Annotated in this window: 46 protein-coding genes and 1 pseudogene; 15 read left to right on the forward strand and 32 right to left on the reverse strand. The window is 36.2% G+C overall.

Annotated elements, in window-relative coordinates:
* Positions 1-220 precede the first annotated feature (220 nt).
* Both QRN68_RS11230 and QRN68_RS11235 read right to left on the reverse strand, forming a co-directional pair.
* On the reverse strand, positions 221-895 hold the full coding sequence (locus QRN68_RS11230) for a phosphopantothenoylcysteine decarboxylase domain-containing protein (protein WP_285396973.1): 675 nt from the start codon (positions 893-895) through the stop codon (positions 221-223).
* Between the two features lie 350 nt (positions 896-1,245).
* Complete coding sequence (locus QRN68_RS11235; protein ID WP_285396974.1) at positions 1,246-2,124, reverse strand: LysR family transcriptional regulator; 879 nt, start codon at positions 2,122-2,124, stop codon at positions 1,246-1,248.
* Between the two features lie 134 nt (positions 2,125-2,258).
* On the opposite strand from QRN68_RS11235, the gene QRN68_RS11240 reads away from it, so the two are divergent.
* Positions 2,259-3,158: a DMT family transporter gene (locus QRN68_RS11240; RefSeq protein WP_285396975.1), complete on the forward strand. Its 900-nt coding sequence runs from the start codon at positions 2,259-2,261 to the stop codon at positions 3,156-3,158.
* A 222-nt stretch (positions 3,159-3,380) separates the two neighbouring features.
* Here the strand turns inward: QRN68_RS11240 and QRN68_RS11245 are convergent, their stop codons facing one another.
* From QRN68_RS11245 to QRN68_RS11260, 4 genes are all read right to left on the reverse strand, one after another.
* Positions 3,381-3,734 carry a general stress protein gene (locus QRN68_RS11245; protein WP_285396976.1) on the reverse strand — a complete coding sequence of 118 codons (354 nt, stop codon included), beginning with the start codon at positions 3,732-3,734 and terminating at the stop codon, positions 3,381-3,383.
* Between the two features lie 228 nt (positions 3,735-3,962).
* Positions 3,963-4,403, reverse strand: a complete 441-nt coding sequence (locus QRN68_RS11250; RefSeq protein WP_285396977.1) for a Dps family protein — start codon at positions 4,401-4,403, stop codon at positions 3,963-3,965.
* Positions 4,404-4,697: 294 nt separating this feature from the next.
* Positions 4,698-4,952 (reverse strand): hypothetical protein, encoded by a 255-nt coding sequence (locus QRN68_RS11255; RefSeq protein WP_285396978.1) that lies wholly within the window; start codon positions 4,950-4,952, stop codon positions 4,698-4,700.
* 144 nt (positions 4,953-5,096) lie between these two features.
* Positions 5,097-6,047 (reverse strand): RpnC/YadD family protein, encoded by a 951-nt coding sequence (locus QRN68_RS11260; RefSeq protein ID WP_285396979.1) that lies wholly within the window; start codon positions 6,045-6,047, stop codon positions 5,097-5,099.
* A gap of 168 nt (positions 6,048-6,215) precedes the next feature.
* On the opposite strand from QRN68_RS11260, the gene pepF reads away from it, so the two are divergent.
* A complete protein-coding gene (pepF, locus tag QRN68_RS11265) occupies positions 6,216-8,030 on the forward strand; it encodes an oligoendopeptidase F (RefSeq protein WP_285396980.1) in 1,815 nt (604 codons plus the stop codon).
* A 241-nt stretch (positions 8,031-8,271) separates the two neighbouring features.
* Positions 8,272-9,255: an SEC-C domain-containing protein gene (locus QRN68_RS11270; protein ID WP_285396981.1), complete on the forward strand. Its 984-nt coding sequence runs from the start codon at positions 8,272-8,274 to the stop codon at positions 9,253-9,255.
* Between the two features lie 555 nt (positions 9,256-9,810).
* Here QRN68_RS11270 and QRN68_RS11275 read toward each other — a convergent pair.
* Entirely contained in the window at positions 9,811-10,002 is a 192-nt protein-coding gene (locus tag QRN68_RS11275; protein ID WP_053482386.1) for a zinc-finger domain-containing protein, read from the reverse strand.
* Between the two features lie 314 nt (positions 10,003-10,316).
* Here QRN68_RS11275 and QRN68_RS11280 point away from each other — a divergent pair, with 314 nt between their 5' ends.
* Together QRN68_RS11280 and QRN68_RS11285 are read left to right on the forward strand one after the other, a co-directional pair.
* A complete protein-coding gene (locus tag QRN68_RS11280) occupies positions 10,317-10,709 on the forward strand; it encodes a ribonuclease HI family protein (RefSeq protein WP_285396982.1) in 393 nt (130 codons plus the stop codon).
* A 263-nt stretch (positions 10,710-10,972) separates the two neighbouring features.
* The gene (locus tag QRN68_RS11285) at positions 10,973-11,587 is read left to right on the forward strand and encodes a C40 family peptidase (protein ID WP_285396983.1); all 615 of its coding nucleotides are present in this window, start codon (positions 10,973-10,975) and stop codon (positions 11,585-11,587) included.
* A 109-nt stretch (positions 11,588-11,696) separates the two neighbouring features.
* Here QRN68_RS11285 and QRN68_RS11290 read toward each other — a convergent pair whose 3' ends face one another.
* From QRN68_RS11290 to QRN68_RS11300, 3 genes are all read right to left on the reverse strand, one after another.
* Positions 11,697-12,887, reverse strand: coding sequence for an MFS transporter (locus QRN68_RS11290; RefSeq protein ID WP_285396984.1), 1,191 nt, complete (start codon positions 12,885-12,887; stop codon positions 11,697-11,699).
* Positions 12,888-12,891: 4 nt separating this feature from the next.
* Positions 12,892-13,290 (reverse strand): MarR family winged helix-turn-helix transcriptional regulator, encoded by a 399-nt coding sequence (locus QRN68_RS11295; protein ID WP_285396985.1) that lies wholly within the window; start codon positions 13,288-13,290, stop codon positions 12,892-12,894.
* 85 nt (positions 13,291-13,375) lie between these two features.
* A complete protein-coding gene (locus QRN68_RS11300; RefSeq protein ID WP_285396986.1) occupies positions 13,376-13,594 on the reverse strand; it encodes a hypothetical protein in 219 nt (72 codons plus the stop codon).
* Between the two features lie 153 nt (positions 13,595-13,747).
* Here QRN68_RS11300 and QRN68_RS11305 point away from each other — a divergent pair, with 153 nt between their 5' ends.
* Positions 13,748-14,302 carry a DJ-1/PfpI family protein gene (locus QRN68_RS11305; RefSeq protein ID WP_285396987.1) on the forward strand — a complete coding sequence of 185 codons (555 nt, stop codon included), beginning with the start codon at positions 13,748-13,750 and terminating at the stop codon, positions 14,300-14,302.
* Positions 14,303-14,341: 39 nt separating this feature from the next.
* Here QRN68_RS11305 and QRN68_RS11310 read toward each other — a convergent pair whose 3' ends face one another.
* The 5 genes and pseudogenes from QRN68_RS11310 to QRN68_RS11330 form a co-directional block, all read right to left on the reverse strand.
* Positions 14,342-14,671 (reverse strand): DUF3889 domain-containing protein, encoded by a 330-nt coding sequence (locus QRN68_RS11310; protein WP_285396988.1) that lies wholly within the window; start codon positions 14,669-14,671, stop codon positions 14,342-14,344.
* Positions 14,672-14,773: 102 nt separating this feature from the next.
* A complete protein-coding gene (locus tag QRN68_RS11315; protein ID WP_255409656.1) occupies positions 14,774-14,905 on the reverse strand; it encodes a hypothetical protein in 132 nt (43 codons plus the stop codon).
* A gap of 23 nt (positions 14,906-14,928) precedes the next feature.
* A complete protein-coding gene (locus QRN68_RS11320; RefSeq protein WP_285396989.1) occupies positions 14,929-15,153 on the reverse strand; it encodes a hypothetical protein in 225 nt (74 codons plus the stop codon).
* A 306-nt stretch (positions 15,154-15,459) separates the two neighbouring features.
* Positions 15,460-16,296, reverse strand: a complete 837-nt coding sequence (coaW, locus tag QRN68_RS11325) for a type II pantothenate kinase (protein ID WP_285396990.1) — start codon at positions 16,294-16,296, stop codon at positions 15,460-15,462.
* A 461-nt stretch (positions 16,297-16,757) separates the two neighbouring features.
* Positions 16,758-17,491: pseudogene (locus QRN68_RS11330) on the reverse strand (SDR family NAD(P)-dependent oxidoreductase).
* 194 nt (positions 17,492-17,685) lie between these two features.
* On the opposite strand from QRN68_RS11330, the gene QRN68_RS11335 reads away from it, so the two are divergent.
* Complete coding sequence (locus QRN68_RS11335; RefSeq protein WP_285396991.1) at positions 17,686-18,507, forward strand: squalene/phytoene synthase family protein; 822 nt, start codon at positions 17,686-17,688, stop codon at positions 18,505-18,507.
* Between the two features lie 505 nt (positions 18,508-19,012).
* On the opposite strand, the gene QRN68_RS11340 is transcribed toward QRN68_RS11335, so the two are convergent.
* The 6 genes from QRN68_RS11340 to QRN68_RS11365 all read right to left on the reverse strand — a co-directional run bounded on the left by QRN68_RS11340 (position 19,013) and on the right by QRN68_RS11365 (position 26,481).
* Positions 19,013-19,843: a MerR family transcriptional regulator gene (locus QRN68_RS11340; protein ID WP_285396992.1), complete on the reverse strand. Its 831-nt coding sequence runs from the start codon at positions 19,841-19,843 to the stop codon at positions 19,013-19,015.
* Positions 19,844-20,215: 372 nt separating this feature from the next.
* Positions 20,216-21,205: an agmatinase gene (gene speB / locus QRN68_RS11345; protein WP_285396993.1), complete on the reverse strand. Its 990-nt coding sequence runs from the start codon at positions 21,203-21,205 to the stop codon at positions 20,216-20,218.
* A 71-nt stretch (positions 21,206-21,276) separates the two neighbouring features.
* On the reverse strand, positions 21,277-22,458 hold the full coding sequence (locus QRN68_RS11350; protein WP_285396994.1) for an iron-containing alcohol dehydrogenase: 1,182 nt from the start codon (positions 22,456-22,458) through the stop codon (positions 21,277-21,279).
* Positions 22,459-22,529: 71 nt separating this feature from the next.
* On the reverse strand, positions 22,530-24,002 hold the full coding sequence (locus QRN68_RS11355; protein WP_285396995.1) for an aldehyde dehydrogenase family protein: 1,473 nt from the start codon (positions 24,000-24,002) through the stop codon (positions 22,530-22,532).
* Positions 24,003-24,214: 212 nt separating this feature from the next.
* The gene (locus QRN68_RS11360) at positions 24,215-25,588 is read right to left on the reverse strand and encodes an APC family permease (protein ID WP_285396996.1); all 1,374 of its coding nucleotides are present in this window, start codon (positions 25,586-25,588) and stop codon (positions 24,215-24,217) included.
* Between the two features lie 404 nt (positions 25,589-25,992).
* Complete coding sequence (locus QRN68_RS11365) at positions 25,993-26,481, reverse strand: metal-dependent hydrolase (protein ID WP_285396997.1); 489 nt, start codon at positions 26,479-26,481, stop codon at positions 25,993-25,995.
* A 254-nt stretch (positions 26,482-26,735) separates the two neighbouring features.
* Between QRN68_RS11365 and QRN68_RS11370 the strand changes: the two genes are divergently transcribed.
* Positions 26,736-27,980, forward strand: a complete 1,245-nt coding sequence (locus QRN68_RS11370; protein ID WP_285396998.1) for a ferredoxin reductase family protein — start codon at positions 26,736-26,738, stop codon at positions 27,978-27,980.
* Between the two features lie 114 nt (positions 27,981-28,094).
* Positions 28,095-28,721: a nitroreductase family protein gene (locus QRN68_RS11375; RefSeq protein WP_285396999.1), complete on the forward strand. Its 627-nt coding sequence runs from the start codon at positions 28,095-28,097 to the stop codon at positions 28,719-28,721.
* A gap of 186 nt (positions 28,722-28,907) precedes the next feature.
* Here the strand turns inward: QRN68_RS11375 and QRN68_RS11380 are convergent, their stop codons facing one another.
* From QRN68_RS11380 to QRN68_RS11395, 4 genes are all read right to left on the reverse strand, one after another.
* Positions 28,908-29,015, reverse strand: coding sequence for a putative holin-like toxin (locus QRN68_RS11380; protein WP_232733159.1), 108 nt, complete (start codon positions 29,013-29,015; stop codon positions 28,908-28,910).
* A 260-nt stretch (positions 29,016-29,275) separates the two neighbouring features.
* Positions 29,276-29,503 carry a YdbC family protein gene (locus QRN68_RS11385; protein WP_285397000.1) on the reverse strand — a complete coding sequence of 76 codons (228 nt, stop codon included), beginning with the start codon at positions 29,501-29,503 and terminating at the stop codon, positions 29,276-29,278.
* A gap of 147 nt (positions 29,504-29,650) precedes the next feature.
* Complete coding sequence (locus QRN68_RS11390; protein WP_285397001.1) at positions 29,651-30,652, reverse strand: HNH endonuclease; 1,002 nt, start codon at positions 30,650-30,652, stop codon at positions 29,651-29,653.
* 10 nt (positions 30,653-30,662) lie between these two features.
* Complete coding sequence (locus tag QRN68_RS11395) at positions 30,663-30,986, reverse strand: nucleoside triphosphate pyrophosphohydrolase (protein ID WP_285397002.1); 324 nt, start codon at positions 30,984-30,986, stop codon at positions 30,663-30,665.
* 380 nt (positions 30,987-31,366) lie between these two features.
* Here QRN68_RS11395 and QRN68_RS11400 point away from each other — a divergent pair, with 380 nt between their 5' ends.
* Positions 31,367-31,870 carry a hypothetical protein gene (locus QRN68_RS11400; RefSeq protein WP_285397003.1) on the forward strand — a complete coding sequence of 168 codons (504 nt, stop codon included), beginning with the start codon at positions 31,367-31,369 and terminating at the stop codon, positions 31,868-31,870.
* 327 nt (positions 31,871-32,197) lie between these two features.
* On the opposite strand, the gene QRN68_RS11405 is transcribed toward QRN68_RS11400, so the two are convergent.
* From QRN68_RS11405 to QRN68_RS11420, 4 genes are all read right to left on the reverse strand, one after another.
* Positions 32,198-33,679 carry a sodium:solute symporter family protein gene (locus QRN68_RS11405; RefSeq protein ID WP_285397004.1) on the reverse strand — a complete coding sequence of 494 codons (1,482 nt, stop codon included), beginning with the start codon at positions 33,677-33,679 and terminating at the stop codon, positions 32,198-32,200.
* Positions 33,679-33,876, reverse strand: a complete 198-nt coding sequence (locus tag QRN68_RS11410; protein WP_285397005.1) for a DUF3311 domain-containing protein — start codon at positions 33,874-33,876, stop codon at positions 33,679-33,681. Before QRN68_RS11410 ends, QRN68_RS11405 begins: the two co-directional genes overlap by 1 nt.
* 100 nt (positions 33,877-33,976) lie before the next feature.
* Positions 33,977-34,828, reverse strand: coding sequence for a nitrilase-related carbon-nitrogen hydrolase (locus QRN68_RS11415; RefSeq protein WP_285397006.1), 852 nt, complete (start codon positions 34,826-34,828; stop codon positions 33,977-33,979).
* A gap of 21 nt (positions 34,829-34,849) precedes the next feature.
* A complete protein-coding gene (locus tag QRN68_RS11420) occupies positions 34,850-36,454 on the reverse strand; it encodes an amidohydrolase (RefSeq protein WP_285397007.1) in 1,605 nt (534 codons plus the stop codon).
* A 704-nt stretch (positions 36,455-37,158) separates the two neighbouring features.
* On the opposite strand from QRN68_RS11420, the gene QRN68_RS11425 reads away from it, so the two are divergent.
* Positions 37,159-37,644: a hypothetical protein gene (locus QRN68_RS11425; RefSeq protein ID WP_285397008.1), complete on the forward strand. Its 486-nt coding sequence runs from the start codon at positions 37,159-37,161 to the stop codon at positions 37,642-37,644.
* 59 nt (positions 37,645-37,703) lie between these two features.
* Here the strand turns inward: QRN68_RS11425 and QRN68_RS11430 are convergent, their stop codons facing one another.
* Positions 37,704-38,786 (reverse strand): DUF1835 domain-containing protein, encoded by a 1,083-nt coding sequence (locus QRN68_RS11430; protein WP_285397009.1) that lies wholly within the window; start codon positions 38,784-38,786, stop codon positions 37,704-37,706.
* Between the two features lie 223 nt (positions 38,787-39,009).
* Here QRN68_RS11430 and QRN68_RS11435 point away from each other — a divergent pair, with 223 nt between their 5' ends.
* Positions 39,010-39,201 (forward strand): hypothetical protein, encoded by a 192-nt coding sequence (locus QRN68_RS11435; protein WP_049666523.1) that lies wholly within the window; start codon positions 39,010-39,012, stop codon positions 39,199-39,201.
* Between the two features lie 123 nt (positions 39,202-39,324).
* Here QRN68_RS11435 and QRN68_RS11440 read toward each other — a convergent pair whose 3' ends face one another.
* Together QRN68_RS11440 and QRN68_RS11445 are read right to left on the reverse strand one after the other, a co-directional pair.
* Positions 39,325-40,674 carry a D-serine ammonia-lyase gene (locus tag QRN68_RS11440; protein ID WP_285397010.1) on the reverse strand — a complete coding sequence of 450 codons (1,350 nt, stop codon included), beginning with the start codon at positions 40,672-40,674 and terminating at the stop codon, positions 39,325-39,327.
* Complete coding sequence (locus tag QRN68_RS11445; protein ID WP_285397011.1) at positions 40,664-41,137, reverse strand: YaiI/YqxD family protein; 474 nt, start codon at positions 41,135-41,137, stop codon at positions 40,664-40,666. The genes QRN68_RS11440 and QRN68_RS11445 overlap by 11 nt, the downstream gene beginning before the upstream one ends.
* Before the next feature lie 187 nt (positions 41,138-41,324).
* Between QRN68_RS11445 and gdhA the strand changes: the two genes are divergently transcribed.
* From gdhA to QRN68_RS11460, 3 genes are all read left to right on the forward strand, one after another.
* Positions 41,325-42,698, forward strand: coding sequence for an NADP-specific glutamate dehydrogenase (gdhA, locus tag QRN68_RS11450; protein WP_285397012.1), 1,374 nt, complete (start codon positions 41,325-41,327; stop codon positions 42,696-42,698).
* 205 nt (positions 42,699-42,903) lie between these two features.
* Positions 42,904-43,590 carry a phosphoribosylaminoimidazolesuccinocarboxamide synthase gene (locus QRN68_RS11455; RefSeq protein WP_285397013.1) on the forward strand — a complete coding sequence of 229 codons (687 nt, stop codon included), beginning with the start codon at positions 42,904-42,906 and terminating at the stop codon, positions 43,588-43,590.
* A 178-nt stretch (positions 43,591-43,768) separates the two neighbouring features.
* On the forward strand, positions 43,769-44,419 hold the full coding sequence (locus tag QRN68_RS11460; protein WP_285397014.1) for a Yip1 family protein: 651 nt from the start codon (positions 43,769-43,771) through the stop codon (positions 44,417-44,419).
* Positions 44,420-44,497: the final 78 nt, after the last annotated feature.

Genomic DNA, 44,497 nt, shown 5'->3' on the forward strand with positions numbered 1-44,497 from the left:
CGAAGCGTCAGCGGCAAATGTTTTATCTGCGCGAAAGCGAAGCGTCAGCGGCAAATGTTTTATCTGCGCGAAAGCGAAGCGTCAGCGGCAAAGCGAGTAGCTTGTAGCGGAAATCAGAGCCTTCTAATGAGTGGATAAAAATGGTTAATCAAACACCTACTAAATCATTTTATAAAACAAAAAAACTGTGCAGATTTATTGCCTCTACACAGTTTTCGCTCTATTTATTTTGTAATAAATCCATTAATGCTTTTGCTGTATCTTGCTTGCCCATAACCTTTAGTGGTTCGCCTTCAGCAGGTACAATCCAATGTGGCTCATCTCCACCATATAATGACTGCGAGCTATTTGCTACCATAAATTGAGCGTTCGCCGATTCCATCCTTAGACGTGCGCGGGACAGTAAAAACTCCTCATCATCTGTCGCCTCGAGTTTAAAGCCCACTAAAGTAACATTCGGCTGCCACTTTTTTATTTGCCCTAATATTTTAGGCGCTTTTTTAAAGTGAATGATAGGTGGCTCGTCAGAAGGCATTTTACCTGCTTCCTCCATTAAATTCCCTGATTGGTCATATACTTTGTCAATGAGCCAATCAGAACCAGCAGCAGCCATTACAACGATATCCACCTGTTCTTCCTGAACAGCATGTCGAACTTTCTCGCCTAAATCTTCAATACCTTCAAATCGAATGGTACGCATTTTATCTTTATTCGTCGGTAGCTGTGCGAAATAACCATGCATATACACTACGTTTGCCCCAGCCTCTAGTGCCGCCTCAGCTAAATAACAGCCCATCGATCCTTTTGATAAATTCGTATGTCCACGCACACGATCCCATTTTTCAAGTGTTCCCCCACTTGTAATGAGTACGGTCTTACCTCGTAATGTCCCCATACAATCACCTTTTTTCTAATCAATTTCGCCTTGGCGTAATTGTAGCTGTCGCTACAGAAAACATTTACCGCTGACGCTTCGCTTTCGCGCAGATAAATTGCCACAGGACGTGGCGTTCTTAGACTGAGTTCCCCCTATTTCAGTAGATGTTTGGACACCCACTGAAAAAGTAATTAAAATTGCATTCATCTCACCACCTTTAGAGGTGGGAATCTTCTGTACCTGTCGCTACGCTTTCGGTACAAAAAAAGATTTGCTGAATGAAAATAAATATACAAATACTATTTTACGTAATGCTATGTAAAGGTTCAATGTTGTTTTTATAGAGCATGTCGATCTCCTCTAAGCGTTTACTCGAACTTATTTTGTTCTTTTAACCAGGAACTTAATATTTCCGCAAATTTTTTGGTAACAGGTGATGCCTGATGTTTCATAGCTATTCCAATTGTACGATAACCACCTTGTTTTAAAGGAATGGCTTTTAACGTAGGAGGTAAGTTATTCGTAACTAATTTCGGTAAAATACTAATGCCAAGTTGGTGAGAAATCATCGATATTATCCCTACCTCTTCCGATAGTTCAAAACGAATATTTGGCTTCACATGATATTGCTCTAAAAGTACTTTTACATCATTTGTCCCTTTATATGAAGTCATGATAAATGGCATGTCCTCTAGTTCCACTATATCAATTTCCGCTTTATCATAAAGCGGACTTTTATCGGAGACAATACACAGCAATGGATCCTGCTGGAGTTCAATATACTGAAATTGCCCCGACTTTTGACCATTTAAAAACCCAGCATCCACCTCTCCACTCAGTAGCCATTGTTCAATCTCATAATAGTCTCCCTCTCGCAATTCAACTTGTATGCCAGGAAATTGATTGTCCATAATACGGACAATTTCTGGCATCCAGTTTGAGGAAATGCTTGAAATTACGCCAATTCGTACTTTTCCACGAGTAACACCAAGTATGTGTGCAGCTTCTTGTTGTAATAGTTCCTCTGCATCAAGGACATGCCTCATCGCCCTTAGCATTGCATCCCCTTCACTTGTTAACGTGACACCCGCTCGACTTCTATGAATGAGCGCAAAGCCGAACTCCTTTTCTAAGCTGGAAACAGCATGACTTACAGCAGATTGAGTTAAACCTAAAGCATCTGCTGCTTTTGTAAAGCTTGCTACCTCAGCCACTTTATTCAAAATCTCATATTTCACTAAACTCATTGCCTTTTCCCTCTGCATACATGAATTTTTTTAATACTAATCATTATAAACATTCGTTTTACTAATCACAATACAAGATATATAGTAATTTTTATATGAAAACTGTTTTAGTACACAGATTGTAGGTGAGCATAATGGGTATCCAAGGAAAAGCAAATTTATTGATGGTTATTGTAACAATGTTTTGGGGATTATCTTATACCTTTATGGTAATGGGACTTGAAACATTGGCAGTTTATAATGTGGTGGCTTTACGTTGTATCATCGCATTCTTCGCAGCAGGTATTATCTTTTATAAACGCATGATGAAAGTCGATGCTAAAACATTAAAATATGCAGCTATTCAAGGGTTTCTATTATTCATTGTGTTCGCTCTCAGCTTATTCGGATTAGAAACAACTTCTGTATCAAATGCTGGATTTATTTTAAGTCTAACAGTTGTCTTAGTACCTATTTTCAGCAGTTTTATTGAAAAAAAATTACCTTCAAGAGCAGTTAGTTTTGCGATTGTTTGCACAATGATCGGAATTACTGTTTTAACTGCTCAAGGCTCACTTTCCTTCCAAAAAGGGGATATTTTAATAGCTATCGCTGCACTATGTTATTCGATTTACTTATTATTAAATAGTACATTTACACGAAGTGTTGAATCAATTTCCTATGGCGTATACCAACTTGGTTTTGCTGGACTTTATGCACTCATATTAACATTAATTTTTGAAACACCAACACTTCCAAATACAACGACTTCATGGATTGCCATTATAGGACTCGGTGTCATTTGTAGTGCATTTTGCTTCGTAGGGCAAGCTGTTGCACAACAGTATACTTCTGCTACACATACAGGACTCATTTTTTCTTTAGAGCCAATTTTCGCAGCTATGTTTGCTATGATGTTTATCGGTGAAGGAATAACGATAAAATTAATAATTGGTGGTAGCTTTATTCTGATTGGTAACCTTGTTGCTCAATTAGAGCATATTCATGTATTACGATTTATTAAAAAACAAGAACATGAAAAAGCTATTCATTAATCTTGAATCCATCCAAAACAAAAAAACAGAGTGATGCATGTGCATTCACTCTGTTTTTTTGTTCTTATAGATATCTTCGAATTGGTTCAGCCTCATTCATATGCTCCAGCCTTTAAACGCTCCTCGTAATCTTCAGGATTTCTGCACTTTCAAGAGTAGATTCTGACACAGTTACACGTGGACTACGCGGATCAGACGATACTAATTATCTTTCGAAATAGTTTAAGTCTTCATAGACTCAGTTAAATCCTCACACTCTGTAAATAATACGATAGCACCCAGTTCTACTAGTTGAGCATAGTATGCTGTTTGTCCCTCAGTAAGATCAAATCGCTTTAATCCTTCTGTTACAGCTGATTCACCAGTAAACCATGATTTTAATTGATCCATCCAATTCCCTACCTCATGTGTTTTAACATCAGAATCCCATTTTACATCCTCTAATTTGCTTGGATCCTTTGCAATAATGTGAATGTCCTCTATTTGATATGCTTCTAATCGCATACTTTCTAAAATATGAAGCATCTCATCCCTTGTATGGGCCACTTCAATTTGTGAGTTTTGTTCATTCATCATGTTCAATTCCTCCTAATTTGTATGGCTTACTAGGTATTTACCCTACATATCCTAAAAATATAACCGTTTTTTTCATTCTTTAACGGACTGTAACATTCGTTATATTGTCGAGATATTTGTTGTCGTTTTGTAATAATGATATAGAGTCTTTATTAAATGCAAAAAAAAGAAACAATGAGTACTTACTCAAGATGCCCATTGCTTCTTTTGATATTAATATTTTGGTTATTAGCGACCTAGGAAGGCTTTTAACATCCACGTATGCTTTTCAAGGGACTGATACATAGCATTAAGTAAATCCTCTGTACGGTCGTCTCCTTCTTCAGCGGCTAGCTCCATTGTTGAGTTTAATGCTTTCATTAGCATTTGGAAATCTGAAATGGTTATAGCTACCATTTCCTCTGTCGTCTCATTTCCTGACGCTTCCTCAACATATGATAGTTCAAGATGCTCTTTTAAAGTCGCTACAGGCCTTCCATCTTTCGAAAGAATGCGCTCTGCAATTTCATCTAGATTCAATGTTGTTTCATTATATAATTCTTCAAATTTTGCATGTAGTGTAAAGAAGGCGCTACCTGTTACATACCAATGATAATTGTGCAATTTTGTATAAAGTATCGAGCATGTAGCGACAAGTTTATTCAATTGTTTGTTTAAGTTTTGTGTCATCATTTCTCCTCCAATGGCCAATTGTATAGCCATTAGTATGTGTGACAAAGTGTATTAGCTATACGCATATTTTTCCCATTGACACAAATAAATTTCAAAGATCATTTATCATAAAAAACAAAACATCTTCCACTACATATTACTCGCTTTTCCCGCAAGAGGATTTGCCTTACAACGGGAGGTTAAAGGCAATTCCACAACAATCTCACACAAAAAGATTTCATCATTAGGAAGCTAGAAAACTTACAACAAACCTAATAAGAGATGGTCATGTTTTCTTTCTACACTATTAGACTATTTAAGTTCTATACGAATTTCTCTTATCTTTGTCACTGGAAGCTTTGCAACGTCAGCAATCCACTCATCCTCAGCACCTTTTTCTATTAAACCAGTGATTATTTGTTTCATGCCTTGTTCAAATCCTTGTTCAAATCCTTGCTTAAAGCCTTGCTCGAAGCCTTGCTTGAAGCCTCGCTCGAAGACTTCCTGCCTTACTAATTCCAATACTCCTGCAAGTGTCGGTGGTAAACCTTCTTTATATTGATGCAAAATTTCTTCCTCCCCTCTAATCTCAGCTTTTATGAATGGGCACACAAAAGAAAATTATCAACAAAAAATCCTTTTATCCTCCAATGAAAAACTTATATTTTCCAAACCAACACATTTGAAAATTGACACTAAAAAACAATTAATCTATTTAAGTTCCACGCGAATTTCCTTTATCCTTGTTACTGGAAGCTTTGCAACTTCAGCAATCCACTCATCCTCAGCACCTTTTTCAATCAAACCAATAATTATTTGTTTAATACCTTGTTCAATACCTTGTTCAAAGCCTTCCTGTCTCTCTAATTCTAAAACTCCAACAAGCGTAGGTGGTAAATCCTCTTTATATAAACGCAAAATTTCTTCCTCCTCTCTAATCTCAGCTTTAACATCTTTTACAAGCTGCTCAGACATAGGTTTTGGCAGCTTCATTAAGTAATCAATAAAATAAAGTAGCGCTCTTATTTCTGTTCGTTCAATATTATTTAATAACCACACTTCTCTTAAGAGGGCTCTTTTATATGCACTACGTAAGCTAAATTTATTTTTAGTACGATTCATATAAATTGAAGCTAGCAACGCCTTACTAAAAAGCTTAGGTGATTTTTCCAATTCTTCTTCATCAAAATCTGAAACAACAAATTTATTAAAAGTATACGTTATTTCTGTACCATAATACTTTTCATAATACCGGTTCGTGCTTTTTGTACTCTTATCCGTAAAAATAGCAATAGCCACAATCTTCTTACCATATCGATCCCTAATACGATAGAAATACTCAAACATATGCTTCGCAAAATGCACTTCATCTCCAGCTTGTATTTCCGTATGGACAAGAATCCATTGCTCTTTCCCATTTTTTAAATGAACCTTCGCAATTTGATCAGCTATTTTGCGCCCTTGACGATGCTCAATAATTTCTTTGAAAAGCTCCTGTTGCAAAAATTCTACTTGCTTCGAAAAATCTACCTCTAAGTGTAACTCTGGCAAAAAAAACAACAAAAAATCTTCAAACAAATCCGCAATTAACTTCTTCCATAAATTATCTTGATTCACGTGACTTAACTTATACACATCTGGTTTCTCCAAAACTAACTGCATTATAACTTCATTCCCCCTTTCTTTAAATCCATTATAGCGAACACGAACATAAGTTTCTACATTATCATTTAATTTTTAAAAATATTAAAACTATTCACTATAATTATTTCACTTTCCGAAATAGTTTCGTTATAATGAAGTCACTTACATTAAAAGGGGTGTTAATTAGTGGAAGTTTTACCATTACGAAAAGATGTACCAGTAGAAGAGACATGGAATTTAAAAGATTTATTTGAAAATGATGGGGATTTTGAACCTGTTTTAGCTCAGCTTGTAGAGGATGCTCTAAACTTTGAACGCAAGTATCAAGGTACAATTACAGATGCACAAAAAGTAATTGAAGTTTTAACAGCTTTTGAAGCATTACAAAAAAGCATTGTTCCTATTGGCACTTATGCAAATTTAAATATTCAAGCAGATCGTACAGATGACGTAGCTCAAATGCGTTCTGCAAAATACAGTACTGCAGTGGGTAAAATAAGTAGTGCCTTTTCTTTCGTACGCAGTGAATTACTAGCACTAGACGAGGCAATTTTACAAGAAGCCACTGAGTTAAGTCCTATTTACAAAATTTACTTAGAGGAATTGTTAAAGCAAAAGCCTTATCAGCTAAACCCTGAAGTGGAAAAAGCATTAGCAGCATTTAGTTCAACTTTTAAAGCGCCTTATGAAACATATAATACGACAAAGCTAGTTGATATGCATTTTGGACAATTTGAAGCAAATGGTGAAAAGCATCCACTGAGCTTTGTATTATACGAAAACAACTGGGAGTTTGAGGCTAATACAAATGTACGCCGTGCTGCATTTGAGGCATTTTCTAGTAAATTACGCGATTATCAGCACACAACTGCCAAAATTTATAACACACATATTCAACAGGAAAAAACAATGGCAGATTTACGGGGCTTTGACTCTGTCATTGACTATTTGCTGTTTGATCAGGATGTTGATCGATCCCTTTATAATCGTCAAATAGATCTTATTACAAAGGAACTTGCGCCTCATATGCGCCGTTACGCAAAGCTGATACAACAAGCGAATGGCATCGAGAAAATGACATTTGCTGACTTAAAAATAGCACTTGATCCAGATTATGATCCGAAAATAACAATGGCTGAAGCAAAGGGTTATGTTGAAAAAGCATTAGCAGTTATGGGCGAGGATTATAAGAACTTGATTGAGAAGGCGTTTAACGAGCGATGGATTGATTATGCACCAAATAAAGGAAAATCAACAGGTGCATTTTGTTCGAGTCCGTATGGTAGTCATCCATTTATTTTAATGTCATGGAATGAACGTATGAATGAGGTATTCACACTTATCCATGAGCTAGGACATGCAGGTCATTTTGCGAATGCGCATGCCCATCAATCTTATTTTAATAGTCGTCCCTCGTTATACTTTATCGAGGCACCATCAACAATGAATGAAATGCTTCTTGCCAATTATTTATTGACACATAACGATGATCCTCGCTTCAAACGTTGGGTTATTTCAAACATTGTGTCCAAAACATATTATCATAATTTCGTCACACACTTACTAGAGGCAGCATATCAACGAAAAGTATATGAATTAATTGACGCTGGTGAAGCTGTTAATGCTACAGTTTTAAATCAATTAAAACGTTCTGTCCTAGAAGAATTCTGGGGCGATACTATCGATATTTCTGAAGGCGCAGAGCTTACTTGGATGCGTCAGCCTCACTATTATATGGGCCTTTACCCTTACACATATAGCGCTGGCTTAACAATTTCAACGCAAGTATCTAAGCGCATATTAAAAGAAGGTAGTACGGCCGTAGATGAATGGTTAACTGTCCTTCAGTCTGGTGGTACGAAATCACCTGTAGAGTTAGCTCAAATGGCAGGTGTTGATATTACAACAGAGCAGCCGCTTCGAGATACGATTTCTTATATCGGTCACCTCATTGATGAGCTTGAACGATTAACAATGGGAATGGAAACTATCAAAGGATAATCACCCCTATTTTACTTAACAAGGACCATCCAACGCTTTTAAGGCGTGGATGGTTTTCTCTTTTTTAGTTCTAAGCAGGAAATTACGTACATATACTAGAATCAGGGCGTCCCTCTACTTTTTTTTGACATTTCTAAATAGATAATCATTTTTCTTCATACAAATGTACCGTTATTATTAAGAGTACGCAATTTATTTAGCAAAATTCGACAAACAATTTTCAAAGGAAGTGTTTCTAATTATGGTAAAACGTAATGATCCATGCCTATGCGGTAGCGGCAAAAAATATAAAAAATGTTGTGAAGGTAAACAGCAGGTTACAGTAGAAGCTGTAGCAATTGAAGAATTAGAGCGTGTACTACAAACTTTTTACCTAGAATATCCAGAACGCAAAGATGTTCGTGCCTACATAGAGCATGTAGGTACATGGCAACCTAAATTAGAGAGTGTACTACAAAGAGAGCTAATTGAGGCGATCGCGTTAGACGACTTCTTCTTCCATCAAGAGCCATCTATTTGGAAAGGTTACTTAAAGAAAACGAAGAAAAAAACGGTAAGACCTTCTACAGTAAAAGTGTTAGAAGGCTGGTCACAACCTCACCTATTTATTGGTTCCGTGTCAGTTGTAGAAGAAAAATATTTTAAGGCTACACATGTATTAACAAATGAAGAAATTTATATTCGTCGTGAAAATGACAAACCTATCCCTGAAGGTATGCATGTCTTTGCATTCATCTTACCAGATGGTTCAAAAAAATCAGAGCATTATTTAGCTGTTTCAACGCTGATCTTCTTCCCAGAAGACCATGCAAAGGTATTTGAGCAATTCAAGAAAAATTTTGATGCTTCAGAGAAGAACGTTGGAGCATTCTTAAAAGAAGAGCATTTATCCTTCTGGGAATTACTTGTATCAAATGGTTATAAAGGCGAGGAATTCTCTAACTTCGAGAGCAATGTACTTACACAAGTAAAAGAATTCCTTGAGCAAAATGATCGAGAAACAGCTCCTATGTTAGAGCTTTTAGAGGACTATTTAATTGAAGGACAACCATCTGCGCGTAAAGAGGCTGCTATTGCTGCTGGCGCGATTCGATATGGTCAGGAAAAAGAGCTATTCGAGTCGTTGTCATTGACTGTAAAAGAAATTGCGGCAACGTTCGATATTTCTGCTTCCTCTTTGACAAAATATTATCAAGACTTAAGTAACTATGCTACAACTAAATAATTCCTAAAAATAAAATGGCGCCTCACGCCCTAAGTCTATCTTAGAGTGTGCGGCGCATTTATATATAAAGGGAAATCTTTGCTTTCAGTGATTTTTGAGGTGGGGGTTTTGTACCTGGACTCTTCGCTTTCGGTACAGATAAATTACTGCCCATTAATGTGGGATAAATAGAAAAAAGCTACTTTTGTCATCAGTATAACCAACAACAAAGTAGCTTTTCTATGGTAACCAACCAACTTTATTATTTCCGAACATATTGTTATTTATGCATTGAATTTAGTAAATATGAATTTTTTTAAGCAAATATACAACTTATCATTATACTGTATTCTATATTAACATAATCCATTTAATACTTATGGTTACTTCGCCAAAGTGGATAAGATATTTCTGAATCATCACCATAACGTATGGTTGATTTCCGTTCCGACTGGGGGCGTGGCGTCTAGCCGGAACGAAGATCAAGCATACGTCTTAAAAAATGTCATCTACAACTTTTGGTGATGAAGCACATTTCTGTAATATGTTATCTTTTGTACAAATCCTTTTACAGAGTCATTTACTATATACCTTCAAGAGCTCTTCTCCGAGAAACTGTAGTCGCTCTCCTACTGAGCAAGCTTCAATACAGAAGCGATGAGCTCCAGGCTTACCACGCTCTTTTCGTAATTGCTTTATCACTAAGCAATCAGCGCAATACGTATCATGCAGTTCATCAATATCTTTCATAACCGTCACTTTATCCATTTCGAACTCTCGCTCCTTTCACGTCCAAAATTCACTTCTTACTATTATGAAGTGAACAATTTGATCAAGCAACTATTTTGTTTTTCCTTAATTAACAAAGGCTGTGATTAACAAAGATATTGTGAAAAAGCACTATTGATGTACAATTAAAATCAAATATGCCTCGGCATATTTGCGTCCGGAATCGGCTTTGTGTTTGCACAAAGAACTTCTTTCCGATTCCACGACATCCGCCGGAGGCTTTACCTTCTTTAAGCGGATGTTTGGACACCCGCTTAAAGAAAGTAAAATCTAAAACAAAAAGTAGGGATTTTATGTTAGAAGTAAACATAGATGCTGCTAGTGCAGGAAATCCTGGCCCTAGTGGTATTGGAATATTTATTAAAGGAGAAGGCCATCATATACAGATCAGTGAGTATATAGGGCAAGCCAATAACCATATTGCCGAGTTCACTGCCCTAGTACGTGGCCTTGAGGAAGCACAAAAACTTTCTTCAAACATTGTTTCAGTGCGCTCTGATTCAAAAATTGTTGTAGCCTCTATGGAAAAAGAATATGTCAAAAATGAGGAATTTAAACCTTTTCTTGAGCAGGCACTTACACTTGCACGTAGCTTCGATTTATTTTTCATCAAATGGGTTCCAGATACGCAAAATAAAGCTGCAGATGTACTTGCACGTAATGCAATTCAAAAAGAAAAAAATTAAACCATCTAATGGGGACTGCTCCTTGCCTACAACAAGTGACAGTCCCTTCAATTCGTTCAGATACTTACTATCCCCCAATATTTTATTTTTAACTCTGTTTTCTTAAATTTACGAGTAATTAAAAAAGTATTCAACAATAATTTTGATCAGTATAAATTGTATCCTTAATGTTATTTTGTTGACATATAACTGTAATATTACAATGTTAATATCATTTATATACCAAGTTAATAATCTTTAACGTTTTTAGGAGGATACATATTATGAAAAAGAATAAAAAGTACCGATGGGGAATGAAATTAGCTACATTGGTATTAAGTTCATCTGTACTTTTTTCAACGATTGAGACAGCATCAGCGGCAAGTTACACTGTAAAATCTGGTGATTCTTTATGGAAGATTGCAAGTCAACAGGGTGTTTCTTACCAATCATTGATGAAATGGAATAACTTATCTTCTCCAACAATTCACGTTGGACAAAAGTTGAACCTTAATTCTCCGACAATGTCTACACCTAAACCAACAACTAATATAGTACAAATTGCTAAACAACATTTAGGTGTAAAATATACATTTGGTGGAAGTAAACCGAGCACAGGTTTTGATTGTTCAGGTTATGTCACTTACGTTTTTAACAATGCCGGTATTTCGACAGCTCGTAAAACAGCAGCTGGTTTTTACAATACATCTAAAAAAGTAAGTACACCTAAAGTAGGTGATTTAGTATTTTTCGCTAATACATATAAAGCCGGTATCTCACATGTTGGTATTTATATTGGAAATAATCAAATGATTAATGCAAGTAATAGTGGCGTTAATATTGCTAATTTAAATAGCTCTTATTGGAAGCAGCACTTTGTTGGGTATGGTCGTATATAGGAATCGAAAAAACAGTTGGGAATGTCCCAACTGTTTTTAAATTGAAGTGCACTATAAAAGTTACGACCTTCAAAAAAAATACCTCTATTCAATTTTAAAAAGCTATTACTTATACATGCGCTACTTTCTTTGTTTTTATTTTTGCTAAACGCACTAAATAAATGATAAAGACAGCGACCAGTAAACCTGCACCAGTTAGATAAACTGAAGCATAGCCCGCTTGGACTGCCACTATCCCTAAAATATAAGAACCGAGAGCAAGCCCGATATCAAACATCGTAAAGTACGTTGCAGTTGCATACCCACTGCGAGTATGGGCCGTAGATTGAACAGCTAATGCTTGTAAGCTTGTGGTTACTGCCCCGTAGCCAAATCCAATAAAGATGGCTGAAAATAAAAATAATGCCGGACCTGAGACAAATGCGAGCATAACAAGTCCGATAGCAAAGGAAATAATTCCAGGAATAATAACAAATTGTGGTCCTCTTGTATCATAAAGCTTACCTGTATATGGGCGTGTAATAAGCATAGCTGCTGCAAAAACTGCATAAAATAGACTCGCTACAGCCATTAGATCTTTCTGCTGTGCGTACACTGATAAAAACGATAAAACACTCGCATATGAAAAAGCTACTAAACTAGCAATAGTCGCTACCGGAAGTGCTTTACGTTCCAATAAATCATCAAATTTAAAAGTCAATTTACCTTGATGTGTAGGCTTAGGTAAATCATCTGTATTCACCGTTACAGCTAGGATACCCCCTGCTAAAATACAAATACTCATAACAATAAAAAGTACATTGAAGCTACTATATCGAATAAGCAGTAAACCGATAAATGGCCCAATTACTACTGCTAAGTTAGTAGACATTGTGAAATAACCAAGACCTGTACCTTTACGGTTTGCTGGCACAATATCTGCCGCTAAAGAGCCAGCTGCAGTTGTAATAAAACTAAAGAAAATCCCATTTACAAAACGTAATCCTAGTAAAAGTCCAAAAGGATGAATGAATAAATATAAAACCGTACATAAAAAATAGCCGGCAATCGAAATAACCAAAAGTTTTTTCTTCCCAAAAACATCTAATAGTTTACCTGAAAAGGGACGAACGATAATAGCTGATAATAAAAATCCCGACAGTAACAATCCAGCTTCCTTATCTGTTTGGTGCAGCTCACCTATCGCATATAGTGGCAAAGTCGTTACCAACCCATAGAAAACAAAAAATACCGAGATATTTGTTAAAAAGAGACTAATAAACCGCTTCGTCCAGATTTTTGTATTCCCCTCTTGCTTCATGTAATCAACCTTTCATTTTTTTCAGTAAAATCATAAATTGCTGCTGTTCCTCGACAGTCAATGCCCCCACCATTTCTTCTTCAAAAGCTAAAATGGTTTTAGTAATAGTAGGCAATCGTTCCTCTGCATATGAAGATAAGGTAACAATTTTTTCCCTCTTATCTTCACCATCCATTCTCAGCACCCATCCTAAAGACTCAAGTCGAGTAATTGCTCTTGTTATACTTGGTGCCTCAACATTTAAATACTTCCAGATTTGTGTTAATGTCATTGGTCCGTGCTTATGTAAGCAATATAAAATAGTCCATTGTGAGCTATATAAATTGTGCTGTTTCAGTACTTCATTTAAAGAATTCGTTAAATAACGACTTTTTTGGAATAAAGCATGAAATAAAGTATTCATTTTTATTGACCTCCTAAATTTATTTACCTAGTTAAACAAATACTATACGCTTCATTTTTTTCATTGTAAAGCTAGTTATTTGAAGTTATATTGAAGTTCCCTTGTACATCGTTTGTGATTCATCAGCGATTTTCATACTTATATCAGCGATTCTCTTGAGGTTATCAGCGATTTTCATACTTTTATCAGCGATTCTCTTGAGGTTATCAGCGATTTTGCTACTTTTATCAGCGATTCTCTTGAGGTTATCAGCGATTTTCATACTTTTATCAGCGATTCGCTTGAGGTTATCAGCGATTTTCATACTTTTATCAGCGATTCTCTTGAGGTCATCAGCGATTTTTTCACTTCTAGCAGCGATCGCTCTACTTCTTTCATCTTTTCAAAAAAATCAGAAGGAAATTTTTTGAAAGTGTCGAATTAAGCTACTAGATTACAATAAAAAGGAGATGGAGTCATGGGGAAAAAGGTATTAATTCTTGCAGGAGATGCTGTTGAGGCTTTAGAAATTTTTTATCCTTATTATCGTTGTCTTGAGGCTGGCTATGATGTGACGATTGCAGCACCGGCAGCAAAGAAATTACAAACTGTATTGCACGATTTTGTCGATGGAGTTGATACATACATCGAACGTACAGCATATGGCTTAGAAGCCCACTCATCCTTTGCAGATGTAGATCCAGCACAATTTGACGGACTCATCATTCCTGGTGGGCGAGCGCCAGAATACATTCGTTTAAATGAGCATGTTCCAGCATTAGTGAGCCATTTCTTTGAGACAAATAAACCAATTGCTGCTGTATGTCACGCAGCTCAAATTTTTGCAACGATTCCTGAGGTATTAAAAGGACGTGAGCTAACAGCCTACATTGCCTGTAAGCCAGAAGTTCAAGTAGCAGGAGCAACATATATTGAAGCTAATCTTCATACAGATGGCAATTTAATTAGCGGTCATGCATGGCCAGACTTACCTGGATTAATGCGAGAATTTATTCAGAAGTTAGAAAGCTAAAAGAAAGAGGATGCCCTCCAGATTAGGCATCCTCTTTTTTTACGAATTGATTTCTTGAAGTTCAATATTTACCACTTTGTTCGTATTCGTTACATATGTGATTCTTACTTGCAGACCGAATTCTTTGTCACTTTGTTTTAGCCAAAGCTTAAATTTTTCAATAGTTGAATCTTCATTAACCTCGCTTCCCTCATGCAAATAATCTAGGATTTTAGCTTGAGGATATTTGGCCTGTGCCTCTATTATCGCTACCTTTCCCCATTTAGCATGGGCAGGTATTTCTTGTTGAGCATAAGCAATTGTTGGTACGTGTAAAAGCATGGTAAGAAATACAAGAAAAATTCCTAGTGATAGAAAAAATTTTTGCAAGTTCATCCACCTCGCGTACTCTTTTTGCATAAAGTCGCCAAAACTACAAATAATAAGTGCTCCCGAAGTATTCTCAACCTACTTAAGGAGCAGTTTTCGTCATTATTGTTTTGGTTGTTGAGGATTATTATGAATCACTTGATTAAATTCTGCGGAGTATTCTTCACGATCATTTCTTTTATGTGTATCTTCTTTCTTTTTCTTTTTGAAGCTTGTTTTCCTTTTCTTAGCCATTATTGACACCTCCAAAATTTCGGTTATTTCTTTTTATTGGACTGCTGATCTTTCGCATGGTTTGTTTTATTATCTTTATTTTTTGCTTTTGCATCAAATTCTGCAGCGAATTCTTCATTTAGATTGTCATTCGGGTTATTGTTATTACTATTTGATTTATCGAGGTCTTTGCTTTTGTAGGTACCAAAAGGATTATGTGTTCTAACATTCATCGTTTTTTTACTGTTTTTGTTATTTCGATTGCCCACGGATTGTTCACCTCCTAACGGTAATGTGCTCAGGATAGAAGGAATTATGCTTTGGGGATAACTTCTAAGAATACGAGATATAGGCTCATCACCATAGCATGTGGTTGATTTCCGTTCAGACTGGACACTTTCCTGAGGGCGTCCAATGAGCTGCTTGGGTCAACAGATAACATCGTGTTGCAGACGCTTCGCTTGTCTTAACAAATGTCATCCACTACTTTCAGTTATAAGACGAGATGTAAACATTTCTGGCATAAAAAAATGTACATCACCAATAATAATTAGTAATGTACATCATTTTATCCATTAGACAATCGTGTATTCAGTTATATTTAGTAATGCACCAACTGCACCTGAAAAACCGTGGTCATTAATAAAGATTGGTGTATGCTTTTTCGTGCGTGTGTAATTGGCAATCACCCGTGTGAGATGATCATTATTGCTTAATGTTGAGCCGATATAAACGATATGTTGAGCATTTTTTTCCTCAGCATATTGAATACTAAGTGTAGTAATAACCTCACCAACAAGCCCTTGTACAGTAGCAATAATATCTTCAGCTGGGTGTTTAACAAACTCTGTAATACCAACTTTCCCAAAATTGCTGGCAGTCAAATGTCCATCAATAGGTGTATCCATTCCTTGATAAATATCCCTTACCAGTAAATCAATATCCTCTCGATTACCGTTAGAAGCCAGTTCTCGTATTTCATTATAATCAGTAATTCCAGTTGTAAGCGCTGACAATCCAATCAATGTTCCACCACCAACGCCTGTCCCACCAACACGAATATTCGTATTACCTTCCATATAATGAATCGACGTACCAGTACCAATATTCGTAATCATACTTCGCTCAAAGAAGTATCCTTCTTTATGCAACAAAAATCGAACGCCCTTCAATGTAGCTTCAAACTCTACTATATAATGAATCGATTTCATTGTTTTAATGACTTCCAGTAATTGTTCTGTACGTCCCCCCGTAACACCAATATCCTCAATATCTGGATGATTAATAATCCAATTTTTAACAGCCAGCAAGTCATTTGACGGGAAAGTTATTAAAATAAGCTCATTCTGCTCATCTAAATAAGCAACTTTTGTCAATGTGCCTCCTGCATCAATACCTATAGCCTTTGGCATACCATTCTCCTTTGACTTTACGTACAATCTCTATTTTCAGATGGTGAGATATATACTAGATTTTGCTTTTATTCAAAAGGCGTTTGATGCCAGTTGAATAACGTTCATGCCTCCACAGATATCACGGATTTTGCAAGGAGTTATTGTGTCAAAATCCGACGTTGTAATTTATTACTGAAAGCAAATCGACAGCTACAAATGTCTTCTGCGCGAAAGCGTAGCGTCAGCAGCAATTACTCGAAAAGTGTAGTTACATATTTGCCCTTCCTAAACTTTAACGCTGTTGAAATGATTGTGCAATAACTTAACAAACTTTCATGAAAAAAACGCAAAAAATATCAAAATTTTTCTATTATTCATACGATTGTGGCCGCATTTTTATAACTTTAACATCATTCTACTAAAAAAACAAAAGTAGTGAAAATGCACTAACATTCAAAGCATTTTCACTTCTCTATCAATTAGCGAGCTGTATAACCACCATCAATCACTAGTTCTGCACTGTAATATAATATAAGAAGCTTCATCTGATGCTAGGAATAGAATAGCGTTTGCAACTTCTTCTGGTTGTCCAAGTCTACCCATTGGTGTAGCTCGTACTAACATATCCATTGTTTCTTTTGCTTCTGACAATTTTGCAGTCATTGGTGTTTCGATAACACCAGGGAAGACGGTATTTACACGGATATTGTAAACTCCTAATTCAGCAGCTGCTGCTCGAGCGATTGCACGTAAGGAGCCTTTAGATGCTGTATAAGCACTTAAGCCCGCACCAATGATCACTATATAGGAAGATGTATTAACAATTGAGCCTTTTCTAGCTTCTTTCATATATTGTGAAGCATGTTTAATGCCTAAGAATGGACCGAAAGCATTGATATTATGCATAATTGTCCAATCGTGAAATTTGATCTGGACCTTTTTCAGATGAAATGCCAGCATTATTAATTAAAATATCAATATGGCCATATTTATCAGCAATCGCTTTCGTTACTTCTGCCCAGTTGTCATCCGAAGAAACATCTAATTTCATTCCCTCAATATTTTCTAGCTCAGAGATTTTCGCTAGGTTTCCTTCGTTAATATCAGCGGCAATTACTGTAGCCCCTTCTTTCGCAAATAATTTTGCCATTGCTGTGCCCATCCCTGATGCACCACCTGTAATAATTGCAATCTTGTTAACTAAGCGTTTCATCAAAAAGACTCCCTCTCTTTACAAATATCACTATCAAAATAGTATAGTTTTAAATAGTTTACTATTAAACCACATTATTTTATTAACCCACTTTCAAATAATATGATTTAAAATTGAACAATCTGTTTTATCTTTCAGCACTTTTACGATACGATATACTATAGATGTGTGACCATTTGAACGGAGGAATACAAGTGAAAGATCAAAAAAGACTTTATAAAGAAGCGATGCAAGTTTTAAAGGAAACGAGCCGCACTTTTTATATACCGATTACTTTTTTAAAAAATGATTTAAAATTGTCAGTGGCAGCCGCATATTTAGCAATGCGTGCTATAGATGAAATTGAAGACCATGAACAGCTTTCAAATGATGTAAAATATAATTTACTAAATGCGACGAGCGAATTATTAAAAGATACATTTAATGCTGAAGCGTACGAAGCATTATTAGCTCCATATGTAGATCAGCTACCTGAAGTATCTCTTCGTTTAGCTGATTGGCTAACGTTTTGTCCTGAAGGCTCACGTAAAATTGTCCAAGCTTCAACTAGTGAAATGGCTTTTGGAATGGCAAAATGGGCAAAAGCAAACTGGCAAGTCCATACGCGAGAGGATTTAGATGATTATACATACTACGTGGCAGGGCTTGTTGGGACAATGCTGTCCGAGCTTTGGGCGTGGGGTGCAGATATTCAAACAGATCGTGATTTAGCTATTGGCTATGGTCGAGGTCTCCAAGCAGTAAATATTTTACGTAATCAGCATGAGGATTTGGATGAACGCGGTGTGAGTTTCGTACCAGATGGCTGGACACGTGAGGATTTATTTGCTTACGCGGAGGAGAATCTTGCGAAAGCTGATCTTTATATGAAAGACATTAATAAACGTACTGTGCTATTATTCTGTCGACTCCCACTAGCACTTGCGCATAAAACATTAAAAGCAATGCAGGATGGTCGTGAAAAAATGTCACGTGCAGAGGTTGAACAAACTGTCGAAGAGGTTCAGGCAGACTAATCGTTACTAGACACACACACATTCTTTCGAGAGCAATAGTAGTGATTCAACCATAAATGCTCTTGAGGTGCTGTACCAATCTCGCAAATAAACCTAACAAGAAGCACAACCAGTAAAAACCCCTGCACGAGAATTTTCTCGTATAGGGGTTACTTTTTAGGCGACACTCGTATATCTAAAATACATATTGCCATCCTTATCTAACATTAAAGATCTAACGAATCCTTATTTGATATTAAGAATTATACCGAGCATAATTGCGTCCGAACTCGGCTTTGCACTTGCACAAGGAAGTCTTTTCCGATTCCGTGACATCTGCCGGAGAGATCAAAGTAATCTCGAGGATGTAGCGCTTAGCCTAGACGAAGGTGATCTCAATTCAAAATCTTTAGCTGCTTTAACAATAAAAAAACTCCATTTTGACTAAAAATCGATCACAATGGAGTTAATTACAAACGGTTTTCGATATAATTATGGTTCATGAAATATGTCACAAATAAATGAATCACAGTTTTCGGACAGGTACTTGGATTTCAAAGGTGATCTCATTCGGTTTATCCGTAATCGTGATATCGAGATGCATGATTTGTAATGCATCACCAGTAATCTCATAGCTGTTTTTGTTAAGATAATGAAGTATTTTCCTTAAACTTTCGCTACGACTCGACAATAATTCTCCATTGTAACGGATACATGCAAATAATCCCCCCGGAATCTTCAATTGATATGTATTTGGAATATCTTCCTTATTTTTTGCCACTATAAAAATAGTGGAAGGTTCTTCAAAACGTCCCAATTTAAGATTCGTTTCTTCGATGATAATGCCAAGTCTGTTAGTAGCAAGAATCGGTGTCTTCTCCGTAAGCATATTCTCTAGATTCAAGACACCATAACAAAGTTCAAAGTTATTATTGATTTTCTCATGCAAGGTAAGTAATCGCCTACTTTTCATTTCACGGAAAATGACTTTCTGAAGTTCATTTTCTCTTTCCACCTGTTCCAAATAGGCAATCTTTTCCCTTATATTTTCTTCCATCTCATTCAATTCTTTCAGATTTGAAACAAGTTCTTCATGTTTGGTTTTCATAATATCCAATGATTTACTGAAATTGCGTTCATTAAGATACTCCTTGATCTCATCTGTAGTCATCCTAAGTTGCCTTAGTTCTTTAATGGTACCCAAAATTTCATACTGAAAAATGGAGTAGTATCGATATCCGGAATGAGAATCGACATATTGTGGCTTGAACAAGTCAATCCGATCATAGTGGCGTAATGTCTCCGAGGTCAATCCTCGAAGCCTTGCCATTTCACCGATAGTCAGTTTTTCTTTCAATCAGCTTACCTCCTAAAAAATTTATAGACTGCTAAAATTTTATAGTAGTAATATAGAAAAACTTACCATTTTTAATAATTTGAGGTTCGATTAGCTTACCACACACTCTACAATCTTCATCAATTATGCCTCGGCATAATTGCGTCTAGAGCCTTTAACTTCTTTCAGTGGGTGTTTGGACATCCACTGAAAGAAGTTAAAATTAGTAATACGTAATATCCTGAATTATTTTCTCGCCTACTTTAATTTCTCCAAAAGTCAATTAGCATACCTTTACAAGTTGATTGAATCTTCAGTTTGACTTTTCAGCGAACCTATAATTCAAACTATGCAATCTTTTCTGACTATTTGTCAAGTAAAATTCTGAACGCTTTATTTCAGTTCAACAACCATTTTTTTTGCATACTTTTTATTCTCTTTCTCTTTTAAGACATAGCTGAGCAAATCCAGCATGATGCGAGCCGCTACTTGTCCTGTTATACCGGTAGGATCATAAGGAGGCGCCACTTCGACTAAATCGAATCCAATCACTTCTCCCCTTTTTGCAATCCCTTCCAGTATTTCGTTTACTTCATCGTAAAGAAGGCCGCCTGGGGAAGGTGTACCAGTCCCAGGAGCGATTGATGGATCTAGTCCATCGATATCAATTGTCACATAATATTTTTCTCCAGCTGGTAATTGTTCCAGCACTTCTTCAATCCCCATTTTTCTCATCTGGCGTGGAGATAGGATCACGCTACCGTAATCTCTTGCAGCATCAACATCCTCTTTTTTACTGCTGCTAATTCCACGAATACCTAATTGGAATATTTTCTGTACATGATCCATCTCTGATAAACGACGGATGCAGCTTCCATGGCCATATCGCATTCCTGAGCGGTGATCCGCCCAATCTAGATGAGCATCAATTTGAATGACATGAAATGGACCTAAATCTTCCAGTCCTTTTCCTACCGCGGCCGTGATAGAGTGGTCTCCCCCTAGAACTACTGGCATAGCTCCTTGCGAAACAATTTTACGGATCGCTTCTTCTGTATTTTCGTGACATTGCAAGAGATCTCCATGAACCATATCGACATCGCCGCAATCCACCACTTTCCAATCTGGCCCGAGATACATGATATCATTTTCAATGTCATAAGCACCTTCTAATCCGAAACTGTATAACGTCGAACCCTCCCTAATTCCCCGCGGTCCCATTCTTGCACCCGATTTCCATTGGGTGCCCATATCATTCGGCACCCCTATGACCGCTACATCGGCATCCAGCTGGTCCAAATCTGCGCAAATCGGATATTTTCCAAACGTACAAATCCCTGTAAATGGCAGATTCAAAAATTGTTTCTCATCGTGATTAACCATCATTATCCCCCCTACTATCAATCAATCTTGCCTCGGTATAATGCGTCTGAACCCTACAGCGTATTCTGAGGTTATTGACATGAATGTTTCATTTCCATCTCATAAGTTTTTTGGAACAATTTCAAGTAGTCATCTTTCGATAATTTACGAGAATTTGTAATTGTACACAAATGATTAAATGCCCCTTCAGCAAGAAAATCAAAATCATCAGGGTTAACATTATCTAAATCTCGGAATTGCGGAATGCCAATTTCACTTGCAAGTTCATGCAACAATACAACACCTTCTTGGGCAATTTCCTCTTGCGTTTTCCCTTCCGCGGTTGCTCCAAGTTTCAACGCAACTGTCGCATGTTTTTCCGGGTTGGACGAAATATTATATTCAAATACATGAGGCAGGAAGATGGAATTTGCCACTCCATGTGGTGTGTCATACAGCCCTCCAAGCGGTTCTGCCATTGCATGGACCGCACCTAGATCGGCGTGCGTAAACGCCATACCTGCAATCAAGCTTCCTACAAGCATGTTTTGTCTTGCTTCTAAATTGTTACCATCCTCTACAGCGAGTGGAAGATACTTAGCAATGATTTCAATCGCATAAAGACTGAGTGCATCAGAAATCGGTTCAGCAATATTGCTTGTATAAGCTTCGATTGCATGCGTCAATGCATCCATTCCAGTAGCAGCTGTAATTGATTTAGGCAAAGACAGCGTCAATTCAGGGTCCACAATCGCCAATTTTGGAGCTAATTTAATATCAAGTATAGCTTCTTTCTGTTTAGTAATCGTATCTGTGATAACAGACCCTGTCGTCACCTCACTACCTGTACCTGAAGTGGTTGGGATACAAATAAGAGGTGTAATATCGCGCTCCAACAGATTGAAACCATAGCGATCTTTAAGCTCCCCCTCATGTGTAAAAAGTACCCCGATTGCTTTAGCAGTATCCATTGAACTTCCACCACCAAGACCTAACAACAAATCGATATTTTCGTCTTTGAATTGTTCATAGGCTTTTACACAATCCACGTCTTTCGGATTCGGTGTAATTTCATCATAAACAAGAAAAGGAATCCCTTCCTGTTCCAATGAATCTGTTACCCTTTTTAAAATCCCCGTTTGTGCTAGCCCTTTATCAGTAATGATTAGCGCCTTTTTACCACCTAGCTCTTTCGCTCTTTTCCCAACGTTGTTAACTGTCCCGTTACCAAACTCAATAGAAGTCGGTAAGTTAAAATTAAAATCCCATACCATCAAACATTTCCCCTTTCAATTATTCATAATGTAAACGAAGTACTCTTACATGACTCTCTTTGTTTTGTTTGTCAATCTTCAAACCAATTAGTTGGACTGACTTCTAAATTGATATTTATTTGTTTCACTTCCGAAAATTCATCCAAACCGAAAGTGCCTAATCCACGACCGAGTCCGCTCTGCTTATATCCTCCCCATGGGGCTTCGTTGTAAGCAAGATTGTATGCATTAATGGATGTAATACCTGCTCTAACTTTTTTAATAACCCTTAAAGCTTTAGCACCATCTTGAGAGAATACCCCAGCTGCAAGACCGTATGGCGTATCATTCGCGAGCTTGATAGCCTCCGCTTCATCTTTGAACTTTTGAACAACTAGCACAGGGCCGAATATCTCCTCTTGGACAATTTTCATGTCAGGCGTTGTATCTACAAATATTGTCGGCTCGACAAAATAACCACGATCAAGCCCTCCACTTGTAATCCGTTTTCCGCCACAAACCAAATTCGCACCTTCATCAATGCCGATTTGAATATAATTTAGCACTGTGTTCATATGATCTTCACCAACAAGAGCACCCATTTGAGTCTCAGGATCATCACCACGACCGACACGTATTTTTTTCGCTTTACTAATTAGGCTTTCAACGAACTTGTCATGGATGCTTTCTTCAAGGAGCAAACGCGATCCTGAATTACATACTTGACCCGCGTTCATAAATATTCCAAAAAGCGCATAGTCAACTGCTGTTTCAAAATCTGCGTCAGCGAAGACGATATTCGGCGACTTACCACCTAATTCGAGAGCAATTTTCTTAATATTTCCTGACGCTGCTTGCATGATTGATCTACCTACTGTTGTACTGCCAGTAAATGAAACCATATCGACTTTATCGCTTTCAGCCAATTCATTACCGACAGTCGAACCTCCTCCGGTTACCAAATTCGCAACGCCCGCCGGAATCCCTACTTCTTCAAGAATTTCGAAGAGCTTAATAGTCGTAATTGGTGTTAACTCCGATGGCTTGAACACAATTGTATTTCCCGCTGCAAGCGCAGGCGCAATTTTCCACGCTCCTGTCAATAATGGGAAATTCCAAGGAGCAATTAGACCACATACACCTACAGGTTCACGAACGATCAGCCCCTGTACCGGGTCGGCAACGGAATACGTTTGACCGTTTGGTTTAGTGATGAGGCCGCCATAATATCGGAAACAACTGACAGCATCCCCAATATCGAACTCTGCTTCCCTAAGAGGCTTTCCTGTATTCAACATTTCAAGTGTACTCAGCTCAGATGCATTCTCCTCCAGTTTATCCGCAATTTTGAATAAATAGGATGCTCTTTCAGAAGCCGGCATCTCTGACCAAATACCTGAATCAAATGCATTACGAGCTGCATCAATGGCATCCCTCGTTTCTTCAACACTTGCTCTCGATACCTCTGCAATCACTTCGTTATTTGCTGGGTTGATAATAGTACGTTTTTCCTCGTTCACAGAATCTGACCATTTACCATTAATAAATAATTTTAAATTTAGCATTCTACTAACCTCCCAATTAATTAGTCCTATTTTATTTAAATGCACATTTAACCTCTCCTACAAAACAAGAGATTACAATAAGCGGTAGGAGTTTCTTAACCTTGAATAAAGCTGTTTCATTTTTGAAATTCAGCCTTGCCGTGAATAACCTCACCCCTTTCAATTGCATATCCTACCTGCAAAATAACACGAGAATCATTCCATGTAAGCCTTTACATTTTTATGTCCTCTAAAAGAACATTTTCAGGAATAATCTCCTTATCGAAACTGAATTCAGGCAATCCCTGTCTGAAAAACTTTGTCATATAAATTAAATACCCAATGCCCATTGCCATCCAGATGCCTCCAAGAATCAATGCATCCACCTCTAAGTGAGACCATAGCCAAAGCGTAAATCCTGCTCCAATTAGTGGCATAACCAGATAACGCATGTATTCGGTGAAAGAGGACCGTTTACGATTCCGAATAAAATAATGAGCAATGACAGACAAGTTTACTGATGCGAAAGCAATAAGTGCTCCAAAGTTAATAAACTTAATGACTTGATCGAGTGTCAGCACGATACCGAGTAATGAAATAACCCCGATTACAATAATTCCGGTTGACGGTGTTTTATAGCGTGAATGGATATGCCCAAATATTTTTTTAGGCAGTACAGAATCTCGACCCATTGCATACAACACACGGGATGCGCTTGTAGTCGAAGCCACACCAGATGAGAAATTCCCTAAAATTACTGCGGTAACAAATAAAGATTTGAACAAATTCCCGCCGACCAAATAGACAACTTCCATAGCTGCAGAATCTGTGTTTTCAAATGCAAAACTTGGGTGAACCAATTGTGCCAAATAGGCTGATCCGATATAGAGGACACCGATTGTCAACAACATGATGATAATCGCTCTAGGAATTGTTTTTTCAGGATTGATTGTTTCTTCAGACAACGTAGTAAGAGAGTCAAAACCAAGAAAACTGAAACAAAGAATGGACGCTCCTGCCAAAATCACAGGCAATTTAACTTCTGCATTGAACAAAGGCTGAATAGAGAAAAGCGTACCTGCTCCTGCACCCGCCAATAAACTTTTGATCGTCAAAATCCAGAAGATGAAAACAAATATGATTTGTGCAATCACAAAAATCTTACCAGTGGATGCAGTGAACTTAACACCCAAGATGCTAGGTATTACAATAGTTGCAGTTAAGAGGATAATCCACAGGGCGTGAGGGACTCCAGGGAACATGGCATTTAAAAAAACAGTAGACATTAAACAAGTGACCATTGGTGTTAACATATAATCCAACATGATTGTCCAACCGATAAGAAACCCAAGTTGTGGATTAATTGATTTTTGTGTGAATGTATAAGCAGAACCGGCAATTGGAAATGCTTTTGCCATCTTTCCATAACTAAATGCGGTGAACAGGATTGCAAGAAAGGCGACGATATACGCTCCCATGATGACACCTTGGGAAGTGACGGTTGCGATTCCATAAGTATTGAAGAATACCATCGGGTTATTCCATGCAATCCCTAAAAATACAACTTGAGACAAAGTCAGTGTTCGCATTAATGTTTGTCGTTTCATAATAGCTACCCACCCTCTTTCGTTTTCGTAATTAGAATCTTCCGAAAATTCTTTTTATTAATAATGAATATAAAGGTTTTTGTTACACAAAGGTCAATAGCAAGATTAAGATTATTTTTAATGAAAAAAACTCCTTAGGAATACCGAAAATGCATCAATTTAGAGGGCTGTAAGTTAGGGCTCTAACGAGATAAATTTACATACCCGACGAAGTTTTTCATAAGCATTACTGTTAATAGTAAAACGTCTACCAAAAATCCTTCATAATGATTACTCCCTTTTAAGTAGACAGTGACTAACATTCACTTCTTTGAATGCAGAAAAAAATACTCCCCCTTAGTAAACAGATTTTTTATCTGCCTACCTTAGGAGGAGTATTTCACTCACTTACTGGGTTTCTTTTCTTATATGGTATCAATAAAGTTAACAATAATTTCATAACTAAAATAGATGGAAAGCAACGTTAACATCATAAACACTACCTTTTCAGCTTTACTACCTGTTTTTGTAGTAAATGGTAAACGCACTGAAATCGATACTGGGAAAAACAGCTTAACGCCCTTCTTCGTCCCCATATCAAGAAAAACATGACTTGCCATCCCTATTAAAATACCTAGTGAAACGGATTCGTAGGGTATAAATGTATGTAGTAGCATCCCAACCAAAACTAAAAAAAGCAAACTATGTGTAAAGGAACGATGTCCAAACAGCGAATTAACAGTTTTTGAAATGATGGGAAACTTCCTCCCGATTTTGCTACCACCATGGCAAATATCTGGAAGTAATGCACCGATAACGCCTGCTCCTACTAAAACAAGCGGATTATCATTAGAAATTTGTGCAAAAGCAAGGCTTGCAGTGATGCCTCCAATAATATGTGTATTCCCTTGCATAATTACTTCCACTCCTTTTGTCTCTATATTTTTACCCTTCTTAATTTAACACAACCTACTCCAAAAGGGAACATATATTCCGAACGTATACTCCCCTTTTCGCCATCAAATATTTTGATTCCATTCACCCTTTAGTGTCTATTAGATTGAAATCAATCGTAGAGCTTTCATATCAACAAAATATCAGAAACATTTCAGGTTCTTATTGTATATATAGGATGATTAGCGATAAAAATGAGTACTGGAGGTTATTTATGAAATCTATCAAAGGAATTTTGTTTATTATACTAATTATGGGGAGTAGTGCTTTACTGTGGTATTTTGCTACACCTATAGAGCCTATCCATGCTGTTAACAGGCTTAGTCACATTATTGGAGGCATGGCCATAACATGCTTCTTTCTTGTCTTTTTGTTAGCAACAAGAATGAAAATTTTAGAGCGTTGGTTCCATGGACTAGAACATGTTTATTTTTATCATAAATGTTTAGCAATATTTTCACTTGTATTGGTAATTATACATGGTCAATTGCAAGATCTAGTCCCCGACTGGGATAAAGTACAAGAAACTCCGCTCAGCGAATTTGCGAAAGAGCTGGGATCGATTGGCCAATATGGTTTCATAACACTTATTTTGATTGCGCTTTTTGCTAAATTCCTAAAATATGAGCACTGGCGGATCTTTCATCGATTAATGCTAATCCCTTATACATTTGGAATTTATCATGCCTATTTTTCAAGCAGATACGATTTATTCCAGCCTACCCCTTTAGGAATTTTTACGGCAATAACTGCGACTATTGGATTTATGTCAGCACTATATATGTTGACGATGTATCAGGATATGTTTTTTAAATATAAAGGCAATATTACGGGGATCGAAAAATTAGGCTCCAATGTTATTGAACTGGAGCTAACACTTGATAAAAAAATTCCATATCGACATGGACAATTTATTTTTATAAAGATTTTTCAAGATGGATTCGAAAAGGCGCCTCATCCCTTTTCTATTTCAGGTGGCGATGGGGAAAAAATATTTGTCACTATTAAGGCACTTGGTGATTTCACAAAAAATGTATATGAATCAGTCCAACTGAATACACCAATTGCACTTGATGGTCCATTTGGTCATTTAAACTTTGACAATGGGACGCAACAACAAATTTGGATAGCAGGTGGTATAGGCATTACCCCATTTTTATCCTATTTACAATCCCAACCCGTCGATCGTGATATTGAATTATTTTACACGTATCATGGTCAAGATAATGCTAGCTATAAAGAATTTTTACAGGCGTATGCAAAAACTAATCAACAATTCAGCGTGAACTTTATTGATACTAGCCAAACGGACAGGCTATCATTTGAAAATTTTTTAGTGCCAGAAAAGACAAGCATTTTTATGTGTGGTCCAGAAAAAATGGTAAAACGTTTTGCTAAGCAATTAAAATCCTACAATACAATTGCAGACATCGAATATGAATCCTTTAAAATTAGATGAAGAATTATAAGGAACCTCTTCAATTCAAGAATCTTTAATTCGAGCAATTTTACTTGGAATATTGAAAAGTTTATCGTATAGTAAAATCTCATCACATATAAGGGAGATTTAATGATGACTATAACAAAAAGTTATTTAAATAAAGTAATGCACGAACGTAAATCTGTACGTAAATATGAGGCAAACTATAAAATTCCACAAGCAGAATTAGAGGAATTACTTGTAGAGGCAACAACAGCTCCATCATCAAGCAATCTACAGCCTTGGCGCTTTTTAGTCATCCAAGATGAGGCAGTAAAAAAAGAATTACGCTCAATTGCTAATAACCAGGAGCAAGTGGAAACTGCCTCTGCCATTATTGCAGTATTAGGCGATACTGAAATGTACAAAAATGTAGAAGAAGTCTACACAAAAAATTTCGAGCTTGGCTATATGGATGAAGCGACAAAAAATGTTATGATTGAAAACTCATTAAGACTGTATCCAAACCTTCCTAAAGAAGTTCTAAAAAATATTGCTACATTTGATGCCGGCTTAATTTCCATGCAAATTATGCTTTTAGCAAAAGACATGGGCTATGATACGGTACCAATGGCCGGCTTTAATAAAGAGGCTTTTGCGAAGCGCTTTGAATTAACAGATAATCTAGTACCAATCGTCTTAATCGCAATCGGTAAAGCAGCAGCACCAGCTTATGGCTCATCTCGTTTAGAGCTGAATGACATTGCAAAATTCATTTAATCGTGAATTTTGTTTTAATAAGACGGGCAAAATTTTCTTCTTAGAATAAATATGTTACACTAAATATAGAATAAAAAAGACTGGATGCGTCAACATCCAGTCAAACCAGCAACAATCATGCCGCACCATAGCGGCTGACCAAGTTAAAGTTATAGAAATTGTCACCTTACTTAGCCGGCAGGGTGGCTATTTCTTTTTATTTTGAGAGACAATAATGCTAAGCATCAGTGTAAGCACTGCAATTAGCAAAAGGCCACACTGCACAATTAAACTGAATGCTTCAAATACTGTCATCCGCCTCACCCCCTCTCTAAAGGGAGTTCAGCCGCCACCTGCTTTATGAATTGTTGCTATTGTTAGTCTAACAATTTTACGAAATATATTCTATCGAAAATCCTCACAAGATTAAAAACCTAAGTTGTTATCACCTGTATCGTTTGTCAGGAGAAATGCTATACTCTACATCTATCGCTTCATGAACATGAATCGACCATTCAAAGTATAGCCCACTTACGCAATTAACTTAAGACAACACTAAAGAGTATCTTTGTCCATCAATCTAAGTCTGACAATTTAGCTAACGACTTTTTCAAAAGCTGTATTTCAGACAGTGACAACGTAACACCCTTCCCCATCTTTGTATGATCCTCGGACCAATCTCTAATATCGTATTTCGGTTCACGTTCATTCCAACTAATTAAATTCAATTCTTTTTTCCACCCTTTATTGCCTTCCGATAATACTGCAATTGTTTCAATAATTTCGTATTTAATTTCTGCCATATACATTCCTCCTTATTGTATCTGTATTAAGAACTATATCTTGAAATAATAGGATTATCAAACCTGACAACGCTTGAAATAATTACACTCCTAAGAAACCCGATATCTGGATAGTGGATAATCAGTTTTTGTCGGAGGTTTTCTATGTTAATTCTTCAACTCGTATACCTTCCTCGGCTTCCACAACGTCGTATAACCATTCATTATTGAGTAATCATATAAATCTACAAGTTTTTTATTTTCATATGTATGGAAATAAGTTGGTTCGCTCACAATTGAAACTAAATTATCATTTCTATCGAGCATGGACTCTAAATAAAATCGTGTTGAAAGTTTGTCACTTTTTTGCAAATTACAATCATTACATGCCAACACTAAATTCCATAAATTATCACTTTGAACAAAACTCCACGGAATAAAGTGATCGACGTGTGTTTTTCGACGGTTAATTGATAAATCACAGTTACAATAGAAGCATCGATTTTGTTCAAATTGTGTAAGAACTTTGTAGAATGTCTCTAAAGAACTACGCTTTGAAATCACCTCTATTTTTGAGAGTAAAGCCATTGTACTTGTGGCTTCATTCACTTTTTCGAGGTATTTGACTAAATGATAATTTGTTAGGTTTATTAAAACTCGCTGGTATTTTTTCATGAATTGATAAACAGGGCTATTGAAACAAAAATGTGCATGTTTGATGTCAAATTCATAGAATACACCTGCTGTATCTCCGTAAAATGCGCCGATAACGTTCTGCTTACAGTCACGTTTCACCTCATTAACAATTTTTAGTTGCAAAGAATCCACAAGCTGATCGAATTGCCATTCGGAAGGAATAGCATTGTCATTTGCATATTTCTGCAAAATGGTTTGGGCACGAGCCGGTTTATTTTTATTAGGAGACTGTGCTAGTTTGTGATGGATTACTAAATTCCAATAGATATTTGTGAATGAATAAAATATTTGATTGTAGCTGAGTCCTAACTTTTCATCTACATTGTATAAATTTTCAAGCAAAGCTTTAAAGAAGACAAACTTATAAGAAGTTGACACTGATGAACGATAGTAAAAATTATTCAGATGTTGCCAAATCTGATGTTCAGTTACATATTGCTCACGTATTTCTCCAACCTTTAAATCATGAGACATACTGTTTCCCCTACTCCTTCACTTCAACTAAATATATACCTTTCGAAAATCCTCCGCGTTGCCTCTTCTTTTGAGTACGGATTTGTTCTAATTGTTCGTAAGACACACCGTACATATGTATAGCTGCATGTACTAATTCCAATATATCTGCAAGTTCCTCAATGGCTTCTTTTTGAGATGCTGACTCCTTAAATTCTATAGCCTCCTCTTGCATTTTCTCTTTTATTTCTTTTAGGTGTTCGCTGGAATCTAACACCCTTATGCTACAAGTTTTGCCCTCTGCTTCAATTACTTGCGGAATCAAATCACGTACTAATTTATTGTATACAGGCATTCTTATGTCCCCCTTTAATACAGCATTATTTCCCATATTTCTGTCGAATCGTTTGAATAAGTTGTTCTTTTCTTGCCCTAGATATTTGCATAAAGTATAAAAACTAATCACTATCAATACACAAATATTTAACAGCCTTTTCCCTAATCTTGCACCCTTTCAGGTAAACGAACAAAAATTTAAAAATGGTTCTTCAAAACTATTATACTAATATTTTCAAGGATGTTTTTTTCATTTTTTTATTATTATTCAAATAATCATCATCAAAAGATTAATTTTCCAAATACATTATAGTACTAATGTTTGATTTCAATTAAATATAGCATTCAAACCTTTCTAGATTTAACACTTTTGACTTGTTATGATAAGGAGGAATTTTTTTGAAAGGAGGTTTTCAAATGAGCTATGATGCTACTGAGTATAATGATGCAATCCTTGATTTGTTTTTAGCACTTTTTTTGTTAATTCTACTTGTCTTTGCATTAGCGGGCTATATTTTTAACGCACTAATTTATTATAAGGCATCTGAAAAAAATGGCTTTAGTGATATGGCTTATATTGCTTGGATTCCAATTATAAATATCTATAGCCTTTTTCTTTTGACTGCAAAGGGTGATGATGATAAAGCGGTGCGTGCGGCAGCATTAAAACCTACACTGATTTTTACGGGATTGTTATTATTTTTATTCCTCATCCCTTTAATTGGCTTTATTTCACTCCCTATCATGTTTGGTTTATGGATTTATTATTCTTACCGCTTATTGTATCGCTGGTCAGGTGATACCGGTAAAGCTGTACTTTACACCGTTTTATCGTTGATCACAGGCGGAATATTCCATGCTATTTATGGCTTAATGCACATGAATCAACCTTTCAAAGCATAGCCTAAAGAATAGATGGCAGAAGTTGCAATTATAGGAACTCTAGATCCTAACTAGGGTGAGGTTGTAACAGCAATCGTTGTTAAAAAGGATGGCCATCAATTAACGGAAGAAGAAATCATTACGATTACAAAAAAATTTAGCAGGTTTCAAATGTCCCAAAAAAGTAGTCTTTAAAGAAAAACTTCCGAGAAACGCATCTAGAAAATTCACATCAGAAAAGCGCAAGAAATCAACGTTTCTAAAATTGATTTCTCGCGCTTTTTAAAGTTTTGACCAGTTATGTCCCAGCCTCAATTTTATAATAAGTAATATAAAATCAAGTCATTTTTATACTACAAGTGTTTCAATATCGTCCTTCTTTGCCGCAACTAAATGATTGGTTGCAAGACTTACTACAATAGCTACTGCAAAGTTAAAAATAAGAGCAATCATTCCTGTACTGATGTCATTAATTACGTTTGGAATGTTCGGGAAAAAGTCAATTAGTTTATGTGATGTTATGGCACTATAAAATACGATTCCTACACCGGTAAAAATTCCTGCCATTGCACCGATTTTGTTAAGAATGCGATTTTTATAGAAACTAAACAGGAGCGCTGGAAAAAGTTGTGTTATTAAGCTGTATGACATAATGTTCAAGATTGCTAGTGCATCTCCTCCAGTAATCGTGAAGATGAATGCAACCAATATGATAGCAAACACAAATATTTTTGAAGCAAATAACTGTTGGCGATCTGTTGCCTTTGGTTTCACAAGTTTGTAAAATCCAGTCATTAATCCAACTGAAGCAGACATTAACATAACAGATGCTGGTACTAAAGCAGTTAATAACCCAGCAGCACCGACAACGCCTACTATCCAAGGATCAAATGTTTGAATCGTTAATCGGAGTAATGATAAATCTCCTTCAGCCCCTTGTAATCCAGGAATCTCTACAATGGCTGCAAAACCAATGAAAAATGCGAATAAGAGTAATAGCGTATACAAAGGTAAGGTAATGGCATTTTTCTTCAATGCTTTTGCACTCTTAGATGAAAATAATACTGAAAAGCTGGTTGGTAATAAATAGAATCCGAACGCATTTAATAAAATAGTTGAGACAAACCAAGAAATACTTAAGCCAGAACTAGCGAGAGTTAAGCTTTCTGGTTTTATTTTTTCTACAGCTTCAAATAGAGGTTGTATGCCTCCAAAATAATGGTATGGAATATAAATTCCTAAAAATACAATGACGCCTAATATCATGATATCCTTTAATACAGCTGTCCAAGCAGAGCCATGGATACCTGAGATGGTAACATAAATTGTAATAATTATGGCACCAATAGTACTAGCCACAATTGGACTAATCCCTCCATAGGAAGCCTCTGAAACAATAATACCTAACCCTTTTAATTGTATAACTAAATATGGGATCAAGGCGATAGCACCCAAAAACGCTACAACTAATCCTAATATTGGACTTTTATATTTGGAAGCAAAGTATTCTGGTTGAGAAATAATATGATGGTCTTTAGCATAGTTCCAAATCTTTGGTGCAATCCAATAAGATAAAACATATGCTAAACAAATATATGCAGGTACATAAAAAGCAGCGGCTCCATTCGAATAAGCCCAACCACTACCACCAAGGAATGTAAAAGTAGTATAAACTTCTCCTGCAATTAGTAGGAAAATGAATAATGTACCAAAACCCTTATTACCAACAGCAAATTCATCAACATTCATTTTTTTCCCACGTGTTGCTAGTATACCAAGGAAAAGAGCAATCAATGCAAATGCAAAGATAATCAGTAAAGCTATATTCATTATTCATCGCCTCCTTGGTTTTCAGGATCCAATTTATACACAATCGCTAACACTACTGACGATAATATCATCCATAAAGTAATCCAGAACAGGAGAAACGGTAAACCAAAAATATAAGGCTCTATTTTATTTGCAAAGGGCAAACATAAGCACATTCCAATAAACGGTATCAACAATAACAGTTTAATATTTTTCATATATGCCTCCTTGGAATTTCTTTTTTTATCATCCAAAAAAGTAGTGTAACCCTCAGTTTAACGAGCATAAGCCTGGAAATTCGGAGTTTAAAACAGCTATTCATAATGTATAAATGTCTTTTCTACGGATACGATCTTTATAAGTTGTAGCAGCTCCATTTTTTCGATTTTCGTATAGATCTTCAAGAGATAGTTCAGCTGTTACAACTGTACTTGATTTACTTGTAGTTTCTGCAATGACGCCATTTTTTGTCCAAGGTAAGTCAGCAGGTCCTATAATAGCGGTGGTACCAAATCCGTTTTGAATGGGACCTTGGATTTCGCCAATCGTAGGGCAATGAACGACATAGAGTTGGTTTTCAATACTTCGTGCATGAACACAATGGCGAACTCTCCAGAAACCATATTCAGTGAACGTATAGGAAGGGCAAAAGATAATATCGGCACCTTTTTGACTATATATATGTGCAATTTCTGGAATCTCTATTTCATAGCATATGGCAATACCAAATGTTACTGGTCCAATTTTGAAAACTTCTAATTCATCTCCCTCTATAGTGTTCCAAGCAGATTCAGCAGGGAAAATATGTGTCTTCCGATGTTTTAATACATTGCCTTCTCCATCAAAGATATAGGTCGTATTATAATTTCCTTTATAGGTAGGTTCAATTGTAGAACCTGCAATAATAATCTGTTTTCTTTGCTGTGAAAGATTATTAAAAAATCGAAGATAGTCATCTAAAAAGAAACCTAGTTTTTCATTATCTTTTTCTGCAAATTGATTGTAATTGTTATAAGTTGTTAGTAAAGACATCGTAAACAATTCTGGTAAGAGCACATAATCGCTTGAAAGTGGCACATCATTGAATGCATGTAAAATTCGGTCTTTAAAGGTAGAGAAATGATCAACTTTTTGCAATTCAAATTGACAGCTTGAAATTTTTATTGTCATAAAAGTCCCCCAGCCTCATCACTATAATTTCGTTTTAGAGCGTTCGAAAAGAATATCACCATCTAGCATTGTTAATTCGACTTGAATATCTTTTAAATCTTGTGGAAGGGTTTTCAAAATACTTCGATCGAGTACAATCATATCTGCTAATTTACCGGGTTCTAAACTACCCTTTATATCCTCGTCAAAACTTGCATATGCACCGTTATAGGTATATAGACGAATGGCTTCAAGAACATCTATTTTTTGTTTTTCACCAAATGAAGTTCCATTGGCAGTGAGTCGATTGACCGCTTCGTAAATTCCAATAAACGGATTGTAGGTTGTAACTGGTGAGTCTGACCCAGCAGCAGCAATAATTCCTTGATCAATAAAGTCTCGTGCAGGGTACATAAAGTCCGTACGTTCACCGTAATTCGTTAAATAACTTTCACCAAACTCATACGGAAATGGTGGATTAGGTATTGGAATCACCTTTAACTCTTTCATTCGTTGCTGTAAATCAGGGCTTGAAATTCCAGCGTGTTCAATACGATGTCGATGATTTTCTTGTAAAGCGCGTTCTACAACATTCAAATACATTTCAATTGCTTGATCACCTTGAGCATGTACAGTAATTTGATAGCCTAATTCATGTGCTTTACCAAGTACTTCATAAATTTCATCCTCGGTGTAATATAAGATTCCACGATCGTCGGGATTGCTTGTATAACCTTCACGGGTAGCAATAGTCGGACCAGTACTACTACCATCTGTAAACAATTTAGCAGGACCCACTTTAAAGAATTCATTTCCAGTTCCAGTTAATACCCCAGATTCCATCATATTTAATGTGAACTGCCTACAGTCATTTAAAGTAGCAATCATCGCATAGACACGAATTTTCAAGTCACCTTTTTGGGAGGCTAATTGTAACATTCGGTAACTTTCTTTTGTAAACGTTCCAGCTTCATGAATACTTGTAATGCCAACTTTTAAGAAATGTTGCTGTGCGATTTGAATGGCTTGATAAACTTCTTCATTTGAATAAGATGCAATCTCACTAAACTGCATATATGCAGTTTCGATCAATCGTCCAGTTCGTTGACCTATTGCATTTCTTTCAATTAAACCTCCTTGAGGATCAGGAGTTGTTTCGTCAATACCTGCTAGATGTAAAGCAACTGAATTGACAATTCCGATGTGACAGCAAGTACGGGTAATGACAATCGGGTGGTCTTTCGTAATGTTGTCTAATTCTTCAAGAGTAGGATATCGTTTTTCCTTAACCGTTCGTTCATTGAAACCCCAAGCGCGAATCCACTGACCCTTTGGCGTAGTAGCAGCTTTGTCTTTTAAAGCAGTCAAAATCGCATCTATAGAATCCAACTCGGGCTCTTTACAGCTGATACTGAGATGAAAAGTACCATACGTGACCAAATGTAAGTGAGCATCAATAATTCCAGGTAGAATTGATTTTCCTTCCAAGTCAAATACTTGTGTAGAATCATCAATTAAATCTTTAATCTCCTCATTCGAACCAACTGCTACTATTTTGTTATCAGAAATCGCTAGAGCCTCTCGGATAGAATCTTGTCCATCTACAGTAATTACTTCACCATTTAAAAAAGCAATGTTCGCTTTCATCTAAATCCTCCTTATTATATAAATTGAATATTCAGAAAAAACAGAGTGTGTTAGTCTATTCATTTATTTTACTAAAAATAAATTGTCTTACATTCTTACAAAAGGTAATTAATTTTACTTTTTTTTAGACAAAAGGTTAAAAGGATTATTATTACGTAACTATAAAAAGAGGTTGAGAAAAAATTGGCCAAAACCTAAAAAGGCGCGAGAAATCAATTTTAGAAACGTTGATTTCTCGCGCTTTTCTGATGTGTAATTTTTAATTTTCGCTTTAAAAATGTACTTATGTCCTGCCCTCTTTTTATGTGCATCCTACTATTACTTTTAGATAGAAAAAACACATTTATGCTGTTCTTTACCATACGTTTTAACAAGTGTCATCCACAATTTTTGGTGATGAGCCCAATAATTACAGCATATGATGTACTCTTCAATATTTTCATTTCAAAATTAGTTGCATCCAAAGTAAAGAACAAAAATTTTTTATAAAATGATTCTTCACCACTAGTTTTCCATTAATTCCATTTTTTTTTTACAATTCAATCAATATTTTATCAAAAATTCATCATCAAAATAACATATACCTTTAGTAAAAATAGTATAATTGTATGATTACCACTAAATACTGGATATTTTTCACTGTAGATTTATAACTTTAGTATTGTTATTATTATGAAGTATTTTTTTTGAAAGGAGGTTTTCTTATGTACGATTCTTATTATAGCAATGATATCGAAACTGCCTTAGGTGGTTTGTTTCTCTTGATTTTTTTAATTTGCCTTGTGATGGGTATTGCAGGCTATGTGATTAGTTCACTCATTTTTTATAATGCATCTAAAACAAATGGCTTTGGTGATCTAGCTTATATTGCTTGGATCCCTATTATTAACGTTTATAGCCTTTTCTTATTGACTGCAAAAGGTGATAATGACGTAGCAGTTCGTGCAGATGCGAAAAAGAATGTTCTTATTTATGCTGGTTTATTACTCATATCATTCATTCCGCTTATTGGTCTACTTGCTTATTTAGGTATTCTTGGCTTTGCTCTGTATTTCACATATCGTCTATTCTATCGTTGGACAGGTGAAAGTGGAAAGGCAGTACTTTTTATTATTTTAACAATCATTACTTTAGGTTTATTCTATTTTATCTATGGCTTAATAAAAATGAACAAACCTTTTGTTGCATAATTACTTATGTACTTACAAAAACCTCTTTATGCTTTTTAAAGCTTAAAGAGGTTTTCTACTTATTCACGTAATTTTACACTATAATGTCTCATGGATTTAGGAATGCCTTTTAATGCAAGCACCCCACTATAGACTAAATATCTTATTCTACATTCTAAAAAGAAGACACTCGGAAGCTCGATCATTAAAGGTAAGAGTTCTGCAATCACTGCTCCCGTTTTTATAAAATCTTTAGTTGCTTGATCATTATGTAACTTTTCTATCGTCGCAATGATTAAAGGGTCAAAATAATTTTCTGGTACCCCTTTTATTTCATTATCAATCCAGAGACGCAGAACATCATTAGTGTGCGATAATGTTACCCATTCATTTTGGAAAATAAGGCGTTCCTCGGTTGTTAACGGCTTTTTTTCCTTTGCGTTTACAAAAAGCTGCGCTAATTGCTGTGAATTAAGCTGACCTGCCGCAAGATTAGTCATACCATGCTCTGTTGTTGTATTAATAAGAAAAATCTCATTTGATTTATCTCGCAATAAATAAAGGAAAAAACGAAGCCCACATTGTTCATCGGCATTATTACCATACCAAATATAGATAGGCACATGATTTGAAATATCCTCTATTTCACGCAAAGTATTTGTAAGCTTATTTTGATAAACATCTTCCTGTTCATCGTTAATATTTTCATATAACCAATCATTTCGGAAGGCTTGACCTCTTTTCTCCTCTAACTTCCACAATGGTCCAATTGACAAGCAATCAGGAAAACCAATCACATGTTTAGGTGGTACAAGCGCTATTCTCACTGACCCTGCTGCAGATTCAGAACTAACAATATGAACTGCCTGTGTTATTAATCGTTGGTCGACAGAACGGTGTTTTTGAATACAGTCATTTATGATTTCTACTAAGTTGCATAATTCATCGTGCTCTAGACAAAATCCACACCCCTCAATTGCTTCATTTACTTCATGGTTGAATGTTTCAAATGAAGCATGATGCTGTAATTCATACGTCTGCCATTCACTATAATCTATCAAATCTGATGCGTTCACATAATTATTTGCTTTAATTTTATAGACAAAAACCGTATTTGACTCAAATAAAAAATAAATAAATGGATAATTTACTTTCGATTCCATAATTCGGCCCCCTTTATATAAATTTTACGTTATTTTTTAGGTTAAGCGAGCAATGAATTTTTAAGAGCACGATACACGTAAGTAAAATTGCAATTTAGGCCAATATTTCATGGCATGATCGACTGAATAATCTTATACAGCTAGAATTATGAATATGAGTGCATTTTCAAAAGCTAAAAGTGTTATACTAATAAGCACGTTATAAATTGAGGAGTTAGACAATATGAAATATTTTAAACCACAAATGCAGCAACTTGTGAAAGAAAACCGTGAATTACATGATCGCCTAAAAGAGTTAATGTCCGAAATGGATTTGCAAAAAAATTACGCTTTAAAAGCTCTATATCACGCTGAAGTAGCGGACGGTGGACGCTATCAGCAAGATTATCAAGCGTTGGACTATTTATATAAATAATTCTCAATGAGCAAAAACACTTTTAATAATTTCCATTAATGAATCAATATTTAAAATCAATTTTTTAAAAGTAATAAACGCAAGAATGTTGATTCCGATAGCATTCTTGCGTTTTCTCATTAATTATCTACCTATATCATTAATTCTTGCTACTTGCACTGCCTTTGCCATGTATTCCTCACGCATTTCCACTGGCACCATACTTCCACCTGTTGCCCAAACAAGATGGACAGCTTGCTCCATTTTATCAACTAAATCATGCTTTTCTAAATAACTTTGTCCTTTTTTCATTAACTGAATTGGTCCAAACATCCCAGCATGTGCAGATGGCTCTAAAAATAATTCTTCAACTTCCATAGCTATTGCGAGCGATTTAAATAATTCCTCATCTTTCACTGTGTAACAGCCACTTATATATGTTTCCATTACCTTGCCAACAAATTTTGACGCACGCCCAACAGCAAGACCATCTGCTTCCGTTTTATTATCAAGACCAATGTCCTCTACACTGATGGCATCATGTAAACCAGTCATTAAACCAATAGTCATACAAGGGGATGCTACTGGCTCAGCAAAGAAAATATGGGCATGTTCTCCAAAAATTTCACGTATCCCGTACGCAACACCGCCAGGTCCACCACCTACACCACACGGCAAATACACGAACAATGGATGGGCTTCATCCACAGTAATATTCGTCTTTTCAAACTGTGCTTTTAAACGCTTCGCCGCCACTGCATAGCCAGCAAATAAGTCTTTCGAATTCTCATCATCAATGAAATGGCACATAGGATCTTGTTCAGCCTCACGACGACCCTGTTCTACTGCAACGCTATAATCAGCTTCATATTCAATAACTGTCGCACCTTTTTCTCGCAGTAATGCTTTTTTCCACGCTTTTGCGTCACTCGACATATGTACAACGACATTAAAGCCGAGTTTTTTGCCCATAATGCCGATACTTAATCCTAAATTACCTGTAGAACCTACGGCAATTGTGTATTGCTGGAAGAAAGATTGAAAGTCCTCTGTTGCCAATACTGCATAATCATCCTCTTTTGTTAGTTTACCACTAGCGATTGCAAGCCGCTCTGCATGCCTTAATACTTCAAAAATACCCCCACGAGCTTTAATAGAGCCGGATATTGGCAAGGTATGATCGCATTTTAAGATAAATTGACCCGGTATTAGAAGATCAAATTCCTTCTCAAGAGCTTTCTTCATCAATGGTATTTCTTGAATAGATGATTCAATAAGTCCTTTACTTTCTACAAGCTCTGGAAATGCTAAGATTAAATAGGAAGAAAAGCGTTTAAGTGTCTCTTCTGCCTCCTCAACTTCCTCCATTGAAAAAAGATTTGTCTTCGCCTTTTTTTTCCAATTTGTATTTTCCAAAAGTACAGTATTCTTATTTGCTAACTCTTTTAAATTCGGAAATTGATTAAATAGTTCGTGTTTAAGTTCATTTTCCATCTTCTGACGCCTCCATTTTTTGCGCTAAAATTGCTCGTTCACAAATTTGTCGAAATTTCATTTTGAATGAAATATTGTTTTCTTGAGTTCGTTTTTTAGGTCCCCTCGTACGTCCACCGGCACGTCTAATTTTTTGTCCGACATGGCGCATTTCAAGCAAACGTTCGATATTTTCATTAGACATCTCTCTTCCATTTTGATCAATTGGATACCCTCCTCTTGCCAAAACCATAGCTGCTAAACCGTAATCCTGTGTAATGACAATATCATGCTTTGAAAGCGCATTCACTAGCGTGAAATCAACCGAATCCGGACCTTTGGGTACAATAATTGTTATTACATTATCACGTTCAATACGGTGGGATGTATCGCAAAACAAGATTGTTTCAATCTCAAACTCAGATGATATTGATAGCGCTAAATCCACTACTGGACAGGCATCAGCGTCAATTAAAACCTTCACAATAAAGCATCATTCCTTTCTCATAATTAGATAGATAACTCACCTAATTGTTATTCCTATATAACGATTTCACCCCTCCGTTTGTTCAATTTTTCACAAACTTAAGACTGTTCAAAAAAGTATTTTATTGAATAGTGCGAAAAATAGATATACGATACACCTATCAAACAACTGGAGGTTTTTTACTATGACAACTACAACTGTGAGCAACGAACAATTAGCAAAAGAATACGTGGATGGTGTATTCGAGCAATTAAAACAACAGAACAGTCATCAAGCGGAGTTCTTACAAGCCGCTGAAGAAATTTTCATTTCTTTAGTGCCTGTCTTTGCGCAACACCCTGAATATATTAAAGCAAATATTTTATCGCGAATCGTTGAACCAGATCGTATCATTTCCTTCCGTGTTGCTTGGCAAGATGATAACAACCAAGTTCAAGTAAACCGTGGTTATCGTGTACAATACAGCAACGTAATGGGACCATATAAAGGCGGTCTTCGTTTCCACCCTTCCGTTAACGAATCAATTATCAAATTTTTAGGATTTGAACAAATCTTTAAAAATGCTTTAACAGGCCAACCAATCGGTGGTGGTAAAGGTGGCTCAAACTTCGATCCTAAAGGTAAATCAGATTCTGAAATCATGCGCTTCTGTCAAGCATTCATGACTGAATTATACCGCCATATTGGTCCAGATGTCGATGTTCCTGCAGGTGATATCGGAGTTGGAGCTCGAGAAGTAGGCTATTTATGGGGTCAATACAAGCGTTTAACAAAAGCAAGCGAATCTGGTGTATTAACTGGTAAAACTCCTGGATATGGCGGTTCTTTAGCTCGTAAAGAGGCTACAGGTTATGGTACTGTCTACTTTGTAAACGAAATGCTAAAAGATGCCAATGATTCATTCGAGGGTAAAACAGTTGTAGTTTCTGGCTCTGGTAACGTTTCAACATATGCAATTGAAAAAGCTCAAGCTTATGGCGCAAAAGTTGTTGCTTGTTCTGACTCTTCAGGCTATGTTTATGACCCAGATGGTTTAGATCTTGATGCAATTAAAGAAATTAAAGAAGTAAAAGGCGATCGTATCTCCACTTACGTTAACTATCGTCCAAATGCTACATTTACAGAAGGCTGCACAGGTATCTGGACTATTCCTTGTGACATTGCGCTTCCATGTGCTACTCAAAACGAAATTAACGGTGAATCAGCTCGCACTTTAATTTCAAACGGTGTAAAAGCTATTGGTGAAGGTGCAAACATGCCATCAGACCTTGAAGCAATTAACGAATTCTTAGACGCTGGCGTATTATTCGGACCTGCTAAAGCTGCTAACGCAGGCGGTGTTGCTGTATCTGCTCTTGAAATGGCGCAAGATTCTAGCCGCGTATTCTGGTCATTTGAAAAAGTAGATGCTAAATTACATCAAATTATGAAAGATATTTACGCAGACAGTAAAGCTGCTGCTGAAAAATATGGTTACCCTGGGAACCTTGTAGTAGGCGCAAACATTGCAGGCTTCGTAAAAGTAGCAGATGGTATGCTTGCTGAAGGCGTATATTAATAACATTCTTTTTCCATTAATTTAATTTAGAATTTTCTTGATTTCACCTAAGATGATAGCGAATATTCGTTATCATCTTATTTTTTGGTAAAAAAATAGTTATAAGTCATAATAAATTACTTTTAAAACGAACATTTTTATTATTAAATATTCAAAACATTCGTGTTATAATGATAGAGTACTATGAAATATTGGAGGGTTTTTTGTGGAATTATTGTATACAGGTAAAACGAAAAATGTGTTTCAATTAGAAGATGGTCATTACTTATTAAAATTTAAAGATGATGTAACTGGTGAAAACGGCGTATTCGACCCAGGTGCTAACACTGTTGGATTAACAATTGATGGTGCTGGTTTAGCTGGACTTCGCTTAACTTCTTATTTCTACTCAAAACTAAACGAACAAGGTGTTCCTACTCACTATGTTGATGCAAATTTTAATGATGCAACAATGACGGTTAAGCCTGCAACGGTTTTTGGTAAAGGCTTAGAGGTTATTTGCCGCTTCAAGGCAGTAGGTTCTTTCCTACGTCGCTACGGTGCTTACGCGAAAGAAGGCCAAGACTTAGATTCTTTCGTAGAAGTTACCATTAAAGATGATGATCGACTAGATCCTCCTATTTCTGAAGATGCTTTAGCAATGTTAAACCTGTTAACACACGAAGAATACGCAATTTTAAAGCAACGTACAATTGAAATTTCTAAATTCGTTGCTGCAGAGCTTGCCAAAAAAGGGTTAACACTTTACGACATCAAATTAGAATTTGGCCGTGATGCTAAAACAAATGAAATTTTATTAATAGATGAAATTTCAGGTGGTAATATGCGTGCTTACAAAGGTGAACAATATATTGAACCATTAGAGCTTGAAAAAATTATGTTAGCTGAATAAAAAATAATCCATTCATGTTAGTATATATCGGCTTGACTGGATAGGAATAATCAAAAAAGAGTCGCATTCTTGTGGCTCTTTTTTCGCAAATAAGATGATTTTTTCTTTCTTTCGAAACTTTTCATCGGATCATCCGTATACTAATATGCAATTATACTATTATTTTGGAGGTAATTTAATGGATAACTATAATGACACACCACAAGAAAGGCCAAAGGTTAATCCATTTTTGTCTGTTTGGTTGCATCCAAAGCAAACAGCTCGTTACATGATTGATGAAAAATCAATCGGCTTTGCAATCCTTATTATGTCTATTGGCTATATCGGTTCTTCGCTATCCGGACTTATTGACCCAAAATTTATGACAGATTTTTCTCTTTGGATTTTAGCACTACTTTGTGTGATATTTGCACCAATAGCAGGGATTATCGGCACAAGTTTTTCAACGTTAATATTTTGGCTGTTTGGTAAACTTTTTAAAGGGACTGGTACATTTTCTGATTTATTTAAAGGTTTAAGTTTAACTGCTATACCATTCATCGTTCTTATACCACTTTACTTAATTTGGTTGATTACATCGCCTGAAACATTAATGGACACTAACTCCGTTGATACAATACCTTGGTTATTATTAATAACTGGTTTGGTTAGCCTTATTCTAGCGATCTGGTCTTTTGTTATCACAGTAGGTGTTGTGGCAGAAGCTCATGAATTCGAAATTTGGAAAGCAATATTGACTGTTATTATTCCTTCTATTATTCTGTTCATTATTTTCTTTATTTTCTTTATCATTCTTATGTTCGGCATAATCGGCATTAGTATGATGTAAAAAAAATCTCCCCTCTGAACAGAGAGGGCACTGAAAAAGTCCACTATTTAAATTAGGCAGTTGAAAGTTCGATTTAAT

The sequence above is a fragment of the Lysinibacillus sp. fls2-241-R2A-57 genome, assembly GCF_030209535.1.
Taxonomy (GTDB): domain Bacteria; phylum Bacillota; class Bacilli; order Bacillales_A; family Planococcaceae; genus Lysinibacillus.

Coding starts and splice junctions, on each gene's coding strand:
- QRN68_RS11420 (WP_285397007.1), bottom strand. CDS start 36,454: ATGAAAGCGAACATTGCTTTTTTAAATGGTGAAGTAATTACTGTAGAT.
- QRN68_RS11435 (WP_049666523.1), top strand. CDS start 39,010: ATGAAATATTTTAAACCACAAATGCAGCAACTTGTGAAAGAAAACCGT.
- gdhA (WP_285397012.1), top strand. CDS start 41,325: ATGACAACTACAACTGTGAGCAACGAACAATTAGCAAAAGAATACGTG.
- QRN68_RS11425 (WP_285397008.1), top strand. CDS start 37,159: ATGTACGATTCTTATTATAGCAATGATATCGAAACTGCCTTAGGTGGT.
- QRN68_RS11305 (WP_285396987.1), top strand. CDS start 13,748: ATGGGGAAAAAGGTATTAATTCTTGCAGGAGATGCTGTTGAGGCTTTA.
- QRN68_RS11410 (WP_285397005.1), bottom strand. CDS start 33,876: ATGAAAAATATTAAACTGTTATTGTTGATACCGTTTATTGGAATGTGC.
- QRN68_RS11280 (WP_285396982.1), top strand. CDS start 10,317: ATGTTAGAAGTAAACATAGATGCTGCTAGTGCAGGAAATCCTGGCCCT.
- QRN68_RS11285 (WP_285396983.1), top strand. CDS start 10,973: ATGAAAAAGAATAAAAAGTACCGATGGGGAATGAAATTAGCTACATTG.
- QRN68_RS11415 (WP_285397006.1), bottom strand. CDS start 34,828: ATGACAATAAAAATTTCAAGCTGTCAATTTGAATTGCAAAAAGTTGAT.
- QRN68_RS11385 (WP_285397000.1), bottom strand. CDS start 29,503: ATGGCAGAAATTAAATACGAAATTATTGAAACAATTGCAGTATTATCG.
- QRN68_RS11290 (WP_285396984.1), bottom strand. CDS start 12,887: ATGAAGCAAGAGGGGAATACAAAAATCTGGACGAAGCGGTTTATTAGT.
- speB (WP_285396993.1), bottom strand. CDS start 21,205: ATGGTTAATCACGATGAGAAACAATTTTTGAATCTGCCATTTACAGGG.
- QRN68_RS11370 (WP_285396998.1), top strand. CDS start 26,736: ATGAAATCTATCAAAGGAATTTTGTTTATTATACTAATTATGGGGAGT.
- QRN68_RS11235 (WP_285396974.1), bottom strand. CDS start 2,124: ATGAGTTTAGTGAAATATGAGATTTTGAATAAAGTGGCTGAGGTAGCA.
- QRN68_RS11230 (WP_285396973.1), bottom strand. CDS start 895: ATGGGGACATTACGAGGTAAGACCGTACTCATTACAAGTGGGGGAACA.
- QRN68_RS11440 (WP_285397010.1), bottom strand. CDS start 40,674: ATGGAAAATGAACTTAAACACGAACTATTTAATCAATTTCCGAATTTA.
- coaW (WP_285396990.1), bottom strand. CDS start 16,296: ATGCCAAAGGCTATAGGTATTGATGCAGGAGGCACATTGACAAAAGTT.
- QRN68_RS11430 (WP_285397009.1), bottom strand. CDS start 38,786: ATGGAATCGAAAGTAAATTATCCATTTATTTATTTTTTATTTGAGTCA.
- QRN68_RS11315 (WP_255409656.1), bottom strand. CDS start 14,905: ATGGCTAAGAAAAGGAAAACAAGCTTCAAAAAGAAAAAGAAAGAAGAT.
- QRN68_RS11260 (WP_285396979.1), bottom strand. CDS start 6,047: ATGCAGTTAGTTTTGGAGAAACCAGATGTGTATAAGTTAAGTCACGTG.
- QRN68_RS11380 (WP_232733159.1), bottom strand. CDS start 29,015: ATGACAGTATTTGAAGCATTCAGTTTAATTGTGCAGTGTGGCCTTTTG.
- QRN68_RS11270 (WP_285396981.1), top strand. CDS start 8,272: ATGGTAAAACGTAATGATCCATGCCTATGCGGTAGCGGCAAAAAATAT.
- QRN68_RS11390 (WP_285397001.1), bottom strand. CDS start 30,652: ATGTCTCATGATTTAAAGGTTGGAGAAATACGTGAGCAATATGTAACT.
- QRN68_RS11350 (WP_285396994.1), bottom strand. CDS start 22,458: ATGGTATGGGATTTTAATTTTAACTTACCGACTTCTATTGAGTTTGGT.
- QRN68_RS11360 (WP_285396996.1), bottom strand. CDS start 25,588: ATGAAACGACAAACATTAATGCGAACACTGACTTTGTCTCAAGTTGTA.
- QRN68_RS11300 (WP_285396986.1), bottom strand. CDS start 13,594: ATGAAAATCGCTGATAACCTCAAGCGAATCGCTGATAAAAGTATGAAA.
- QRN68_RS11295 (WP_285396985.1), bottom strand. CDS start 13,290: ATGAATACTTTATTTCATGCTTTATTCCAAAAAAGTCGTTATTTAACG.
- QRN68_RS11250 (WP_285396977.1), bottom strand. CDS start 4,403: ATGACACAAAACTTAAACAAACAATTGAATAAACTTGTCGCTACATGC.
- QRN68_RS11395 (WP_285397002.1), bottom strand. CDS start 30,986: ATGCCTGTATACAATAAATTAGTACGTGATTTGATTCCGCAAGTAATT.
- QRN68_RS11240 (WP_285396975.1), top strand. CDS start 2,259: ATGGGTATCCAAGGAAAAGCAAATTTATTGATGGTTATTGTAACAATG.
- QRN68_RS11355 (WP_285396995.1), bottom strand. CDS start 24,002: ATGCTAAATTTAAAATTATTTATTAATGGTAAATGGTCAGATTCTGTG.
- QRN68_RS11245 (WP_285396976.1), bottom strand. CDS start 3,734: ATGATGAATGAACAAAACTCACAAATTGAAGTGGCCCATACAAGGGAT.
- QRN68_RS11405 (WP_285397004.1), bottom strand. CDS start 33,679: ATGAATATAGCTTTACTGATTATCTTTGCATTTGCATTGATTGCTCTT.
- QRN68_RS11460 (WP_285397014.1), top strand. CDS start 43,769: ATGGATAACTATAATGACACACCACAAGAAAGGCCAAAGGTTAATCCA.
- QRN68_RS11275 (WP_053482386.1), bottom strand. CDS start 10,002: ATGGATAAAGTGACGGTTATGAAAGATATTGATGAACTGCATGATACG.
- QRN68_RS11375 (WP_285396999.1), top strand. CDS start 28,095: ATGACTATAACAAAAAGTTATTTAAATAAAGTAATGCACGAACGTAAA.
- QRN68_RS11365 (WP_285396997.1), bottom strand. CDS start 26,481: ATGCAAGGGAATACACATATTATTGGAGGCATCACTGCAAGCCTTGCT.